Source organism: Streptomyces sp. NPDC005722 (assembly GCF_040630935.1).
Taxonomy (GTDB): domain Bacteria; phylum Actinomycetota; class Actinomycetes; order Streptomycetales; family Streptomycetaceae; genus Actinacidiphila.
In genome coordinates this window covers 225,682-280,321 of the sequence record NZ_JBEXYN010000001.1, presented here as the reverse complement: position 1 = coordinate 280,321, position 54,640 = coordinate 225,682, and the positions used below count along the sequence as shown (strand labels likewise).

57 protein-coding genes (2 of these 57 running past the window's edge) are annotated in these 54,640 nt (G+C 73.2%); 22 read left to right on the top strand and 35 right to left on the bottom strand.

Features of this window, described 5'->3' with window-relative positions; all coding sequences use genetic code 11:
* From ABZ479_RS01295 to ABZ479_RS01270, 6 genes are all read right to left on the bottom strand, one after another.
* Positions 1-722, bottom strand: the 5' portion of a protein-coding gene (locus tag ABZ479_RS01295) for an ABC transporter permease (protein ID WP_500459223.1). The gene continues 277 nt to the left of window position 1, outside the view; only the first 722 of its 999 coding nucleotides appear in the window; the start codon lies at positions 720-722; its stop codon lies off the left edge, out of view.
* Positions 719-1,711, bottom strand: a complete 993-nt coding sequence (locus ABZ479_RS01290) for an ABC transporter permease (protein ID WP_500459222.1) — start codon at positions 1,709-1,711, stop codon at positions 719-721. The genes ABZ479_RS01295 and ABZ479_RS01290 overlap by 4 nt, the downstream gene beginning before the upstream one ends.
* Positions 1,708-3,420 (bottom strand): ABC transporter substrate-binding protein, encoded by a 1,713-nt coding sequence (locus ABZ479_RS01285; protein WP_500459221.1) that lies wholly within the window; start codon positions 3,418-3,420, stop codon positions 1,708-1,710. The genes ABZ479_RS01290 and ABZ479_RS01285 overlap by 4 nt, the downstream gene beginning before the upstream one ends.
* Before the next feature lie 160 nt (positions 3,421-3,580).
* Positions 3,581-3,697, bottom strand: a complete 117-nt coding sequence (locus ABZ479_RS01280) for an Ms4533A family Cys-rich leader peptide (RefSeq protein WP_499606988.1) — start codon at positions 3,695-3,697, stop codon at positions 3,581-3,583.
* Positions 3,698-3,737: 40 nt separating this feature from the next.
* On the bottom strand, positions 3,738-5,135 hold the full coding sequence (locus ABZ479_RS01275) for a DUF3152 domain-containing protein (RefSeq protein ID WP_500459220.1): 1,398 nt from the start codon (positions 5,133-5,135) through the stop codon (positions 3,738-3,740).
* 4 nt (positions 5,136-5,139) lie between these two features.
* The gene (locus ABZ479_RS01270; RefSeq protein ID WP_499606993.1) at positions 5,140-6,108 is read right to left on the bottom strand and encodes an alpha/beta fold hydrolase; all 969 of its coding nucleotides are present in this window, start codon (positions 6,106-6,108) and stop codon (positions 5,140-5,142) included.
* Positions 6,109-6,294: 186 nt separating this feature from the next.
* On the opposite strand from ABZ479_RS01270, the gene ABZ479_RS01265 reads away from it, so the two are divergent.
* The 4 genes from ABZ479_RS01265 (at position 6,295) to ABZ479_RS01250 (ending at position 8,118) form a co-directional block, all read left to right on the top strand.
* Positions 6,295-6,513: a hypothetical protein gene (locus tag ABZ479_RS01265; protein WP_202470921.1), complete on the top strand. Its 219-nt coding sequence runs from the start codon at positions 6,295-6,297 to the stop codon at positions 6,511-6,513.
* Between the two features lie 100 nt (positions 6,514-6,613).
* Positions 6,614-7,249, top strand: coding sequence for a TetR/AcrR family transcriptional regulator (locus ABZ479_RS01260; RefSeq protein WP_499606995.1), 636 nt, complete (start codon positions 6,614-6,616; stop codon positions 7,247-7,249).
* A 131-nt stretch (positions 7,250-7,380) separates the two neighbouring features.
* The gene (locus ABZ479_RS01255; RefSeq protein WP_018561495.1) at positions 7,381-7,611 is read left to right on the top strand and encodes a DUF3107 domain-containing protein; all 231 of its coding nucleotides are present in this window, start codon (positions 7,381-7,383) and stop codon (positions 7,609-7,611) included.
* Positions 7,612-7,842: 231 nt separating this feature from the next.
* Positions 7,843-8,118, top strand: a complete 276-nt coding sequence (locus ABZ479_RS01250; RefSeq protein WP_499606997.1) for a hypothetical protein — start codon at positions 7,843-7,845, stop codon at positions 8,116-8,118.
* 19 nt (positions 8,119-8,137) lie between these two features.
* Here ABZ479_RS01250 and ABZ479_RS01245 read toward each other — a convergent pair whose 3' ends face one another.
* Complete coding sequence (locus ABZ479_RS01245) at positions 8,138-8,872, bottom strand: ferritin-like fold-containing protein (RefSeq protein ID WP_500459219.1); 735 nt, start codon at positions 8,870-8,872, stop codon at positions 8,138-8,140.
* 478 nt (positions 8,873-9,350) lie between these two features.
* Here ABZ479_RS01245 and ABZ479_RS01240 point away from each other — a divergent pair, with 478 nt between their 5' ends.
* Together ABZ479_RS01240 and ABZ479_RS01235 are read left to right on the top strand one after the other, a co-directional pair.
* Complete coding sequence (locus ABZ479_RS01240; protein WP_500459397.1) at positions 9,351-11,030, top strand: DEAD/DEAH box helicase; 1,680 nt, start codon at positions 9,351-9,353, stop codon at positions 11,028-11,030.
* 130 nt (positions 11,031-11,160) lie between these two features.
* Positions 11,161-12,075, top strand: coding sequence for an alpha/beta fold hydrolase (locus tag ABZ479_RS01235; protein ID WP_500459218.1), 915 nt, complete (start codon positions 11,161-11,163; stop codon positions 12,073-12,075).
* A 7-nt stretch (positions 12,076-12,082) separates the two neighbouring features.
* Here ABZ479_RS01235 and ABZ479_RS01230 read toward each other — a convergent pair whose 3' ends face one another.
* On the bottom strand, positions 12,083-12,991 hold the full coding sequence (locus tag ABZ479_RS01230) for an NYN domain-containing protein (protein ID WP_499607005.1): 909 nt from the start codon (positions 12,989-12,991) through the stop codon (positions 12,083-12,085).
* A gap of 233 nt (positions 12,992-13,224) precedes the next feature.
* On the opposite strand from ABZ479_RS01230, the gene ABZ479_RS01225 reads away from it, so the two are divergent.
* Positions 13,225-13,365: a DUF8834 family protein gene (locus tag ABZ479_RS01225; protein WP_086020735.1), complete on the top strand. Its 141-nt coding sequence runs from the start codon at positions 13,225-13,227 to the stop codon at positions 13,363-13,365.
* Between the two features lie 107 nt (positions 13,366-13,472).
* Here the strand turns inward: ABZ479_RS01225 and ABZ479_RS01220 are convergent, their stop codons facing one another.
* The 4 genes from ABZ479_RS01220 to ABZ479_RS01205 all read right to left on the bottom strand — a co-directional run bounded on the left by ABZ479_RS01220 (position 13,473) and on the right by ABZ479_RS01205 (position 16,516).
* Positions 13,473-14,087, bottom strand: a complete 615-nt coding sequence (locus tag ABZ479_RS01220; protein WP_499607007.1) for a MarC family protein — start codon at positions 14,085-14,087, stop codon at positions 13,473-13,475.
* Between the two features lie 86 nt (positions 14,088-14,173).
* Positions 14,174-15,040, bottom strand: coding sequence for a PHP domain-containing protein (locus tag ABZ479_RS01215; protein ID WP_500459217.1), 867 nt, complete (start codon positions 15,038-15,040; stop codon positions 14,174-14,176).
* A gap of 82 nt (positions 15,041-15,122) precedes the next feature.
* A complete protein-coding gene (locus tag ABZ479_RS01210; protein WP_026251441.1) occupies positions 15,123-15,761 on the bottom strand; it encodes a DUF6758 family protein in 639 nt (212 codons plus the stop codon).
* A 164-nt stretch (positions 15,762-15,925) separates the two neighbouring features.
* Entirely contained in the window at positions 15,926-16,516 is a 591-nt protein-coding gene (locus ABZ479_RS01205; protein ID WP_500459216.1) for a suppressor of fused domain protein, read from the bottom strand.
* Positions 16,517-16,944: 428 nt separating this feature from the next.
* Between ABZ479_RS01205 and ABZ479_RS01200 the strand changes: the two genes are divergently transcribed.
* Positions 16,945-18,057, top strand: a complete 1,113-nt coding sequence (locus tag ABZ479_RS01200; protein ID WP_499607014.1) for a magnesium and cobalt transport protein CorA — start codon at positions 16,945-16,947, stop codon at positions 18,055-18,057.
* A gap of 9 nt (positions 18,058-18,066) precedes the next feature.
* Here ABZ479_RS01200 and ABZ479_RS01195 read toward each other — a convergent pair whose 3' ends face one another.
* Entirely contained in the window at positions 18,067-19,014 is a 948-nt protein-coding gene (locus ABZ479_RS01195) for a DMT family transporter (protein ID WP_500459215.1), read from the bottom strand.
* A 136-nt stretch (positions 19,015-19,150) separates the two neighbouring features.
* On the opposite strand from ABZ479_RS01195, the gene ABZ479_RS01190 reads away from it, so the two are divergent.
* Entirely contained in the window at positions 19,151-19,678 is a 528-nt protein-coding gene (locus ABZ479_RS01190; protein ID WP_500459214.1) for a hypothetical protein, read from the top strand.
* An 18-nt stretch (positions 19,679-19,696) separates the two neighbouring features.
* On the opposite strand, the gene ABZ479_RS01185 is transcribed toward ABZ479_RS01190, so the two are convergent.
* Positions 19,697-20,398, bottom strand: coding sequence for a hypothetical protein (locus tag ABZ479_RS01185; RefSeq protein WP_500459213.1), 702 nt, complete (start codon positions 20,396-20,398; stop codon positions 19,697-19,699).
* A gap of 173 nt (positions 20,399-20,571) precedes the next feature.
* Here ABZ479_RS01185 and ABZ479_RS01180 point away from each other — a divergent pair, with 173 nt between their 5' ends.
* The 3 genes from ABZ479_RS01180 to ABZ479_RS01170 all read left to right on the top strand — a co-directional run bounded on the left by ABZ479_RS01180 (position 20,572) and on the right by ABZ479_RS01170 (position 23,562).
* Complete coding sequence (locus ABZ479_RS01180) at positions 20,572-21,831, top strand: magnesium transporter MgtE N-terminal domain-containing protein (RefSeq protein WP_500459212.1); 1,260 nt, start codon at positions 20,572-20,574, stop codon at positions 21,829-21,831.
* Complete coding sequence (locus ABZ479_RS01175; RefSeq protein WP_500459396.1) at positions 21,795-22,322, top strand: DUF1003 domain-containing protein; 528 nt, start codon at positions 21,795-21,797, stop codon at positions 22,320-22,322. Before ABZ479_RS01180 ends, ABZ479_RS01175 begins: the two co-directional genes overlap by 37 nt.
* Positions 22,323-22,401: 79 nt before the next feature.
* Positions 22,402-23,562, top strand: a complete 1,161-nt coding sequence (locus ABZ479_RS01170) for an Mrp/NBP35 family ATP-binding protein (protein WP_499607028.1) — start codon at positions 22,402-22,404, stop codon at positions 23,560-23,562.
* Between the two features lie 131 nt (positions 23,563-23,693).
* Here the strand turns inward: ABZ479_RS01170 and ABZ479_RS01165 are convergent, their stop codons facing one another.
* The 5 genes from ABZ479_RS01165 to sigE all read right to left on the bottom strand — a co-directional run bounded on the left by ABZ479_RS01165 (position 23,694) and on the right by sigE (position 28,241).
* Positions 23,694-24,305, bottom strand: a complete 612-nt coding sequence (locus tag ABZ479_RS01165; RefSeq protein WP_500459211.1) for a hypothetical protein — start codon at positions 24,303-24,305, stop codon at positions 23,694-23,696.
* 79 nt (positions 24,306-24,384) lie between these two features.
* Positions 24,385-24,819 carry a sec-independent translocase gene (locus tag ABZ479_RS01160; RefSeq protein WP_499607034.1) on the bottom strand — a complete coding sequence of 145 codons (435 nt, stop codon included), beginning with the start codon at positions 24,817-24,819 and terminating at the stop codon, positions 24,385-24,387.
* A gap of 132 nt (positions 24,820-24,951) precedes the next feature.
* Positions 24,952-26,433 carry a S1C family serine protease gene (locus ABZ479_RS01155; protein WP_500459210.1) on the bottom strand — a complete coding sequence of 494 codons (1,482 nt, stop codon included), beginning with the start codon at positions 26,431-26,433 and terminating at the stop codon, positions 24,952-24,954.
* Positions 26,434-26,502: 69 nt separating this feature from the next.
* Complete coding sequence (locus ABZ479_RS01150; protein ID WP_500459209.1) at positions 26,503-27,468, bottom strand: zf-HC2 domain-containing protein; 966 nt, start codon at positions 27,466-27,468, stop codon at positions 26,503-26,505.
* On the bottom strand, positions 27,465-28,241 hold the full coding sequence (gene sigE / locus ABZ479_RS01145) for an RNA polymerase sigma factor SigE (protein WP_499607223.1): 777 nt from the start codon (positions 28,239-28,241) through the stop codon (positions 27,465-27,467). Before sigE ends, ABZ479_RS01150 begins: the two co-directional genes overlap by 4 nt.
* A 135-nt stretch (positions 28,242-28,376) precedes the next feature.
* Here sigE and ABZ479_RS01140 point away from each other — a divergent pair, with 135 nt between their 5' ends.
* On the top strand, positions 28,377-29,042 hold the full coding sequence (locus ABZ479_RS01140) for an O-methyltransferase (RefSeq protein WP_500459395.1): 666 nt from the start codon (positions 28,377-28,379) through the stop codon (positions 29,040-29,042).
* A gap of 109 nt (positions 29,043-29,151) precedes the next feature.
* On the opposite strand, the gene ABZ479_RS01135 is transcribed toward ABZ479_RS01140, so the two are convergent.
* On the bottom strand, positions 29,152-29,319 hold the full coding sequence (locus ABZ479_RS01135; RefSeq protein ID WP_018561471.1) for a DUF3117 domain-containing protein: 168 nt from the start codon (positions 29,317-29,319) through the stop codon (positions 29,152-29,154).
* 262 nt (positions 29,320-29,581) lie between these two features.
* On the opposite strand from ABZ479_RS01135, the gene chcB reads away from it, so the two are divergent.
* Positions 29,582-30,373 carry a 2-cyclohexenylcarbonyl CoA isomerase gene (gene chcB, locus ABZ479_RS01130; protein ID WP_500459394.1) on the top strand — a complete coding sequence of 264 codons (792 nt, stop codon included), beginning with the start codon at positions 29,582-29,584 and terminating at the stop codon, positions 30,371-30,373.
* Positions 30,374-30,410: 37 nt separating this feature from the next.
* Here the strand turns inward: chcB and ABZ479_RS01125 are convergent, their stop codons facing one another.
* Both ABZ479_RS01125 and ABZ479_RS01120 read right to left on the bottom strand, forming a co-directional pair.
* Complete coding sequence (locus ABZ479_RS01125; RefSeq protein ID WP_499607042.1) at positions 30,411-31,001, bottom strand: DNA-3-methyladenine glycosylase I; 591 nt, start codon at positions 30,999-31,001, stop codon at positions 30,411-30,413.
* Positions 30,998-31,378 (bottom strand): cell division protein DivIVA, encoded by a 381-nt coding sequence (locus ABZ479_RS01120; RefSeq protein WP_500459208.1) that lies wholly within the window; start codon positions 31,376-31,378, stop codon positions 30,998-31,000. Before ABZ479_RS01120 ends, ABZ479_RS01125 begins: the two co-directional genes overlap by 4 nt.
* 123 nt (positions 31,379-31,501) lie before the next feature.
* On the opposite strand from ABZ479_RS01120, the gene folP reads away from it, so the two are divergent.
* Positions 31,502-32,362, top strand: coding sequence for a dihydropteroate synthase (gene folP / locus ABZ479_RS01115; protein ID WP_500459207.1), 861 nt, complete (start codon positions 31,502-31,504; stop codon positions 32,360-32,362).
* Between the two features lie 13 nt (positions 32,363-32,375).
* Here the strand turns inward: folP and ABZ479_RS01110 are convergent, their stop codons facing one another.
* The gene (locus ABZ479_RS01110) at positions 32,376-33,110 is read right to left on the bottom strand and encodes an LOG family protein (RefSeq protein ID WP_499607230.1); all 735 of its coding nucleotides are present in this window, start codon (positions 33,108-33,110) and stop codon (positions 32,376-32,378) included.
* A gap of 141 nt (positions 33,111-33,251) precedes the next feature.
* Positions 33,252-34,319, bottom strand: coding sequence for a succinyl-diaminopimelate desuccinylase (dapE, locus tag ABZ479_RS01105; protein WP_500459206.1), 1,068 nt, complete (start codon positions 34,317-34,319; stop codon positions 33,252-33,254).
* Positions 34,320-34,383: 64 nt separating this feature from the next.
* Between dapE and ABZ479_RS01100 the strand changes: the two genes are divergently transcribed.
* Positions 34,384-35,385: a VldE C-terminal domain-containing protein gene (locus tag ABZ479_RS01100; protein WP_500459205.1), complete on the top strand. Its 1,002-nt coding sequence runs from the start codon at positions 34,384-34,386 to the stop codon at positions 35,383-35,385.
* Positions 35,386-35,670: 285 nt separating this feature from the next.
* On the top strand, positions 35,671-36,084 hold the full coding sequence (locus ABZ479_RS01095; protein ID WP_500459204.1) for an ATP-binding protein: 414 nt from the start codon (positions 35,671-35,673) through the stop codon (positions 36,082-36,084).
* Positions 36,085-36,184: 100 nt separating this feature from the next.
* On the opposite strand, the gene dapC is transcribed toward ABZ479_RS01095, so the two are convergent.
* Both dapC and fdxA read right to left on the bottom strand, forming a co-directional pair.
* The gene (gene dapC, locus ABZ479_RS01090; RefSeq protein WP_500459203.1) at positions 36,185-37,297 is read right to left on the bottom strand and encodes a succinyldiaminopimelate transaminase; all 1,113 of its coding nucleotides are present in this window, start codon (positions 37,295-37,297) and stop codon (positions 36,185-36,187) included.
* A 94-nt stretch (positions 37,298-37,391) separates the two neighbouring features.
* The gene (gene fdxA, locus ABZ479_RS01085; RefSeq protein WP_018561461.1) at positions 37,392-37,712 is read right to left on the bottom strand and encodes a ferredoxin; all 321 of its coding nucleotides are present in this window, start codon (positions 37,710-37,712) and stop codon (positions 37,392-37,394) included.
* A 113-nt stretch (positions 37,713-37,825) separates the two neighbouring features.
* On the opposite strand from fdxA, the gene ABZ479_RS01080 reads away from it, so the two are divergent.
* Together ABZ479_RS01080 and ABZ479_RS01075 are read left to right on the top strand one after the other, a co-directional pair.
* Positions 37,826-38,848, top strand: coding sequence for a GNAT family N-acetyltransferase (locus ABZ479_RS01080; protein ID WP_500459393.1), 1,023 nt, complete (start codon positions 37,826-37,828; stop codon positions 38,846-38,848).
* 10 nt (positions 38,849-38,858) lie between these two features.
* Complete coding sequence (locus tag ABZ479_RS01075) at positions 38,859-39,683, top strand: transglutaminase-like and tetratricopeptide repeat-containing protein (RefSeq protein ID WP_500459202.1); 825 nt, start codon at positions 38,859-38,861, stop codon at positions 39,681-39,683.
* Positions 39,684-40,391: 708 nt separating this feature from the next.
* Here ABZ479_RS01075 and ABZ479_RS01070 read toward each other — a convergent pair.
* The 8 genes from ABZ479_RS01070 to ABZ479_RS01035 form a co-directional block, all read right to left on the bottom strand.
* The gene (locus tag ABZ479_RS01070; protein ID WP_396568620.1) at positions 40,392-41,000 is read right to left on the bottom strand and encodes a response regulator; all 609 of its coding nucleotides are present in this window, start codon (positions 40,998-41,000) and stop codon (positions 40,392-40,394) included.
* Positions 40,930-42,177, bottom strand: coding sequence for a sensor histidine kinase (locus tag ABZ479_RS01065; RefSeq protein WP_500459201.1), 1,248 nt, complete (start codon positions 42,175-42,177; stop codon positions 40,930-40,932). The genes ABZ479_RS01070 and ABZ479_RS01065 overlap by 71 nt, the downstream gene beginning before the upstream one ends.
* A 22-nt stretch (positions 42,178-42,199) precedes the next feature.
* Positions 42,200-42,913, bottom strand: coding sequence for an ABC transporter permease (locus tag ABZ479_RS01060; RefSeq protein WP_500459200.1), 714 nt, complete (start codon positions 42,911-42,913; stop codon positions 42,200-42,202).
* Positions 42,910-43,860: an ABC transporter ATP-binding protein gene (locus ABZ479_RS01055; RefSeq protein ID WP_500459199.1), complete on the bottom strand. Its 951-nt coding sequence runs from the start codon at positions 43,858-43,860 to the stop codon at positions 42,910-42,912. The genes ABZ479_RS01060 and ABZ479_RS01055 overlap by 4 nt, the downstream gene beginning before the upstream one ends.
* Positions 43,861-43,995: 135 nt before the next feature.
* A complete protein-coding gene (locus tag ABZ479_RS01050) occupies positions 43,996-46,158 on the bottom strand; it encodes a VanW family protein (RefSeq protein ID WP_500459198.1) in 2,163 nt (720 codons plus the stop codon).
* A 194-nt stretch (positions 46,159-46,352) separates the two neighbouring features.
* Positions 46,353-46,709 (bottom strand): DUF6113 family protein, encoded by a 357-nt coding sequence (locus ABZ479_RS01045; RefSeq protein WP_499607075.1) that lies wholly within the window; start codon positions 46,707-46,709, stop codon positions 46,353-46,355.
* Entirely contained in the window at positions 46,706-47,599 is an 894-nt protein-coding gene (gene mshB / locus ABZ479_RS01040; RefSeq protein WP_500459197.1) for an N-acetyl-1-D-myo-inositol-2-amino-2-deoxy-alpha-D-glucopyranoside deacetylase, read from the bottom strand. Before mshB ends, ABZ479_RS01045 begins: the two co-directional genes overlap by 4 nt.
* A gap of 152 nt (positions 47,600-47,751) precedes the next feature.
* Positions 47,752-47,946 carry a hypothetical protein gene (locus ABZ479_RS01035; RefSeq protein WP_499607081.1) on the bottom strand — a complete coding sequence of 65 codons (195 nt, stop codon included), beginning with the start codon at positions 47,944-47,946 and terminating at the stop codon, positions 47,752-47,754.
* Positions 47,947-48,134: 188 nt separating this feature from the next.
* On the opposite strand from ABZ479_RS01035, the gene ABZ479_RS01030 reads away from it, so the two are divergent.
* Positions 48,135-50,267, top strand: a complete 2,133-nt coding sequence (locus tag ABZ479_RS01030) for a S9 family peptidase (protein ID WP_500459196.1) — start codon at positions 48,135-48,137, stop codon at positions 50,265-50,267.
* A 14-nt stretch (positions 50,268-50,281) separates the two neighbouring features.
* Here ABZ479_RS01030 and ABZ479_RS01025 read toward each other — a convergent pair whose 3' ends face one another.
* Positions 50,282-51,307, bottom strand: a complete 1,026-nt coding sequence (locus ABZ479_RS01025) for a hypothetical protein (protein WP_500459195.1) — start codon at positions 51,305-51,307, stop codon at positions 50,282-50,284.
* A gap of 465 nt (positions 51,308-51,772) precedes the next feature.
* On the opposite strand from ABZ479_RS01025, the gene ABZ479_RS01020 reads away from it, so the two are divergent.
* Both ABZ479_RS01020 and ABZ479_RS01015 read left to right on the top strand, forming a co-directional pair.
* On the top strand, positions 51,773-52,801 hold the full coding sequence (locus ABZ479_RS01020) for an ABC transporter permease (RefSeq protein WP_500459392.1): 1,029 nt from the start codon (positions 51,773-51,775) through the stop codon (positions 52,799-52,801).
* A gap of 86 nt (positions 52,802-52,887) precedes the next feature.
* Positions 52,888-54,640 carry the 5' portion of an ABC transporter substrate-binding protein gene (locus ABZ479_RS01015; RefSeq protein ID WP_500459194.1) on the top strand. It continues 29 nt past the right edge of the window, so the window shows 1,753 of its 1,782 coding nt (coding positions 1-1,753); the start codon lies at positions 52,888-52,890; its stop codon lies off the right edge, out of view.

The following is a 54,640-nucleotide window of genomic DNA, read 5'->3' as shown; positions in this document are numbered from 1 at the left end:
TCGCTGACGCCGTAGGCGCGGAAGGTGCGCACGTGGTCCTCGGAGAGCGTGTCCAGCATCGAACCGCGGGTCAGCCGGGCGTACTTGGCGCTCTCCAGGATGGCCAGCGAGAGCCAGGGCAGCACCAGGTTCCAGGCCCACTGCTCGGGGTCCTCGGTCAGCGGGACGTAGGACGGGAAGGGCAGCCAGCCCAGCACCGAGACGAACAGCAGCATCAGCAGGATGCCGATGATGAAGACCGGCACGGCGTTGCCCGCGAGGGTGACCGCGGTCAGCAGCCGTTCGGTGAGCCCGCCGTGGCGCAGCGCCGAGAGCACACCGGTGCCGACGCCGATGACCAGCCACAGCACCATCGCGCCGAGGGAGAGCGAGGCGGTGGCGGGCAGCCGCTGCGCGAGCAGGGAGGTGACCTGTTCGCCGCTCTGGTACGAGAAGCCCAGGCAGGGGGCGCCGCAGTGCTCGGTGCCGACGCCGGTGCTGATGTCGGTGCCGGCGAACAGGCCGTGCAGGAAGTGCGCGTACTGCGCGAAGGCGGGGTCGTCGAGGCCGAGCTGGGTGCGGACCTGGGCGACCTGGTCGGCGGTGCACTTGGGCCCGCAGGCCAGCCGGGCCGGGTCGCCGGGCAGGACGTAGAAGAGCGCGTAGACCGCGACGCTCAGCACGAGCAGCACGAGCAGCGCCGCCAGCAGGCGGCGCAGCGCGAAGCGGGTGAGGAGCGTCACGGGCGCGCCTCCTTCCGCCTGCGGGTCACGGCGCGCAGGCGGCTGCCCGCCCGCGGGTCGAGGGCGGTGCGCACTCCGTCGCCGAGCGCGGTGAAGGCGAGGACGGTGACGAAGATCAGGCCGGCGGGCAGCAGCACGTACGTCGGGTCGGCCTGGTACCAGGTGGTCGCGGAGGAGAGCATCTGTCCCCAGGAGGGTGTGGGCGGCTTGACGCCGATGCCGAGGAAGGACAGCCCGGCCTCCGAGGCGATGTTGGACGGCACCAGCAGCGCGCTGTACGTCACCACGGGCGCGGCCAGCGAGGGCAGCAGTTCACGGCGGGCGATCCGCCAGCGGCCGGCGCCGCCGAGCCGGGCGGCGGCCACGTAGTCGAGGGACTTCAGGCTGAGCGTCTGGGCGCGGACGATGCGGGAGGTGCCGCCCCAGCCGAGCAGGCCGAGGACGAGGACCAGCAGCACCGGCCGCGGGAAGCCGGCGGGCACGATCGCCAGCAGGGCGATGGAGAAGACCAGGGTGGGCAGCGCCAGCATGACGTCGGTGGTCCGGCTGAGCAGGTTGTCCAGGAAGCGGTTGCCGAGCCCGGCGGCGAGGCCGACCGCGACCCCGATGACGACCTGGACGACGGTGGCGGCGAGGCCGATGCCGAGCGAGATCCGGGCGCCGTAGGCGAGCCGGGCGAACAGGTCGCGCCCGGTGCCGGGTTCGACGCCGAGCCAGTGGTCGGCGCTCACGCCGCCGAAGGAGCCGAGCGGGACGCCGCCGAGGGCGGAGTCGACGGCCGAGGCGTGGTACGCGTCCGGGTCCTGGCCCTCCAGCGCGGCGAGCAGCGGCGCGGCGAGGGCCACCAGGACGAGCAGGGCGATCACGGCGACGCCGGCGAGGGCGGCGCGCTGGGCGCGCAGCCGCCGCCAGAGCTGCCGGGCGCCCGGCGCGGCCTCGGGGGTGTCCGAGGCCGCGCCGGGCGCGGCGAGCACGTCGGTGGTGGTCACTTGACCGCGACCTGCGCGACGTCGAGGACACCGGTCCAGTCGCTGATGACGACGTTCTTGACGTCCTTGCCGTACAGGCGCTTGTAGACGGGGTGCACCAGCGGCACGGTCAGCGCCTGCTCACCGATCTTCTTGTCCAGCGCGCCCCAGCGGGTGGCGGCGGCCTGGAGGTCGGTGAGCTTGTTGATCTCGTCGATCTCCTTGTTCACGGCCGGGTCGTCCAGCTGCGCGTTGTTGAAGTTGTAGCCGTCCTTGACGATCTGCCGGCCGTCGAAGATCGGGGCCAGGAAGGGGCCGCCGGACGGCCAGTCGGCGCCCCAGCCGGTGAGGAAGAAGCCCGGCTCGGTCTTCAGGCCGTGGATCTTCTCGCTGTAGGCGCTGGACTCCAGGCCCTCGAGCTTGACGGTGATGCCGGCCTTCTTCAGCGCGTCCTGGAGGGCGGTGGCGACCTCGGGGCCCTGCTCGTCGCCGGTGGCGGAGTCGTGGGTGAGGGTGACGGTCAGGCCGTCCGCGTGGCCGGCCTCCTTCAGCAGCTCCTTCGCCTTGGCGGCGTTGCCGTTCGCGCCCGCGGGGAACGGGTCGTACGGGGTGTGGCCGAAGGACTCCTGCGCCGGGAGGAAGGTGGTGGCGGCCTCGGCGAGCGAGGAGCCGCCGAGGGCATTGACGACGGTGGTGCGGTCGGTCGCGTAGGCGATGGCCTGACGCACCTTCGGGTCGTCGAAGGGCTTCACCTTCGGGTTGAAGGCGATGTAGTCGGTGTAGCCGAAGTGGCCGGTGCCGACGCGGCTCGCCAGCTCCTTGTCGCCGGTGATCTTGGCGAGTTCGGCTGCGGTGAGGTTGGTGTCGGTGGTGACGGCGGCCGCGTCCTTGCCGGCGCCGGAGGACAGCCGCTGGTTGATCACGGCGGCGGCGAGACCCGACTGGACGTCGATGCGGTCCGGGTAGGCCTTGCGCTCCTCGTCGGTCTTCGGGTCCCAGTGGGTGTTGCGCTCCAGGACCAGGTGCTCGCCGTCGTTCTGGTTCGACACGACCTTGTAGGGGCCGGACGAGAAGGGGTGGTTCTCGTACTTGGTGCCGGTGTCCTTGGCCTGCGGGACCGGCGCGAAGGAGGTCTGGGTGGCCAGGAACGGGAAGTCGCCCTCGGGCTTGTCCAGGTGGAAGACGATGGTCTTCGCGTCCGGGGTCTCGATGGAGTCCAGGCCGCCCTTGTCCTTGTACGGGCCCTGGTAGTCCTTGCCGCCGGTCAGCCAGTCCCGCAGGTAGGGGGCGCCGCCGGACAGTTCGGCGGCGAAGGAGCGCTCGATGCCGTACTTGATGTCGGCGGTGGTGATGGGCGAGCCGTCCTCGTACTTCAGGCCGTCCTTGAGGTGGTACGTCCAGACGGTGGCGTCCCCGTTCGGCGTGCCGGTGTCGGTGGCGAGGTCCGGGACGACCTTCGCGCCGTCCGCGCCGTCCTCCCGGTTGCGGGTGGTCAGCGTGCGGAAGACCAGGCCGGGGACGTTGCCGCCGCCGGAGGTGTAGAGCCGCGCCGGGTCGAAGTCCTCCTGCGGGGACTGGTTGAGCACGTACAGCGTGCCGCCCTTGGCCGGCTTGCCGTCGGCCGCCTTGGCCCCGCTGTCCTCCGGGCCGCAGGCGGCGGCGCCACCGGTGATCGCGAGGACGACGGCGGCCGCTGCGAGGCGGCGGGGTGTGACGGACGGGTGAGACATCGAAGATCCCTTTCGCGGCTGCGAGATGAGGAGGGCAGGGCTGTGGAAGGCCCGCAGGCAGCGGCGACGGCCTCATGCGGAGGCCGGGAAGGATCGATCGTGCGTCGAGCACTGTGCCCACGGGCGGAGAGGTCCGGGGCGAGGGGGGAACGTGCCCCTTTTACGCGCCCGGCACCGTGGAACACCGACACAGGATGTCGGCCACGCAGTGCCCGGCCACGCCGATGAGCGCCAGCTCGATGCTGGCGTCGTCGTCGGTGGCGGGGCTGTGCGGCATGCCGAAAACATTGAACGATTAATCGCCCGATGTCAAAAGGCTAGCCCCGGGGGTAGGGCCAGGCGTTGGGCTTGCAGGTCAGGCCCCCGTAGGAGAGGAACTTGGTCTGCTGCATCATGACCGGGGCGAGGGCGCCCTGCTTGGGGCAGAGCACATGGCCGTAGCCGAGCCGGTGCCCGACCTCGTGGTTGATCAGCATCTCGCGGTAGTCGAGCATCCGGTCCGGGCCGTAGGTCTCCGAGCCCTGGGCCCACCGGTACGCGTTGATCATCGTGCGCGGGGTCGACGCCGCGTCACATGACACGTTGTCAACCGTGGTGTCCAGGCCGGACTTGGCGCACCAGGTGGCCGTGGTGCCGGGGCTGGCCAGGGTGACCACGATGTCGGCGGGGCCCGTTGAGACCCGCTCGAAGGTGCGGGCCCCGGCGTGCGCCCAACTGCGCTTGTCGTTCAGCGTCTTGTATACGGCGTCCGCGAAGAGCCGGGCGTTGAGCGGCAGCCCCTTCTCGACGTCCACCCGTACGCGCAGCAGCCGGCCCTTGCCCGGTGCCTTCTCCTGGCCGCCCACGGTCTGGAACTTCCCGGCCAGGCCCAGGTCCTGGTCGAGCGGGTAGGTCCGGGTCATGGCCTCGCCGTACGTGAGCGGCGCGGCGACCGCGGAGGGTGAGCCGGAGGGGGTGGCCCGGCCCTCGGAGCGTGACGCGGAGTCGTCCGCGGCCCGGCTGCCGCCCGGTTTCGCCGCGGCGGACGGGTGACGCTTCTCACCCCCGGCGGCCATCTGGCCCGCCACGACGACGGCCAGCACGGTCACGACCGCCGCGGCGGCCGCGCCGCTGAGGGCCCGGGTCCTGACGGCCGTCCTGGGCCGTCCGGGTGGTTCCGCGGCCTCCCCGGCCTCCGTCGCGCCCCCGGCGGGTGCCCCGGGTTCGGTGGCGGCGGGGACGGAGGGGGCGTCGAAGGCCGCGACGAAGTCCTTCCGCGGCCCGGGAACGTTCCGTGCTCCCGCGGCAGCACCGGGCGCCCGGCGCTGCCGCGGGAAGCCGGCTATCCGGGCCGCGGTGCGGGCGCCCCCGTCGAGGGGGTCCTCGTCCTCCGGGTACTCGGTGCCCAGCGCGCCGTCCGCCAGCTCGGTGGGCCGGGTGCCCCGCGGTGTGCGCGGCGGGGCCCAGGAACCGGCCCGGCCCCAGGCCGAGTGCTCCCGGTGCTCGGGGTGGGAGTGGCCCGGGACGTCCCCGTGCCCGGGGTCGCCGGCCCGGAAGCCGTCCCGGCCGCCCGGCACGGGGCCACCGGGCGCCTGGCCCGGCCCGCCCGGCCGCTGCGGGGTCGTCGCCGCCGGGCCGGTACGCCGGCGCCGGCCGGAGCCCGAACCGCCGCCGGCTATGCCCGGTACGTCGTCGCGGCGGCCGTCGCGGCCGCCCGGTGCGCTGTGCCTGCCCATGAAGTCAGTGATCCGTCCGCGCGTCCGTGGCGTCCAGCAGCTCGCGGAAGGCCCGCTCCACCGCATCGGGGTGCTCCATCATCGCGACGTGCCCGCTGTCGGGGAGCGTCAGCAGCCGCGCGTCACGGAACGTCCGGGCGGCACGGTACGCCATCCGGGGGGAGACGAGCCGGTCCCGGCCGCCGTACACCAGCAGCGTCGGCGCGAGCACCCGCTCGGCCTGCCGCCACAGGTTGTGCTGGCCGCCGAGCGTGTAGGCGTCGACGATGCCGCGCGCCGAACGGGTGAGCGCGTCCCAGAAGTAGGGCAGCGCCAGCCGGCGCTCGTACTCCGTGGCGTGCTCGGCGAAGGAATCGTCGCTGACCTGCGACGGGTCCCCGTAGCAGAGGTCCAGCAACTGCTTGGTGCGCCGCTCCACGGACCAGTCGCGGGTGGCCCGGGTGACCACCGCGCTCGCGCCCGGCAGCCCGAGGAAGGCGGTCGGCCAGGCGCCGGGCCGGGGCGGCACCTCCGGCAGGGCCGGCGAGATCAGCGTCAGGGTGCGGACCAGGTCGGGCCGGGCCGCGGCCACCTTGGTGGCGACGGCTCCGCCCAGCGAGTTGCCGAAGAGGTGCACGGGCCCGCGCCCGGAAGCCTCCAGCAGGCGCACGACGGCGCGCGCGTGCCCCCCGATCGAGTAGTTGCCGTCGTCCGGCGGCGGCGAGTACCCGAAACCGGGCAGGTCGAGGGCCTCGCACGACACCCGGTCCGCGAGCAGCCGCATCAGCGCCGACCAGTTGGAGGACGAGCCTCCCAGGCCGTGGACGAAGAGCGCGGGCGGCAGCCCTCCGGCCTGCTCCGCCCGCGCTCGCACGCTCACCGTCCGCCCCGGCAACGCCACGGTCCGGACCTTCTCCCCGTCCCCGGCTCCGGCTCCCGAAGGCGGTACGGGCACGGCGGCGAGAGCGGCTTCGGATGACTCCGTCGAGGACATGGGCCAATGTTACGAGGTGATCACGCGCACGCTCGTGTGTTCGCCCTCACACGCGTCGTGAGGATTTCGCGCCCCTCCCGTCACTCTGCACACCCCGTCCCTGTCTCCTACGCTCGCAGAAGGGGAAAGAGGGGGACAGTGGGTAGCAGCGGGGGACGGCAGCGCACGACCAGACGGGAGGTGCCCGTGTCCGACGACATCGAGACCTTCGACGACGACGTCATCGACGACCTGGAGGACGCCGAGGCCGACATCGAGGCGCCCGAGGCGGACATCGCCGAACAGCACCTCGAACTGCTGCAGCACCGCGATGTCCCGATCACCGAACGCCCGGACGACGCCGATCCCGCGGACGTCGCCGAGCAGCACAGGGTGGTGGAACTCGACGAGGACGACTATCGCTGAGTTCCACTTGGTGAGAATGTGCGTTCGCACAGCGCATGCCCCCGCTACCGAAAAGTACGATGGCACCCGCAGCGCAGAACGACATCACTTGGGAGGCGGCGTGACAGCCATCGAGCAGACTGAGGCGCGCCCTCGCGGCACGCGCCTGCCGCGCCGGGCCCGGAGGAACCAGCTGCTGGGCGCGGCTCAGGAGGTGTTCGTCGCCCAGGGCTACCACGCCGCCGCGATGGACGACATCGCCGAGCGTGCGGGCGTCAGCAAGCCCGTGCTCTACCAGCACTTCCCCGGCAAGCTCGAGCTCTACCTGGCCCTGCTGGACCAGCACTGCGAGGCCCTGCTGGACGCGGTGCGCACCGCCCTGGCCTCCACCACCGACAACAAGCTGCGCGTGGCGGCGACCATGGACGCGTACTTCGCGTACGTGGAGGACGAGGGCGGCGCCTTCCGCCTGGTCTTCGAGTCCGACCTCACCAACGAGCCCGCCGTCCGCGAGCGCGTCGACAAGGTCGCGCTGCAGTGCGCCGAGGCGATCAGCGAGGTCATCGCGGAGGACACCGGGCTGACCACCGAGCAGTCCATGCTGCTCGCCGTCGGTCTCGGCGGCGTCTCGCAGGTGGTGGCCCGCTACTGGCTCTCCAGCGGCAGCTCCATGCCCCGCGACACCGCGGTGCAGTTGCTGACGTCGCTGGCCTGGCGCGGCATCGCGGGCTTCCCGCTGCACGGCAGCGAGCACTGACCGAGCCCCGGCCTGTTCGCTCTGGGCGTGCCCGTCCGCCGGTGCCCGGTTGCCGGGCGCGGCTAATGTGTCCTGCGTACGGCGCGATTTCCAACCGCGCACACCGCAGACCGTTCGGAGGGACCAAAGCCGTGGAGGTCAAGATCGGCGTGCAGCACGCGCCGCGCGAGATCATCATCGAGAGCGCGCAGACGGCCGAGGAGGTCGAGAAGGCCGTCGCCGAGGCGCTGACGGGCACGGGCAAGCTGCTCAGCCTCACCGACGAGCACGGCAAGCGCGTGCTCGTGCCGGCCGACCGGCTGGCCTACGTCGAGATCGGCGAGCCGGCGACCCGCCGGGTCGGCTTCGGCGCCCAGCTCTAGGGCCTTTGTCGAAAGTAGCGTCGGCCGCCCGGAGGGGACAGGCGGGACTTTCGAAACGGGCCCTAGGCCGTGTGCTCCGGGGCAGGCGCTCCGGGGCAGGTCACAGCCTCGCCGCTCCCGTGACGGGAGTACGTACGGCGGGTCACCCCCGAATGGGGTGACCCGCCGTTTCGCCGTGCGGGCCCGCGGGGTAGGACCCGTGCGACCGAAGTCTCCGGGAGGGGCCGCACGATGATGTGGGAAGCGCTCGCGTTCGCCGCCGTCGGACTGTCCGTCGCGTACGCCGCGACGCGCCTGCTGCCCCGCCGCCGCCTTCCGGCGGCGACGCTCGTGCTCGCCACGGGCGTGGTCGCCGCCGTGCTGGGCGGCCTCATCACCCGTACCGTCCTCGGTTCCGACCGGTTCCTGATCAACCTCGCCGTGTCGGTGGGGGTGGCGGCCGCCCTGCTCTCGCTGCTGGTGCGCCCGCCCCGCGGCACCCGCCGGTCCGCGCCGCGCACGGCCTGAGCCGCGCGGCCCGGAGGGCTCAGGCGGACAGGCCCAGCGCCGCCATCCGCTTGGTGTGGGCCTCGGTGATCCGGGTGAACATCCGGCCGACCTCCGCCAGGTCGAAGCCGTCGGCGACCCCGCCGACCAGCATCGTGCTGAGCGCGTCCCGGTCCGCCACGACGCGCTGCGCCTGCGACAGCGCCTCGCCCATCAGCCGGCGCGCCCACAGCGCGAGCCGCCCGCCGACCCGGGGGTCGGCCTCGATGGCGGAGCGCACCTTGCCCACCGCGAAGGAGGCGTGGCCGGTGTCGTCGAGCACCGCCAGCACCAGCTCGCGGGTGTCGGCGTCGAGCCGGGCGGCGACCTCGCGGTAGAAGTCGGACGCGATGGAGTCGCCGACGTACGCCTTGACCAGGCCCTCCAGCCAGTCCGACGGCGCGGTCTGGCGGTGGAACTCGTCCAGCGCGGCGGCGAAGGGGCGCATCGCCTCGGTCGGCTCCGCCTCGATGGTGGCGAGCCGCGCGCGGAGCTGCTCGAAGTGGTGGAACTCGGCGGACGCCATCGCCGCGAGCTCCGCCTTGTCCGCCAGGGACGGTGCGAGCTTCGCGTCCTCCGCGAGCCGCTCGAAGGCGGCCAGTTCGCCGTAGGCGAGTGCCCCGAGCAGGTCCACGACCGCCGCGCGGTACTGCGGGTCCGCGGAGGCGGCGGCCCAGTCCTTGGCGGCGATGGTCGTCTCGGCGGGGGTCTCGGCGGGGGTGTCAGGCGTCTCCATGCTGCGCACAATAGCCAACCCCACCAGCGCGGCAACCATCCCGTGCGGCCCGCCGCGCGGGAGCGGCGCGGTGACCTGTCCCACGTACCGGAAAATCCATCCGCCGCGGGTGCGTGATTCCGGGGTACAGTGATATGGACCCGCCAGGTGACCCGGCGGGTCGCGCATGAATGGATGCCCGGTCGGTGGCCCGATCGGCTCCTACCGACCGCCCTCCTCACATGGAGGGGGACAGCTTCGCGGCGCGCACGAGGGCAGTGGTCCCGCGCACCTCGGCCATCAACGGCCGGACGACACTCCGCGCGGTCAGCGCAGTTCCTTGCGCCCGACCCTCCCCGGACAACGCTCGGCGCCGCGTCCAACCAGAAGAGGCAGCATCCTGACCACCACCACGACTTTCCGCGATCTGGGGATCCTCCCCGAGACCGCCGAGGCCCTCGAGGCCGTCGGCATCATCACTCCCTTCCCGATCCAGGAGATGACGCTCCCGGTCGCCCTCGCGGGCAACGACGTCATCGGCCAGGCGAAGACGGGCACCGGCAAGACCCTGGGCTTCGGCCTGCCGCTCCTGGAGCGGGTCGTCGTGCCGGTCGACGTCGAGGCCGGACGGGCCACGCCCGAGGACGTCGTCGACGGTCCGCAGGCCCTGGTCATCGTCCCGACCCGTGAGCTGTGCCAGCAGGTCACCAACGACCTGCTGACCGCCGGCAAGGTGCGCAACGTCCGTGTCCTGGCGATCTACGGCGGCCGCGCCTACGAGCCGCAGGTCGAGGCCCTGAAGAAGGGCGTCGACGTCGTCGTCGGCACCCCGGGCCGCCTGCTGGACCTGGCGGGCCAGAAGAAGCTCAACCTGCGCCACGTCCGCTCGCTCGTCCTGGACGAGGCCGACGAGATGCTGGACCTGGGCTTCCTCCCCGACGTCGAGAAGATCATCGACATGCTGCCGGTCAAGCGGCAGACGATGCTCTTCTCCGCGACCATGCCGGGCGCCGTCATCGGTCTCGCCCGCCGCTACATGTCGCAGCCCACGCACATCCGGGCCACCTCGCCGGACGACGAGGGCGCGACGGTCGCCAACATCACCCAGCACATCTTCCGCGCCCACTCGCTGGACAAGCCGGAGCTCGTCTCCCGCGTCCTGCAGGCGGAGGGCCGCGGCCTGGCGATGATCTTCTGCCGCACCAAGCGCACCGCCGCCGACGTCGCCGAGCAGCTCGAGCGCCGCGGCTTCGCCTCCGGCGCCGTCCACGGCGACCTCGGCCAGGGCGCCCGCGAGCAGGCGCTGCGCGCCTTCCGCAACGGCAAGGTCGACGTCCTGGTCTGCACCGACGTCGCCGCCCGCGGCATCGACGTCGAGGGCGTCACGCACGTGATCAACTACCAGACGCCGGAGGACGAGAAGACCTACCTCCACCGCATCGGCCGCACCGGCCGCGCAGGCGCGTCCGGCACGGCGATCACCCTGGTCGACTGGGACGACATCCCGCGCTGGCAGCTGATCAACAAGGCGCTGGACCTCCCGTTCAACGCGCCGGAGGAGACGTACTCCACCTCGGCACACCTCTACGAACTGCTCGGCATCCCCGAGGGCACCAAGGGCGTGCTGCCGCGTGCGGAGCGCACCCGTGCCGGGCTCGACGCCGAGGAGATCGAGGACCTCGGCGAGACCGGCGGCCGCGGTCGTGGCCGCGGCGGCCGCAAGTCCGGCCCCGCCGCCGCCTCCGCCGAGGCGGAGGAGCGTCCGGCCCGCACCCGTACGCCGCGCCAGCGCCGCCGCACCCGCGGCGGGCAGTCGCTCGGCGAGGCTCCCGCCGAGGCTGAGGCGGTCGTGGAGACCGTCGAGGCCCCGGCCACCGAGGCCCCGGCCCCGCGCCGTCGTCGCCGCACCCGTACGGCCGCGGCGGGCACGGCAGGCACGGAAGGCACGGCAGGCACCGAGACGGTCGCGGCCGCCCCGGCGACCGAGGAGGTCCCGGCACCGCGCCGCCGCCGTAGCCGGTCCGCCGCCACCGCCGCCGAGGCTCCCGTCGCCGCCGAGACCGCGGCGCAGGCCGCGGCCCCCGAGGCGGCACCCGCCGAGGGCGAGGGCGCGGCCAAGACCGTCCGCCGCCGTCGCCGCACGCGGACGGCCAAGCCGGCCGACGAGGCCACCGGCTGACGCGTACCCGTACCGCCGACGGCCGGGCGCCCCTGACGGGGGTGCCCGGCCGTCGGCGTTCCGCCCGCCCGGCGTCCGGGGTTGGGGCCCACGTCGTGTGGGGGCAACCCGGCACGGCTAGCCTCGGCCCATGAGCCGACCGCCCTTCCTGACCCTGCCCCCGAACGCCACCGCGTACCTGCTGGAGACGGCCCGCGGCGCCTTCGCCGTGCTGGACGCCGTCCCGCCGGCCGGCACGCCGCGGCGCGGCACCGCCCTGCTGGTGCCCGGGTTCACCGGCAGCAAGGAGGACTTCGTCGCGCTGCTGGAACCGCTCGCGGCGGCCGGCTACCGCACCGTCGCCGTGGACGGCCGGGGCCAGCACGAGACGCCCGGCCCGCGGGACGAGGCGGCGTACACGCAGGGCGAGCTGGCCGCCGACGTGCTCGCGCAGACCGCCGCGCTGGCCGGCCCGGCCGGTGAGCCGGTGCACCTGCTGGGGCACTCGATGGGCGGCCTGGTCGTCCGCGCCGCCGTCCTGGCCGCGCACGGCGGGCGCGCCGCCCTGCCCTGGGCGTCGCTGACCCTGATGAGCTCCGGTCCGGCCGCCATCGAGGCCGCGCAGCAGGCCCGTACGAAGCTGCTGCTGGGGGCGCTGTCGGCGATGGACATGGAGGGCGTGTGGCGCGCGATGCGCGAGCTGGACGCGGAGGACCTCGAAGGCACGGCGAACGCCACGGGCCCGGTCGAGGACTTCCTGCACGACCGCTGGCTGGCGACGGTGCCGGAGCAGCTGGTCGTCACCGGACGGCAGCTGATCGACGAGCCGGACCGGGTGGCCGAACTCGCGGCGGTCCCGCTCCCCAAGCTGGTGATCTCCGGCACGGTGGACCACGCCTGGCCCGTCCCGTGGCTGGACGCGATGGCCGAGCGCCTGGGCGCCCGCCGGGTCGTCGTCGGGGGGGCCGAGCACTCCCCGAACGCCGAGCAGCCGGCCCCGACCGCGCGCGCCCTCCTGGACTTCTGGGCCACCGCCGGCTCCGGCGAGGACCGGGCGGAGGCCTAGCCGGGGCCTACAGGCGCGCCTGCAGGTGCTCCCAGAAGCCGTCGCGCAGGACGCGCCGCAGGTCGGCGTGGCCGCGCAGCGAGATGTTGAGCATGCCCTCGGCCTCGACGAGCAGTTCCTGGTCGAAGGCGGGCGGCAGGTACGGGTGACCGGGCAGCAGCTCGGCCAGGGTGTCGCGGCCGCGGGTCGCCAGCCACTGCGCGGCGACCCGGGCCCCGACGAAGTGCACGTCCTCGCGGGACGGGATGGGCCCGGTGGGGATCGGCGCGTCGCCGTAGACGGGGACCGTGCGCCGGGTGATGTACGGCTTGCAGAAGTCCAGGTCGAGGGTGCGCAGGCTGTCGACCTCCCACAGCAGGGGGTCGGCCTGGTTGCGGCCGTCGGCGGCCTCGATACCCCACAGGTGGACGCGGGCGCCGTAGCCCTGGGCGGCCTCGACCGCGGACACCAGGTCCTCGTCGCCCCCGATGAGGACGGCGTCGCTGATGGCGCGGTGCCGGGCCAGTGACTCCAGGTCGCTGCGGATCAGGGAGTCGACGCCCTTCTGCTGGCGGCTGGCGTTGAGGTTGCCGAGCCGCACCTTGACGTCGGGGAGCTCGGCGATGCGTTCCTGCTCGGCGGTGTGGATGCGGCGGCGTGCGCCGTCGTACCAGTAGACGCGCAGCAGGCGGCTGTCGGCGAACAGGGTGCGGGCCCGGTCGATGAAGGCCTCGATGATGCCCTCGGCGTCGAGTTCGAAGGCCCTCCGGTCCTCGGTGCCCGCGACGAGTCGACCGGCCGCGGCGTACACGTAGCCGGCGTCGACGAACACGGCGTGGGTCGCCGGGGTCGTGGCGACCTCGGCGAGCACCCGCTGCAGGAGCTCGTTCGTGCGCTCGATGCCGGCGGCGATGGCGGAAAGGGCGTCGTCGTTCATAGAGATCACATTGTCCGGCGCTTCCGTCCGCACACACAACCGGAACCAGGACCGCCGGTACCGGTGGCTACCCGCCGGTAGATGCGTGGGAAAAATTTTCTTTAGGACAGGGAAGGTTTTCGCGGGGGCAACTGTTGTTGATACATGAATGACCCCGGCAGGTAACGGCTGCGAAGCAGCCCCGTACTCCAATGGAGGAGTGCCCGGACGCGAAGGGAGAAGCCGTGAACACCATGCGCTTCGAGATCATGCGCCTCAACGACCAGGACGGCCGTGCCGTCGACTGCACGGTCGTGGACGCCGCCTCCGTCGACCAGATCGTCCAGCAGGCCGCCGCGATCGGCCAGCGCATCTACATCCGCCCCGCCCAGTAAGGCTCCGTCACCCCGGCGCGGCCGCACGGCCGGACGCCATGAACGCGAAGGGCCCCGTACATCACGGTACGGGGCCCTCGTCGCGTCCGGATCGCGCCGACGGTCCGTCAGCCCTCGCCGCGGATGAAGCCGAAGACCCCGTTGGCGATCTGCTGCACCGCGATCGCGGAGAGCAGCATGCCCGAGAGCCGGGTGACCAGCACCACACCGCCGTCCTTGATCAGACGGATGATCACCAGTGAGTAACGCATCGTCAGCCACAGCACCACGTGCATCGCGGCGATGGCTACCCACACCGACAGCTGCTGCCCGAACCCGTGCGCGCGCTGCACCGCGAGGATCACGGTGACGATCGCGCCCGGCCCGGCGAGCAGCGGCATGCCCAGCGGCACCAGTGCGACGTTGACGTCCTTGGTCTGGGTGGGCTCGTCCGCCTTGCCGGTGAGCAGGTCGAGGGCGATGAGCAGCAGGAGCAGGCCGCCGGCGATCATCAGGGCCGGCACCGAGACGTGCAGGTAGTCGAGGATCTGCTGGCCGCAGATGCCGAAGACGGTGATGACGCCCAGGGCGACGCCGGCGGCCTGCCAGGCCATGCGGCGCTGGACCTTGGCCGCGCGGCCGGAGGTGAGGGCGAGGAATATCGGGGTGATCCCGGGCGGGTCCATGATCACGAAGAGCGTGACGAAGACCGAGCCGAACAGGGTGAGGGAGAAGAGATCCATGGGCCTAGCGGTGGTGCGGTGACAGGTGGTCGGGGGGATGTCCGGGGACGGTGGTCGGGGAGCCGGCGGTCCGGCCGCTCAGCGGTTCACGGGGTGATCGGCGCCGCGCCGGTGGCCCGGCGGACGATCTCCCGGTAGACCTCGGGGTCGGTGGTGTGCTCGCCGAGCCGGACGGTCTTGCGGGTGCCGTGGTAGTCGCTGGACCCGGTCGTGAGCAGTCCCAGCTCGGCGGCGAGGGAGCGCAGGTGGGCGCGGGTCGGCCCGTCGTGGTCCATGTGGTCCACCTCGATGCCGTCCAGCCCGGCCGCGGCCAGGTCGTGGATGACGCTCTCGGGCACGCAGGTGCCGCGCTTGACGGCGGCGGGATGGGCGAAGACCGTCACCCCGCCCGCGTTCCTGACGAGCCGGACCGCCTCGAAGGGGTCGAGTTCGTGCTTCTCGGCGTAGGCGCGCCCGCCCGGCCCGATCCACTCGGGGGTGAACGCCTCGGCGATGCTGTCCACCAGCCCCGCCTCGATCAGCGCCTGGGCGATGTGCGGCCGGCCCACGGCGCCGTCGCCGGCGATCTGGGCGACGCGCTCCCAGGTCACCGGCACCCCGTACTCGCGGAGCCGGGCGACCATGGCCTGCGCGCGGGGCACCCGGTCGTCGCGTACGAGTTCGCGTTCCCGGTGGAGCTCGGGCTCCTGCGGGTCGAAGAGGTAGGCGAGCATGTGCAGGCTCACCCCGTCGATGCGGCAGGAGAGTTCGGCGCCGGTGACCAGGGCCGGGGCCGCGACGCCGGCGGCGTGCAGCTCGGCCAGCGCCTTCTCGGCCTCGGCGTGGCCGCCGACGGTGTCGTGGTCGGTGAGGGCCACGACGTCCAGGCCGGCCGCGGCCGCGGCCCGGACCAGTTCCGCGGGGGTGTCCGTGCCGTCGGAGGCCGTGGAGTGGGTGTGCAGGTCGATTCGCACTCAGGTCACTCCAGGCGCTCGGTGCTCGGACGGATTCGGGGGTTGTGATTACCAGGATAACTGTCCGGCCAACCTCTGAATCTCAGGAGAGCAGGCGAGGGGAGAGCGCCCCGCACGGAACGAGATCGACTTCGGCGCCGGCCTCGCGCAGATCGGTCAGTATCAGCTCGTCGTACATGAGCAGGCCCGACTCCTCCGGCCACACGATCGCCCACAGCCAGAGCCCGAAGGACTCCCCCGCGAAGACCGCCCGGTCCGGTGGCGTCCCGTTCACGTGCCACAGGCCGGTCGGCCGGCCGGCCGCGATCACCTTGGCGGCCGGTGGCTTGCCGAGGCACATCGCCGGTCCGGGGTCCGGCCCCGGGATCCCGGCGAACCTCGCCCCGAGCCCGACCCCGAGCTCCTCCGCCACCAGCACCATCTCGCCCTGACCGCCGAGCGGCCCCGGCCCCGAGCACGCCACCGCCGTGGCCCGTCCGCCGCTGCGGTCGTCCCCGGCGGACGCCACCCCGGTGAAGAGCCAGCCGACCGGCAGGGGCCAGGGCATCCACACCGGGACGCGTGACCGGCTCACGACCACGCCGAGGGCTTCCACGCTCGGCGGGACGACAGGCTGCAACGGGTACACGGCGCCGTGCTCGTCGCACTGCCAGGAGTCGGCGAAGAGCCCGGGTGCTCGGACCCGGCCACCGCACTTCGGGCAACTGGGTTCGCCTCTCATAACGCCCCACGGTCCTCCCGCGGCGTGCCCGCGTCAAGGACGATCACCCGTCCGAGTCCGGCGCGTGGCGCCGTCGTACGGCACACCTCCCCCACCGGCCACACCGGCCGGCCGGGGCGTCGCCGGCAGGGTCCGTCTGAGGGGGCGTCACGGACCGCCGGGGCTCAGTCCGTCAGCGCGACCGCCGCGCGCAGCGGGTCGCGCAGGTCGGTCCCCGCCTGCAGCCAGCGCTCCTGGAGCGCCCCCGCGCCGCGCACCCGCTTCCAGGCGGCCTCGTTCGGCGTCATCGGCAGCAGCGGGAAGAAGCGGACCGGGTCCATCGGGGCGTCGAGTTCCAGGTCCTCCACGAGACCGCCGGGCTCGGCGACCAGGACGGCCGAGAACGCCGCCCCGGGCCACAGCGGTTCGCCCAGGTCCAGCGAGTTCCCCGGCGCGACGACGACGCCCTCGACCTGGGGGCCGGCGGCCAGCACGGCGAGCGGCCGCAGGACCTTGTCGGTGTCGGCGCCGCGCCCGCCGCGCAGGGTGAGCACGAGCTCCGCGCGGGGTCCGCGCACGGGGTCCGCGACGACGGCGACGGGATCGTTCATCGGCGCGCGCGACATGCCGAGGGTCACGTACCGCAGCAGCTCACCGTCGCGGAAACGGAGCACCTCGATCCGTTCGGCGCCCACGAAGGTGACCGCGGCGCGGGCGTCCGGTTCACCGAAGGCCATGCGCAGCCGCGCCTCAACGAGCCCCAGTACGTCGACCATGGGGTGAGCATAGGACGCGTATGGAACGTGCAAAGCCGCGGCTCCGCCCGTGGGCCGCCTGATAAGGTGGGCCGTCGGCTACGCCCCTTGAGGCGTGCACATCATCCCCCAGCGGGGATCGGCCGGAGGAGGTGGGGCTGCAATGGATCCCAGTCGACCGTGCAGTACCGGCAGCTCTTCCGCCCGGCAACCCTCCTGATCCCCAGCGTTCCGTACCCGGTCGTCCGGGCCTGAAACCACGGAACCGCCGGGGAATCCCGGAATTTCCCGCGAGCGCGATCGCGTGACATCGCCGCGTGCCCGCTCCCGGGACCTGTCCGGGTCACCCTGCCGCCTCCGGAAGAGCTCCTGAACTGCGCAGTGATCAAAGGTGATCACCCCCGCCCTGATCCGCATTTCAGCCCGGCCAGTCCGTGAAGGAGCTTGCCATGTCGATGATCCGCGACCTGCGCGCAGTCGTCCGCCCCGCCCTGCGCAAGAGCAGCACGTCATACGACTACGGCCCGGACCGCTCCCGCACCTCGTCGGCCACGCCCAGCTCGGTCGTGGACTGCGCCGTCTACCGGGACGGCCGCCGCGGCAGCGACCACATCTCGCCGCGCGAGGCCCTGGAGAAGGTGCGCGGCGGCGACGGCTTCGTGTGGATCGGCCTGCACGAGCCGTCGGAGCGGGAGTTCGCGGAGATCGCCGAGGTGTTCGGGCTCCACCCGCTGGCCGTGGAGGACGCCGTCCACGCCCACCAGCGGCCCAAGCTGGAGCGCTACGACGACACGCTCTTCATGGTCTTCAAGACCATCCGCTACGTCGAGCACGCCGAACTGACCGCCACCAGCGAGGTGGTGGAGAGCGGCGAGGTGATGGTCTTCACCGGCCGGCAGTTCGTCATCACCGTCCGGCACGGCGGCCACGGCTCGCTGCGCGCCCTGCGGCACCGTCTCGAGGACGACCCGGACCTGCTCGCCAAGGGTCCCTCCGCCGTGCTGCACGCCATCGCCGACCAGGTCGTCGACGACTACCTGGCGGTCAGCGAGGCCGTCCAGGACGACATCGACGAGGTGGAGATCGACGTCTTCTCCGCCCAGGGCAAGTCCCCGCGCGCCACCGACGCCGGGCGCATCTACCAGCTCAAGCGCGAGGTGCTGGAGTTCAAGCGGGCCGTCTCCCCGCTGCTGCGCCCGATGCAGATGCTCAGCGAGCGGCCGATGCGCGTGGTGGACCCGGAGATCCAGAAGTACTTCCGGGACGTCGCCGACCACGTCGCCCGCGTCCACGAGATGGTGGTCGGCTTCGACGACCTGCTCAACTCGATCCTGCAGGCCAACCTCGCCCAGGCGGCCGTCGCGCAGAACGAGGACATGCGCAAGATCACCTCCTGGGCGGCGATCATCGCCGTCCCGACCATGATCTGCGGCGTGTACGGGATGAACTTCGACTACATGCCCGAGCTGCGCTGGAGGTTCGGCTACCCGATGGTGCTGGTCGCCATCGGCGGGATCTGCTTCGCGATCCACCGCATCCTGCGCCGCAACGGCTGGCTGTAGGGGCCGGCGCTAACCGGCCTTCCTGCGGTCCGCCAGGATCACCAGGGCGAGTCCGGCGAGGATCACCGCGAGCGCCGGGTAGGCCGCCGCGGGCGGGGTCTGGCCCAGCCAGACCGCCGCCACCAGGGCGGCGCCCGGCGTCTCCAGCAGGATCGCCGTGGACGTGGTCGACGCCCCGAGCCCGCGCACCACTCGGTTGAGCAGGCTGTGGCCGAGCAGCTGCGCGGCCACCGTCAGGGCGATCAGCTTGGCCCAGGTGCCGCCGTCGTAGCCGCCGAGCGAGGAGCCCGAGGCCAGGCAGACGGCGAGCAGGGCCACGGCCGTGGTGGAGTAGCAGACGTAGGTGTACGCGGTCGTGCTGACGGTCCGTCGGACCTCCGCGCCGAGCAGGACGTAGCCGGCCGCCGCGATGCCGCCGCCCAACGCCAGCGCGTCCCCGGCCAGGGCGCGCGGCGACAGCGACAGGTCGACGCCGGTCAGCAGCACCACGCCGGCGACCGCGAGCGCGGAGCCCAGCCACACCATCCGGGGCGGGCGGTGACCGCGCATCAACAGGAACAGGGTGGTCCACACCGGCGTGGTGGTGCCGAGAGCGGTGGAGGACGCGACCGAGGTCATGGTGAGGCTCGGCAGCCACAGCCCGAAGTGCAGTGCCAGCACCAGACCGGAGGCGAGCGAGAGCCCGAAGGCCCGGCGGCCCATCCCCAGCAGCTCCCGCCGGTGCCGCAGCCAGGCGAAGGGGCTCAGCACCCCGACGGCCATGGCGTTCCGCCAGAAGGCGATGGCCAGCGCGGGCGCGGCGGTCGCGGCGATCAGCGGGGCGGACAGCGAGACACCGGCGATGGCGACGGCGAGGAGCGTGAAGTCCAGCGGCGCCTTCCCGTGCGGGACCGTGCCGGACACGGCGTCCGCCTTCGGTGCGGCGGGCGTGGTTCTGGCGGGCGGCGCGGCGGACACGCGGGGGCTCCTCGGGGCGGGCGGGGCGGTGACCTCCTTAGCGTAAGGCCCGTTCCGGCCCTGAGCTCCTGTCGTCTCACCATGTGTGCGGCACCACGGCGGCGCCCGGCGCGGGCCACGCCATAGGGTGGGACGCATGACGGACACCGTGACGCAGCCGCAGCTGGACCAGGCCCTGGTCGAGGAGGCCGTGAAGAAGTCCGGTCTGCTCTGGGCCGACGGTCAGGCCCTGTGGCACGCCTGGGTCGACGGCGCCGTGGTGGTCGTCGGCGGCGGCCCCGGCGAGCAGCCGCTGCCCGGCCCCGGGCTCACCGACGGCGGCACCGCCACGGTCACCGTCCGCAGCAAGGACAAGGGCGGCCGGCTGGTCGCCTTCCCGGTCCGGGTCACCGAGCTGCGCCCGGACGGCGAGGCGTGGACGGCCGCGGTGGCCGAGCTCAAGGGCAAGCGCCTCAACGCGCCGGACGCGGAGACGATGACCGCGCGCTGGGCCCGTGAGTGCCGCGTACTGCGCCTGGAACCCGCCGGCGACCTGCTGGAGCGCCCGGGAGCGATGCCGGACGGCAGCGGCGCGGCGGCCCCGGTGCCGACGCCCGCGACCACCCGCCACCCGGTGCCGGCGGGCCTGCCGAAGCTGCTGCTGCGGCGCCGCAGGAAGTCCTGAGCCCCCGGGCTCCGGTGACTACTGCGTGACGGCCTTGCCGTAGTCGACGACGTCGTCCTCGTCGGGCGCCCGCAGCGTGAAGTCCTTGCCCCAGTCGTCCATGGTCAGCGTGCCGGCGCCGCCGGCGCGTTCGTAGCGCAGCGGGTACGGCTTGCCCTCCAGGGACACGTCGATCGTGCCGCCCTCGCCGCCGTCCGCGGTGACGGCGATGGTGCGGACGCCGCCGACCGTGCGGTGTTCCCCGACGGCGAGGGCGCCGTGCAGCACGAACAGGCCCTCCAGCAGCACCTCCTTGTCGGTGAAGCCGCTGAACTGGTCGTACGCGGGGTCCGCGGTGGGGACCTTGACGTACTTGTTCTTGAGCTTGGCGCCGACCTGGTCGCCGTAGAACCCCGCGCCCGCCTTGAGGTAGAGGTCGTCGCCCACCCGCAGCAGTTCGAAGGTGCTGCCCTCGGAGGTGACCTCGCCCAGGCCGCCGTTGCCGCGCAGCCGCATGTCGAGCGTGTAGGTGTGGCCCCTGCTGACGACGGTGCCGGCCAGCCGTACCGTGTCGGCCGCGTCGGCGGCGGTGCGGGCGCGCTTCTCGATGGTCCCGGCGGGCAGCTTGCCGACGCCGTTGGTCCCCGCGTCCGGGTCGCCCGCGCACCCTGTCGCCCCGGCGAGGACGAGGACCGTGCCCAGAAGGCTCACGAGGACCGACGACGTGCGGCCGAGGATCACGTGTTCTCTTCCTCCTGCGGTGGTACGCGCCCGTCACACGAGGGGAGCGGCGAAGCGGAGCCGAAGCCACCGCAGCGTACCGCTGGCCGGGTGAACCCCTGTGAACGCCGTGCGAAGCACCCGTGGAGCATTACCGCGCGCCCCGCCCGCGGGAGCGGCGTTAGCCTGGCGGCATGCCAGCGGGAACCTCCCGGGTCTTCGTCTCGCACCTGTCCGGGGTGCGGGTCTTCGATCCCAACGGCGACCAGGTCGGCCGGGTCCGGGACGTGGTCGTGATGCTGCGCGTCGGGGGCCGGCCGCCGCGTGTGCTGGGGCTGGTGGTGGAGGTCGTCAGCCGGCGCCGGATCTTCCTGCCGATCACGCGCGTGACGGGCGTGGAGTCCGGTCAGGTGATCACCACCGGTGTCGTCAACATGCAGCGCTTCGAACAGCGCCCGACCGAGACCCTCGTCCTCGGCGAACTGCTCGACCGCCGGGTGACGCTCGTCGAGACCGGCGAGGAGGTGACCGTGCTGGACGTGTCCATGGTGCGGCTGGCCTCACGCCGCGACTGGGAGATCGACAAGGCCTTCGTCCGCCGCGGCAAGGGCGGCCCGCTGCGGCGCAGCGGCCTGACACTGACCGTGGAGTGGTCGGCGGTCACCGGCTTCTCGCTGGACGAGCACGCGCAGGGCGCGGAGGCGCTGCTGGCCACCTTCGACCAGTTGCGCCCGGCCGACCTGGCGAACGTCCTGCACCACCTGTCGCCCAAGCGCCGCGCCGAGGTAGCCGCCGCCCTCGACGACGACCGGCTCGCCGACGTCCTGGAGGAGCTGCCGGACGACGACCAGGTGGAGATCCTCGGCAAGCTCAAGGAGGAGCGGGCCGCCGACGTGCTGGAGGCGATGGACCCGGACGACGCCGCCGACCTGCTGGCGGAGCTGCCGGAGGAGGAGCAGGAACGGCTGCTCGGTCTGATGGAGCCGCACGAGGCGGCCGACATGCGGCGGCTGATGTCGTACGAGGAGCGCACCGCCGGGGGTCTGATGACCACCGAACCGATCGTGCTGCGCCCCGACGCCACCGTCGCCGACGCCCTGGCCCGGGTCCGCAACCCGGACCTGTCCCCCGCGCTCGCCGCGCAGGTGTACGTCTGCCGGCCGCCGGACGAGACCCCGACCGGCAAGTACCTGGGCACGGTGCACTTCCAGCGGCTGCTGCGCGACCCCCCGTTCACCCTGGTCAGCGCGCTGCTCGACCGCGACCTGCAGCCGCTGGCGCCGGACACCCCGCTGCCGGCGGTCACCAGCTTCCTCGCCACGTACAACATGGTGTCGGTGCCGGTCGTCGACGACGGCGGCTCCCTGCTGGGCGCCGTCACCGTCGACGACGTCCTGGACCACCTGCTGCCGGAGGACTGGCGCGAGACGGAGCTGCGCGAGGAGGCGCAGTGAGCGAGGAGCGCCCGCGCATCCGCCTGGACCAGCCGCGGGTCCCGCGGATCAGCCTGCTGCCCTCCTACGACCCGGAGGCCTTCGGGCGGCTGTCGGAGAAGATCGCCCGCTTCCTGGGGACCGGCCGCTTCATCGTCTGGATGACGGTGGTGATCATCGCGTGGGTGGCGTGGAACGCGCTGGCCCCGAGGGAGCTGCGCTGGGACTCGTACCCCTTCATCTTCCTGACCCTGATGCTGTCGCTGCAGGCCTCCTACGCCGCCCCGCTGATCCTGCTGGCGCAGAACCGGCAGGACGACCGCGACCGGGTCAACCTGGAGCAGGACCGCAAGGCGAACGAGCGCAGCATCGCCGACACCGAGTACCTGACCCGCGAGGTGGCCGCGCTGCGGCTGGGCCTGGGGGAGGTCGCCACGCGCGACTGGATCCGCTCCGAACTGCAGGACCTGCTGAAGGACATCGAGGAGCGGCAGCGGGCCGAGGCGGAGTGAGCGACGGGGTGCGCCGGCGGGGGTGTGAACCCGCCCACCGGGGGTCCTGCGGGCACGGTGCGGGACGTACCATCGACGCATGGCTACCGATCCTCACCCAGGCTCCTCCCCCTCGCCCGACGCGGTGCGGGCCGCGCTCGCGACGGTGAACGACCCCGAGATCCACAAGCCGATCACCGACCTGGGCATGGTCAAATCGGTCGACATCGCGGACGACGGCGCGGTGCGGGTCGGTGTGTACCTGACGGTCTCGGGCTGTCCGATGCGGGACACCATCACCAGCTTGGTGACGACCGCCGTCGCGAAGGTCCCCGGGGTCAGCGGTGTGACCGTCGAGCTGGACGTGATGAGCGACGAGCAGCGCCGCGAGCTGGCCACCTCGCTGCGCGGCGGCCAGGCGGAGCGCGAGATCCCGTTCGCCAAGCCCGGTTCGCTGACCCGGGTGTACGCGGTCGCCTCCGGCAAGGGCGGCGTCGGCAAGTCCTCGGTGACGGTGAACCTGGCCGCCGCGATGGCCGCCGACGGGCTGAAGGTCGGTGTGGTCGACGCCGACATCTACGGCCACAGCGTGCCGCGGATGCTCGGTGCGGACGGCCGTCCGACCCAGGTCGAGAACATGATCATGCCGCCCTCGGCCAACGGTGTGAAGGTCATCTCCATCGGCATGTTCACCCCGGGCAACGCCCCGGTGGTGTGGCGCGGCCCGATGCTCCACCGGGCGCTGCAGCAGTTCCTCGCCGACGTGTACTGGGGCGACCTGGACGTGCTGCTGCTCGACCTGCCGCCCGGCACCGGCGACATCGCGATCTCCGTCGCGCAGCTGGTCCCGAACGCCGAGATCCTCGTGGTGACGACGCCCCAGCAGGCGGCGGCCGAGGTCGCCGAGCGCGCGGGCACCATCGCCGTCCAGACCCACCAGAAGATCGTCGGTGTCATCGAGAACATGTCCGGGCTGCCCTGCCCGCACTGCGGCGAGATGGTCGACGTCTTCGGCGCCGGCGGCGGCGAGCGGGTCGCCGAGGGCCTGACCCGCACCACCGGAGCCACCGTGCCGGTGCTCGGCCAGATCCCGATCGACGTGCGGCTGCGCGAGGGCGGCGACGACGGCCGCCCGGTCGTCCTCACCGACCCGGAGTCCCCGGCCGGCTCGGCGCTGCGGGCCATCGCGGGCAAGCTCGGCGGCCGCCAGCGCGGTCTCGCCGGTCTGTCGCTGGGCATCACGCCGCGCAACAAGTTCTGACCCGGCACGTCCGGCACGTCCGGCACGCCGGGTCGTACGGCCAGGCGCCCGTGCGGCGGCAGGGCCGCGTACCGGCCCCGTGAACACCTCAGGGGCGCCTCCCGGTCCGGGAGGCGCCCCTGAGCCGTCTCTCACGGCCGGTACGTGGTGATGTCCTTCACCTGGGCCAGGCCGAGGCCGTAGGCGCTCATCCCGCGCCCGAAGGCACCGAGGTGCACCCCGCGCGCCGATCCGGCCATCACCCAGCCGTACTCCGACTCCCGGTAGTGGAAGGGCGTCGGGGCGCCGTCCACGGGCAGGGTGAGCGCCGACCAGCCGGGGCCCTCGAGGTTGTCCGCGAGGTCCCAGGCGATGGCGGTCTGCTGGTCGAGCCAGTCCTGCCGCAGGTGCCGCTCCATATGGGTGGGCCAGGTGCACGAGAGCAGTCCCGAGCCCGCCAGCCAGGCCGCCGTGGCGACGGAGGTGGCGTCCAGCACGCCGGTGCCGTCCGAGCTGCGCCGGACGGGGCGCTCGGCGACCGTGACGACCACCACGAAGCGGCGGTTGTCGGGGGTGGGCTCGACCTTGACGGACGGTTCGTCGCCGTGGCCGGTGGAGCCGTGCTCGACCGTGCCGTCGGCGTTCAGGCCGACGGGGGCGAGCCAGCGCTCGCCGGTGAACGCCTCGTCCAGCCCGTACCAGGGGAAGTCGGCCGTGAGATGGCCGTCGACCGTACGATCCGCCGGATCAGCTGTGGTCTCCATACGCGCGGGGCCTCCTCCATAAGGGCAAACAAAGGGAGAATAGCCACTCGCGCAGCGTGAACGGGGCAGGGCCCCCGTATCAGGTGGCGTCGGAATCGAACGGCGGGGCCTCGCCGGGGGACACGTCGCGCTTGCGCAGCCGGTCGGGGGTGCCCGGGGAAGCCCCGGAGCCCGAGCCGCCGCCGCTGTCACGGCCGTGCACGGCGTCCGTGACCGCCGACATCTCCTCCTTGAAGTCGAATCCGTTGCGGATCTCCTTCAGGCCCAGCTCGTCGTTGTCCATCAGCTGCTTGCGGACGAAGTTCTTCGGGTGCAGGTCCTCGAACTCGAAGTCCTTGAACTCCGGGCCCAGCTCGTTGCGGATGTCGGCCTTCGCGCTGTCCGAGAACTCCCGGACCTTGCGGACGAACTGCATCACGTCCTTGATGACCTTGGGCAGCTTGTCCGGCCCGAACACGAGCACGGCAAGGATCACGAGCGCGACGACCTCCAGCGCGCCTATGTCTGAAAACACCGTGCAGCTCCTCGTGGCCTCGGCCGGCGGACGGAATCCGGCGCATCTCACCGTACCTGGCCCAACCGCCTGCACGGGAGTAGGCAGGGTCAACAGTAGGTCGCGCCCCGGTAAATCCCGAATTCGCCGTGCTCAGTTCCCGCTGGCCGAGCCCAGGGTCAGCTCCACGGCCCGCTCCTTGCCGCCCCGCTTCACGGTCAGCTGCAACGTGTCGCCCGGCCGGTGGGCGCGGATCCGCACGATCAGCTCCTCGCCGTTGTGCACCCGCTTGCCGTCGATGGCGGTGATCACGTCGCCCGGTTCGATGCCCGCCTTGGCGCCCGGGCCGTTCGGGGTGACCGAGTCGCCCTCGCCCTGGCCGTCGGGGCTGACCTGGGCGCCGTCGCCGGAGTACTGCAGGTTGATGCTGACGCCGATCACCGGGTGGGTGGCCTTGCCGTCGTTGATCAGCTGCTCGGCGACCCGCTTGGCCTGGTTGACGGGGATGGCGAAGCCGAGGCCGATGCTCCCGCCCTGGCTGCTGTTGCCGAACGGGTCGGTGCCGCTGTCCGCCGAGCGGATGGCGCTGTTGATCCCGATGACCAGGCCCTTGGCGTCGACCAGCGGACCGCCGGAGTTGCCCGGGTTGATCGGGGCGTCGGTCTGGATGGCGTCGACGTAGCTGACGTCGTTGCTGTTGGTCTCCCCGCCGGCGGTGATCGGGCGCTGGGTGGCGCTGATGATGCCGGAGGTGACGGTGCCCTCCAGGCCGTAGGGGGCGCCGATGGCGACGACCGGGTCGCCGACCTGGGCGGCGTCGGAGTCGCCGAGGGTCAGCGGGTGGAGCCCCTTGACGCCGCTGACCTTGATGACCGCGAGGTCGTAGCCGGTGTCCCGGCCCACGATCGTGGCGGGTTCGACCTGGCCGCCGTTGAAGGTCACCGAGATGGTCCCGCTCTTGGCGACGCTCTCCACCACGTGGTTGTTGGTGAGGATGTGGCCCTCGTCGTCCAGCACGAAGCCGGTGCCGGTGCCCTCCCCGGCGTCGCCCTTGACGTGGATGTACACGACGCCGGGCAGGACCTGGGCGGCGATGCCCGCGACGCTGTCCGGGGCCCGGGTGCCGGCCTCCGCCGTGGCCTGCGGCAGGGTCACGTCCGGTGCGCCGCCGCTGTCGTGGACGTAGGCGCCCAGCGCCCCGCCGATGCCGCCGGCGATGAGGGTGACGGCGACGAGTGCGGCCGCCAGCGGCGCGCGGCGGCTCCCCGTCGACTGGGCGGCGGGCCGCTGCGGGCCGGTGGTGCCGCCCGGGGGCGCCCAGGGGTCGTAGCGGTGCCACTGGCCCACCGACAGCGGCGGGGGCGGGGTCGCGGGCGGGGGCGGGGTCGCGGGCCGGTGCGGCGGGGCCGCGCCGGCGGGATGCTGCACGGGCGGCGCGGGCGCCCAGGGGCCGGGCTCGCCGTAGGGCGGGGTGTCGTACGGGTCCCGGGGGTGCCGGGGGGCGGCTTCGGCGGGGGGCCCGGTGGGTGTGTCGGGCGCGTCCGGGGCGGGCCCGTCCCGCGGCTCAGGGGGAACCGGCGTGACCGTCTCCGGCCGGCTCCACCACTTCGGCCCTTCGGCCTTCCCCTCGTCCACGGTGCTCCCCTACGACGACCAGTCCTCCCTGGATTGAACCAGGAGTCGGCGCCGCCCGCAGCCGACCGCTCAGCGGGTCACGGGGAAGTGGCCGACCAGGGGGACGACCGAGTCGAACGGAACGGGCTTGGTCGGCGCGGCCGTGGTGCCGCTCGGCGAGGTGGCGGAGGCGCTCGGGCCGGTGGTCGCGGGCGGGGCGAGTGCGGGTGCCGGGGTGACCCCCGGAACGGCCGATACGGCCGGGGCGGTGAGCGGCCCCTCGTCGCCGGACAGACCCAGCGGCCGGGTGACGGCGCCGGCGGGCACTCCGTCGGCGGCGCCGACGCCGTACGGGTGCATGCCGCCCGAGGCGGGGTGCAGCAGGTCGCTGGTGGCGGTGCTCCACACGTCGGCTGCCGCACGCGCGGTGCCGCCGGTGAAGGGCGTCGTGGGGGCGCCCGGGCCGCTGCGGGAGAGCGGGGTGCCACCGGCACCGTCCACCGCCGCGTCCAGCGGCAGGGCGCCGCCGAGGGCGATGGCGGCCATGGAGACCGCGCCGGCCGCGGCGAACGCGAAACGGCGCCGCCCGCGGACCGCGGTGGCGGGCGAGGCGGGGCCGACGGGCGCGACCGCACCGCCGGAGCGGCCGCTCTCGTGGATCCGGAAGCCGCGGGACGCGGAGGCGGACAGGGGCAGCGAGAACTCCTCGCGCGCCTTGCCGAAGAGGCCGCCGCCGAGGCGCTCGCCGCCGAGGCTGGCCGTCTCCATCAGTCCGCCGTCACCGAAGGGCCCTCTTCCACCGTCGCCGTCACCCCCGGGCAACTCCTGGAGGCGGGCGAGCAGGCCCGCCGAGAGCGTGGGCGGCGCGGCGGCGGCCACCACGTCCTTCATCCGGCGCTGTTCGTCGGCCGCGGCCTTGCATTCCGCGCAGGTCGCCAGGTGCGCGAGCACCCGGTCGCGGGCGTCGTCGTGCAGCTCGCCGTCGACGAAAGCGGCGAGATGGTCACCCAAGTGCTGGTCGGCACACGTGAGGTGCCGGCTGACACCGCTGCTCACGTGCTCCCGCCCTCCAGGGCCGGCCGGCCGGTGGCCAGGACGGGCGCGCGGCCCGGACGGGCGGCCGGCGCGCGGTGCTCCAGCGCCTTGCGCAGGTGCGAACGGCCGCGGTGGATACGGCTGCGCACGGTGCCCAGCTTCACGCCGAGCGTCGCGGCGATCTCCTCGTACGACAGGCCCTCGATGTCACACAGCACGACGGCCGCGCGGAACTCCGGGGCGAGGGTGTCCAGCGCCTGCTGGATGTCCGCGTCGAAGTGGGTGTCGGCGAAGTGCTGCGCCGGGGACGGCTCACGGCTCGGCAGCCGCTCGGCCGCGTCGTCGCCGAGGGCGTCGAAGCGGATGCGCTGACGACGGCGGACCATGTCGAGGAAGAGATTGGTGGTGATGCGGTGCAACCAGCCCTCGAAGGTGCCGGGGGTGTACGTCGACAGCGAACGGAAGACCCGCACGAAGACCTCCTGCGTGAGGTCCTCGGCGTCGTGCTGGTTGCCGGTGAGGCGGTACGCGAGGCGGTACACCCGGGCGCTGTGCGTACTGACGATCTCCTCCCAGGAGGGGGGCGTCCACGCCTGGTTGTCCCCGTCGGTGGCGAAGGTCGCGTTGGCGACCACAGTCGCGGACTCGTCGGTGCGCGGACGGTCGTCAGCTGTATCGGTCACGGATTTCGGCTCGCCGGCCGACCTGCGGAAGCGCGAGAGCACTCCCCGGTGACCCGCCGCAGCCGCACCTCCCCTGTCGGCTCTGGTGGTGTCCAGTAGAGCCCCTACCATAGCCACCTCGCCCGTTAGCTCCGGATAAGTGCCGGGCTCATCTCGCCCGGCCCCGACGTTCAGGTCCGTCGCAGGTACCAACGAGCGGTCCCATCTGCGGGTTCCCGACCGCAACGGATACAGTCGCCGGGCGGGCTGCAACCGTCAGGCGGACAGGAGAGGGCAATTACCGGCAACCGGCAGGCGAGCTGGGCGTTCGCGGACGCTTTCGTCGCCGAGGACGACGCGCTGATACGAGCCCGCGGGCGAGCTCGTGAGGCCGGCGTGCGCCCGGTCTCCCCCGGCACCGGCGCGACGCTGCGGCTGCTGGCCGCCGCCACGGACGCCAAGGCGGCCGTCGAGATCGGCACCGGCACCGGCGTCTCCGGGATCCACCTGCTGCACGGCATGCGCCCCGACGGCGTGCTGACCACCGTCGACACCGAACCGGACCGCCAGCAGCTCGCCCGCACCGCCTACCGGGAGGCGGGGTTCGCGGGGAACCGGGCCCGCTTCATCCCCGGCCGGGCGCTGGACGTCCTCCCCCGCCTCGCCGACGGCGGCTACGACCTGGTCTTCTGCGACGGGGACCGGCTGGAGTACCCGGACTACCTCGGCGAATCGTTGCGGCTGCTGCGCCCCGGCGGGCTGGTCTGCTTCGAGGGCGCCTTCGCCCAGGGCCGCTCGATGGACGCCGCCCATTCCGAGCCGGAGGTGATGCGGCTCCGCGAACTGATGCGGACCGTACGGGACAACGCGGCCCTCGCGCCCGTCCTGCTGCCCACCGACGACGGGCTGCTCTGCGCGGTACGGCGCGGCTGAGAATTCCCCGCCCGGAATGCACCTGTTTCCGGTCCGGCATCCAATCGGAGAAACAAGTGGGCCCCCGGCGACATGCCGCCAGGGGCCCAAGGCTTGGATTGGCCGGTTGTCAGGCGATGGCCTTCTTCAAAGCCTCGCCGAGTGCATCCGCCTCGTCGGGAGTCAGCTCGACGACAAGCCGTCCGCCGCCCTCGAGCGGAACGCGCATGATGATGCTCCGCCCCTCCTTGGTCACCTCGAGCGGGCCATCACCCGTCCGCGGCTTCATGGCCGCCATGCTCGTTCCCCTTCCTGAAACCAGCTCTTCGCAACCGGTGGCCCAGGCGCCACCGGACTCGAACACATTGGTTCTCAGCCATTATCCCGCATCGGGTGACCTGATGACCAACATCGGTTCCCATCCGTTCGAGAACCCTGTCCCGCAAAACCGTCCATTTCGGTGATCGCACTCTCCGGCGCGTTTGCCGGGGGTCACGTGTCCGCGCCCGGAGATCTCCGGCATGCTGACCCCGAACGTGAGCCGCGACGAAGGGGACCACATGGCCGACACCGTGCTGTACGAGGTGAGCGACGGGCTCGCCACCATCACCCTGAACCGCCCCGAGGCGATGAACTCGCTGAACGTCGACACCAAGGTCGCGCTGCGGGACGCCCTCCAGTCGGCGGGCGCCGACCCCGCAGTGCGGGCCGTGCTCCTGACCGCGAACGGCACGGCCTTCTGCGTCGGCCAGGACCTCAAGGAGCACGTCGGGTTCCTCCAGCAGGAGGGCGGCGGCCCGGCCATGTCCACGGTGCGCGAGCACTACAACCCGATCGTCACCGCGATCGCCACCATGCCCAAGCCCGTCGTCGCCGGGGTCAACGGGGTCGCCGCGGGCGCCGGCGCGGGCTTCGCCTTCGCCTGCGACTACCGCGTGGTCGCCGACACGGCCGTCTTCAACACCTCCTTCGTCGGCGTCGCCCTGACCGCCGACTCCGGGGCCTCCTGGACGCTGCCGCGGCTGGTCGGCCGCAGCCGCGCCGCCGACCTGCTGCTCTTCCCGCGCAAGATCGGCGCTCAGGAGGCGTACGAGCTGGGCATCGCCAACCGGCTGGTGCCGGCCGGCGAGCTGGCCGCCGAGGCCGCCTCGGTCGCCCGGCAGCTCGCCGAGGGCCCGACCGTCGCCTACGCGGCGGTCAAGGCCTCCATCGCGTACGGCGAGGGGCACTCACTGGTCGACACCCTGGCCAAGGAGGACGAGCTGCAGACGGCCGCCGGCGCCTCCGAGGACCACCGGATCGCCGTCGAGGCCTTCCTGAAGAAGGAGAAGCCCCGCTTCCTGGGCCGCTGAGCCCGGGCGGCGGGGGCGAGGCGGGCCCGGCGGGCGCTCAGCGACGGGCGCAGCAGTCGGCCAGGTGGTCGTCCACCAGGCCGCAGGCCTGCATCAGCGCGTAGGCGGTGGTGGGGCCGACGAAGCGGAAGCCGCGCTTCTTGAGGTCCTTGGCCAGCGCGGTGGACTCCGCCGTGACGGCCGGCACGTCCGCGACCGTGCGGGGTGCCGGGCGTCCGGCGGGGTCCGGGGCGTACGACCAGACGAGGGCGTCCAGGCCGCCCTCGTGGGCCTCGCGCAGCGCCAGGGTGGCGTGCGCGTTGGCGATGGCCGCGTCGATCTTCGCGCGGTTGCGGATGATGCCGGTGTCGGCGAGCAGCCGCTCCCGGTCCTCGTCGGTGAAGGCGGCGACCGCCTCCGGGGCGAAGTCCGCGAAGGCCTTCCGGAAGCCCTCGCGGCGCCGCAGGATCGTGATCCACGACAGTCCGGACTGGAAGGCCTCCAGGCTCAGCCGCTCGTAGAGGGCCGCCTCGCCGTGCACCGGGCGGCCCCACTCGGTGTCGTGGTACGCCACGTAGTCGTCCGTGGACAGCCCCCAGGGGCAGCGGGCCAGGCCGTCCGGCCCGGTCACCACGCCGCCGTCGCTCACAGCCCGCTCCCGGGGGCGCGCGGGTCCTCGGGGGGCTGCGGGGCCTGCTCGGCGTCCTTGACCAGCGACTGGCCGCCCAGCCGGGTGGCGTGGGCGCCGGCCAGGGCGGCCTCCAGGTCGGCGATGTGCGCGTCGCGCTGGGCGAGTTCGGCGCCGAGGCGCTCCAGCACGTCGTCGACGTCCACCATGCGGTACCCGCGCACGGTCACCGGCAGGCGCAGCCGGTCGACGTCCGCGCGGCCCACCGGCCGCTCCGGCGGCAGCCGGTCGTCCACCCGGTCCGGCTGCACGTCACGGAGCACCCCGCCGTCGCCGAGCACCGCGAGGGCGACCGCGCCGACCACCGCGACCAACGCGATGAGCATGAACCAGAACAAGACCTCTCCCGGGGTCGGCTCGACGTGTACGCCACGATCGTGCCACGTCGCGCCGTGCGCGCGGCGTGCGGTCGGCGACTATCTTCGATCGGCGTACGACATTTCGAGGGAGGCAGGCGCGACATGCTGCGGCTGGGCACACGGGTATTCGGCGAGCACGAGCCCGTGATCATGGCGATCGTGAACCGGACGCCGGACTCGTTCTACGACCAGGGCGCCACGTTCACCGACGCTCCGGCCCTCGAACGCGTCGAGCGCGCGGTCGCGGAGGGCGCCGCGATCATCGACGTCGGCGGGGTGAAGGCGGGCCCCGGCGAGGAGGTGTCGGCGCAGGAGGAGATCCGCAGGACGGTCGGTTTCGTCGCCGAGGTCCGCCGCCGCCACCCCGACGTGGTGATCAGCGTGGACACCTGGCGCCACGAGGTCGGCGAGGCGGTCTGCGAGGCCGGCGCGGACCTGCTCAACGACGCCTGGGGCGGTGTCGACCCCCGGCTCGCCGAGGTCGCCGCGAAGCACGGCGTCGGGCTGGTGTGCACCCACGCGGGCGGCGCGCTGCCGCGGACCCGGCCGCACCGGGTGGGCTACGCGGACGTGATGGCCGACATCCTGAAGGTGACGGTGGGCCTCGCCGAGCGGGCGGCCGCGCTCGGGGTGCGGCGGGACGCCATCCTCATCGACCCCGGCCACGACTTCGGGAAGAACACCCGGCACTCGCTGGAGGCGACCCGGCGGCTGCCGGAGATGACCTCCACGGGCTGGCCGGTGCTGGTCTCGCTGTCCAACAAGGACTTCGTGGGCGAGACCCTGGACCGCCCCGTCAAGGAGCGGCTGATCGGCACCCTGGCGACGACCGCCGTCTCGGCGTGGCTCGGCGCCCGGGTGTACCGGGTGCACGAGGTCGCCGAGACGCGTCAGGTGCTGGACATGGTGGCCTCGATCGCGGGTCACCGGCCCCCGGCGGTCGCCCGACGGGGGCTGGCGTAGCCCCGCCGGCGGTTCAGTCGCCGATCTCCTTGGTCACCAGGGCGACCGCCTCGTCGACGTCGTCCGTGACGTGCAGGAGTTCCAGGTCGACGGGGGACGCCTTGCCGCCGTCCACGACGGTGTCGCGGACCCAGTCGACCAGGCCGCGCCAGTAGGCGGAGCCGAACAGGACGATGGGGAACTGCGTGACCTTGCGGGTCTGGACCAGCGTGAGGGCCTCGAAGAGCTCGTCGAGGGTGCCGAAGCCGCCGGGCAGCACGATGAACCCGGAGGCGTACTTCACGAACATCGTCTTGCGGACGAAGAAGTAGCGGAAGTTCACGCCGATGTCGACGTAGGGGTTGAGCCCCTGCTCGAACGGCAGCTCGATGCCCAGCCCCACCGAGACCCCGCCGGCCTCGCAGGCACCGCGGTTGGCCGCCTCCATCGCGCCGGGGCCGCCGCCGGTGATCACGGCGAAGCCGGCCTCGGCCAGGGCCCGGCCGATGCGGACGCCGGTCTCGTAGTCGGTCGATCCCTCGGCGGTACGGGCGGAACCGAAGACGCTGACCGCCCTGCCGAGTTCGGCGAGCGCGCCGAAGCCCTCGACGAACTCCGACTGGATGCGCATCACGCGCCAGGGGTCGCTGTGGACCCAGTCCGAGGGCTCCCGGGTGTCCAGCAGGCGCTGGTCGGTCGTGGACTTCTGCACCTGGCCCCGGCGCCGTACGACCGGCCCGGTGTGGCGCTCGGGCCAGCCGCGTGCCATGGGCCGGCCCTCCGCCGCCGCCGTCTCGGCGGCGGCCGCCTCCTCCGCGTCCCTGTCCATGTCGGACTCCTTTCACTACCGTCCGGTCAGGGTACGACCGCGTCCGCCGGGCGGATCAAGAACGCGCCGCTGAATTGCTCGTTACGACAGCCAGGCGCGCAGCTTCTCCTCCGCCTCCAGGACGGCGGCGACGGCGACGTGCTCCTCGCGGGTGTGGGCGAGCCGTGGGTCCCCGGGGCCGTAGTTCACCGCCGGGACGCCCAGCGCGGAGAAGCGGGCCACGTCGGTCCAGGCCTCCTTGGGCGCGGGCTCGGTGCCGATGGCCGCGACGAAGGCGGCCGCCGCCGGGTGGGACAGGCCCGGCAGGGCGCCGGGGGCGCTGTCGGTCAGCCGCACCTCGAAGCCCTCGAAGACCTCGCGGACGTGGTCGAGGGCCTCGGCCTCGGAACGGTCCGGGGCGAAGCGGAAATTGACGATCACCGCGCAGGAGTCGGGGATCACGTTGCCGGCGTGACCGCCCTCGATCATGACCGCGTTGAGCCCCTCGCGGTAGGTGAGGCCGTCGACGGCCGCCTGCCGCGGCTGGTAGGCGGCGAGCCGGGCCAGCACCGGCGCGGCCTTGTGGATGGCGTTCTCGCCCAGCCAGCTGCGCGCGGAGTGGGCGCGGCGCCCGGTGGTCTCCACACGGACCCGCAGGGTGCCCTGGCAGCCGCCCTCGACCTTGGCGTCGGTGGGCTCCAGGAGGACGGCGAAGTCGCCGGCGAGCCATTCCGGGTGGTTCTCGGCGAGCCGCTTGAGGCCGTTGTGCTCCGCCGCGATCTCCTCGGCGTCGTAGAAGACGAAGGTCAGGTCGCGGTTGGGGGCGGGGAGGGTGGCGGCCAGTCGCAGCTGGACGGCGACCCCGGACTTCATGTCGGAGGTGCCGCAGCCCCACAGGACGCCGTCCTCGTCGCGGCGGGAGGGCACGTTCTCGGCGATCGGCACGGTGTCCAGGTGCCCGGCGAGGACGACCCGCTCCGCCCGGCCGAGGCGGGTGCGGGCCACGACGGCGTCCCCGTCCCGGTCGACCGTGAGGTGCGGCAGGGCGCGCAGGGCGCTCTCCACGGCGTCCGCCAGCGGCTTCTCGGCGAGGCTGACGGAGGGGATGTCGACGAGCTGCGCCGTCACGGCGGCGGCGTCCTGACTGAGATCGAGCACGGGCCGTTCCATGCCGCCGACCCTACCCGGGGGCGGGTCGGGGCCCCGGCACAGCGGGCTTCGGTACGGTGTGCGCGTGCCGAAGCCACCGTCGACCTCGACACCCGCCGCGCGCGCCCCCCGCAGGCGGGGGCGCGCCGCCCGTCTGGCCACCGCAGGGCTGGTGTTGCTGGGGGTCGCGGGCTATGCCGCGTACCACTTCGCCGGTGTCGGCGTCGGTCCGCGCCATCCGGCCTGCACGGTCACCACGGAGGCCGGCAGCCTCACCCTGGAGCCGCAGCAGGCGGCGAACGCCTCGACGATCGCCGCGGTGGCGGCCTCGCGCGGGCTGCCGGAGCGCGCGGTGACGATAGCGCTGGCCACGTCCATGCAGGAGTCGGCGCTGCGCAATCTCGACCACGGGGACCGCGACTCGGTGGGCCTGTTCCAGCAGCGCCCTTCGCAGGGCTGGGGCACGGCCGCGCAGATCATGGACCCGGTCTACGCCTCCAACGAATTCTTCGACGGCCTGGTGAAGATCCACGGCTATTCCCGGCTGCCCCTCACGGTGGCCGCGCAGAAAGTGCAGAAGAGCGGCTTCCCGCAGGCGTACGCCAAGCACGAGGCGGACGCCGCGCTGCTGGCCGGCGCGCTGACCGGCCGGCACGCCGGGGCGCTCACCTGCGTCACCCCGGTCGCCGCGGGGACGGTCTCCGGGGGCGACCCGGCGAAGGTGCGGGCCCGGCTGGTGCGGGAGTTCGGTGCCGACGTGGCGCCGCGGACCACCGAGACGCCGGCGGACCCCGGCGACGGGACCGCGCAGGACGCCAAGAACGGTGCGCGGGGCGGGGGTCCGGCCCGCCGCACGGTTGCGGTGCCGTCGGCCCCGGCGGGGAACGAGGCGCGCGGCGACGAGGGCCGGCGGGGCTGGGAGCTGGCCCAGTGGGCGGTGGCGCACGCCCATGAACTGAAGGTGGAGAAGGTGACCTTCGGGGACCGCGAGTGGTCGGCGGAGGCATCCGACCGGGGCTGGACGGCGTCGAATTCCGACGTCGCGCGGGGCGCCGCGGGCGATGTCAGGATCACCGTCGCGCAATAGTGCGGGCATTCACCCCCAGGCGGGTGATTGATACGCCAAACCCATCAGATGTGAATCCCCTCGTTCGGGGGTGCGAAAAAAGCTTCTGATCATGGGCTGTGACGTTTCCGCGGCAGTTCCGGCTCCGCCCGAATTGCTCCGCTTTACCGCCCCGGGAATCCGGCTGCATTACCAACTCTTTACTCTTGGCGGCCGCAACCTTCGGCCCCCTTCACGCGGTAGTCACGACGTCCGCCCCGCGGACATGTCACGTCGAAACTGTCGTCTCTCCGTAAAAGGAGCACCATGTCTCTCCCCCTCGCGCGTCGGATCGCCCGGGCCGCCCTGCTGGTCGGCGCGGCCGCGGCTCCTCTCATCGGTGCCGGTGCCGCGTCCGCCGCCGCGCTGCCGCAGGTCGGCGACCTGGGTGGGCTGACCAACGTGGACAAGACCCCCGAGCTCACCGGCACCGTGAACGGCGTGGCCAAGCAGTCCGGCGCCGTGAAGACCGTGCAGCAGGCGCTGCCCGCGACGACCGAGACCGTCGGCGGCCTCGCCAAGAGCACCCAGCCCACCGTCAAGGGCGCCGCGACGGAGGCCGCCAAGACCGTCGGCGGCACCGCCCAGGAGCTCGGGAAGACCGCCAAGGGCTCGGGGCTGCCGGGTGGCCTCCCCTCCACCGGCCAACTGCCCCTCCAGGGGCTCCCCATCGGCGGCTGACCCCCCACAGCCGCACCGAAAGGGCCCGGGGAGCGGTGCTCCCCGGGCCCTTTGCGCGTGCTGTGCGCGGCCGTACCGCCGCCGGGCGTACCGCCGCCGCTCAGGAGGACAGCCGGCGCACCGCCGCCGCCACCCGCTCGTCGGTGGCGGTGAAGGCGATCCGTACGTACCGCTCGCCCGCCGCGCCGTAGAAGTCGCCGGGCGCCACAAGGATGCCCTGCTTGGACAGGTCCGCGACGGTGTCCCAGCAGGACTCGTCGCGCGTCGCCCACAGGTACAGGCTCGCCTCGCTGTGCTCGATGCGGAATCCGGCGGCCTCGAAGGCCTCCCGCAGCGTCGCCCGCCGCCGCGCGTAGCGCTCGCGCTGCCGGGCCACGTGGGCGTCGTCCCCGAGCGCCGCGACCGTGGCGGCCTGCACCGGGGCGGGCGTCATCATGCCGCCGTGCTTGCGGATCTGCAGCAGCTCGCCGAGCACGGCCGGGTCGCCCAGGAGGAAGGCGGAGCGGTAGCCGGCCAGGTTGGAGCGCTTGGACAGCGAGTGGACGGCCACGATGCCCTCGTAGGAGCCGCCGCAGACGTCCGGGTGCAGGACGGAGACCGGGTCGGCGTCCCAGCCCAGCTCCAGGTAGCACTCGTCGCTGAAGACCAGCACGCCGTGCTCACGTGCCCAGGCGACGGCACGGGTCAGCTCGTCCTTGGACAGCACGCGACCGGTGGGGTTGGAGGGGCTGTTGAGCCACAGCAGCCGCAGCCCGGCCGGGTCGGGCTCGGTCGGTTCGTCGTAGACGACCGGCTCGGCGCCCGCAAGCCGCGCCCCGACCTCGTACGTCGGGTAGGCGAGCCGCGGGTACGCCACCTTGTCGCCCGCGCCGAGGCCGAGTTGGGTCGGCAGCCAGGCCACCAGCTCCTTCGAACCGACCACCGGCAGCACGTGCGCGTCGGTCAGCCCGGCGGCGCCCAGCCGGCGGCCGGCCCAGCCGGTGATGGCGGCGCGCAGTTGCGGCGTCCCCCACACGGTCGGGTAGCCGGGGCTGTCCGCGGCCGCGGACAGGGCACGCTGCACGATGTGCGGGACCGGGTCCACCGGGGTGCCGACCGACAGGTCGACGATGCCGCCGGGATGGGCGGCGGCCGTGGCCTTGTACGGTTCGAGCCGGTCCCACGGGAAGACGGGGAGTCTGGACGAGACTGGCTGCGCCACGGTGGTGCTCACTTTCCGTTCCTCGCAGGCACGCGGCCTGCCACTGCCTGAAGCACGACGGTCCCGCACGGCGGTGTGCCGTGCGGGACCGCACGCAATTCTCGGGTCATTCGCCCTGCGGGGGCAGGGCGGCGATGAAGGGGTGGTCGCGCTCGATCAGCCCGAGCTTGGAGGCACCACCGGGCGAACCGAGCTCGTCGAAGAACTCGACGTTCGCCTTGTAGTAGTCCTTCCACTCCTCCGGGGTGTCGTCCTCGTAGAAGATGGCCTCCACCGGGCAGACCGGCTCACAGGCTCCGCAGTCGACGCATTCGTCCGGGTGGATGTACAAGGACCGCTGGCCCTCGTAGATGCAGTCGACGGGGCACTCCTCGATGCACGCCTTGTCCTTGACGTCGACACAAGGCTGCGCGATGACGTAGGTCACGCTGTCGTTCCTCCTCGATAGGGCTGTCTCGCGCGGGAGCGCGGCGTCGTCGATGCCCGCCCCTAGTATCTCCGTTCTTGGGCAGCAGACGAACAGGAGGGGCGGTCATGAGCATGGATTTCACCGCCGGAGGCCGGCTCGAGGTGCGCATAACCCCTTCTGACGTGGGCAAACGCGTTTCGGTACGGAGGATCGCGGAGATCGTCGACGGACACCCGGTGTTCACCGACGCCGTAGGGGTTCTCACATCGTGGGACCACGGGGTGCTCGTCGTCACCCGACGGGACGGAGAAGCCGTCCGCATCGCGGAATCGTCCCTGGTGGCGGGGAAGGTCGTACCCGCCGCACCGGCGCGTCGCGGCGCCCGCGCGCCCCGTGCGACCGCCCGCGAACTGCAGGAATCGGCCTCCCGCGGCTGGCCCGCGCAGGAGACCGCCCGGCTGGGCGGGTGGACGCTGCGGGCGGCCGGCGGCTTCACCCGGCGCGCCAACTCCGTGCTGCCGCTCGGCGATCCGGGTGTCCCGCTGTCGGAGGCCGCGGCACGGATCGCCCGCTGGTACGGCGACCGCGGACTGCCGCCGTACGTGCAGGTCACCACCGGTGGCGAGGACTCCGACGAGGCGCTGGCCGAGGCACTGGACCACTACGGCTGGACCGCGGAGGGCCACGCCCTGCTGCGCACGGCCGCGCTGGCGCCGATCGCGGACCTGCCGGGCACCGAGGCCGTGCGGCTGTCCCGCGAGGCCGACGCGGCGTGGCTCGCCCGCTACCACCGCACGGGTGACCTGGGCGACGCGGCGCTGAAGGTGCTGGGCGGCGGTCCCTCGGTGTGGTTCGCCACCGTTCCGGGCGACGGTCCGGCCGGCACCGGGCCCGCGGCGATCGGCCGCTGCGTCGTCGACGGCCGGTTCGCCTCCTTCGGCGCCGTCGAGGTGGCCCCGGACCACCGGCGGCGCGGACTGGCCCGGGCCGTGATGGCCGCGCTCGCCCGCAAGGCGCTGGACGAGGGCGCCTCCGGCGCGTACCTGCAGGTGGAGACCGGCAACGAGGGGGCGCGCGCCCTCTACGACCGGATGGGCTTCACCACCCACCACGCCTACCACTACCGGCGCGGCCCGCTGTCCGCGGAAGGGTGAGAAGCCCGGTATGGACGACGCCATGAGGCAGCGCTTCGGCGAGGCCGCCCGAGAGCCGCGCCCCGACCTCGCGGAGCTGTGCCTGCTCATCGGCGCGGAGGCCGACCCGTCCCTCGACGAGGCGGGCACGGACGCGGCGCAGATGGAACTCGACCGCCTCGCCGGGCTCCTGCCGTACGGCCTCACCGCACCCGGCGACTGGGCCGACGCCGCCGCGGAACTGCTGGGCAGCCGCTGCGGGTTCAACGGCTCCCCCGCCGACTACCAGCGGCTGGAGTCCTCGCTGCTGCACGAGGTGCTGCGCCGGCGGCGCGGGCTGCCGATCCTGCTGTCGGTGGTCTGGATGGAGGTCGTCCGGCGCGCGGGCGGCCCGGTCCACGGGGTCGCCCTCCCCGGGCACTTCGTCGTGGGCTTCGGCGACCCCGCGGGCGGGTTCGTGCTGGCCGACCCGTTCAACGGCGGGCGGCGGCTGGGCGAGGAGGACGTACGCGTGCTGGTGGCGGGCGCCACGGGGTCCGCTCCGTCCCCGGCGATGCTGGAGCCGGCGGATCCGCTGGACATCGTGCAACGGGTGCTCAACAACATCCGCGCCTGGGCGTCGGCACGGCCCGAGCACCTGGCCACGCAGTTGTGGGCGGTGGAGCTGGCGCTGCTGCTGCCCCACCATCCGGCGCGGCTGCGCTTCGAGCACGCCCAGCTGCTGGTGCGCAAGGGGGACTTCGCGCGGGGCGCGACGGAGATGGAGGAGTACGCCGACGTACTCGCCGAGGCGGAGCCCTCCGCCGCGACGGCCATGCGCCGCCAGGCGCGGGCCGCCCGCGCGCTCCTCAACTGACGGGGGCGTGTGGGCGGTGGGGGTGGGTGGGGGTGGTGCGGTGCGGTGCGCCGGTTCTTCGGCTGTCGCGCCGTCTCGCGCCCTGCGGGCGCAAAGATGCCGGCTGCGGAGGGGAGGGTGGGGGCCCGGGGCTCGTCTGCGGTGTGCGGCCCGGCGGGCGGTTGGGGTTCAGGCGCCGGAGCGGGGCCGGTTGTTCGTCTGGCCGCGGTCTCGTTGCCGTCCGCGGGTGCAGATGGCCGGTGACCACGCCCACCGTTCGTGGGTGGCGCGCCCGCCGTAACCGGCGACTGCGGGTGCTTCCCCGACCCGACAACGGGCTCTGTTTCGACGGCTATACCGCTGAAAGCGAGCCCGATCTCCGTCCGCGCGAAGATCGGGCCCTGTTCCGCCGGATATACCGTCGAAAGCGGGCCCGATCTCCCGCCGACCGCCCGGGCAGCACCCCGAAGCACCCGCAGACGCGGGTTACGGCGGGCGCGCCACCCACGGACCGTGGGCGTGGTCACCGGCCATCTGCACCCGCGGACGGCAACGAGACCTCCGCCAAGGGAGAGGCACCCCGCTCCGGCGCCTGAACCCCCGCCACCCACGCACCCGCACACTGCCGAGTTGGAGCGCCCCCCACCCTCCCCTCCGCAGCCCGCCGCTTTGCGCCCGAAGGGCGCGAGACGGCGGGACAGCCGAACAGCCGAACAGCCGAACAGCCGCCTAGAGCCAGCCGCGTTCGAGGGCGATGCGGACCGCTTCGGCGCGGTTGCGGGCGGCGGTCTTCTGGATCGCCGTGGAGAGGTAGTTGCGGACGGTCCCCTCCGAGAGGTGGAGGCGGCGGGCGATGTCCGCGTTGAGGGAGCCGTCGGCCGCCGCACGCAGGACGTCCCGCTCGCGCGGGGTGAGGGGGTCGGCCCCCTCCGACAGCGCGGCCGCCGCGAGCACGGGGTCGATCACCTTCTCCCCCCGCAGCACCCTGCGCACCGCCTCCGCGAGTTGCCCCGCGGGCGCGTCCTTGACCAGGAACGCGTCGGCGCCCGCCTCCATCGCGCGGCGCAGGTACCCGGGCCGGCCGAACGTGGTGACGATGACCACGCGCACCCCGGGCAGTTCCGCGCGCACCGCGGCTGCCGCGTCGAGGCCGGTCATCGCGCCGGGCATCTCGATGTCCAGGAGGGCCACCTGTGCGCCGGCGTCGCGGGCCGCGCCGACGACGTCCTCGCCGCGGGCGACCTGGGCGACCACCTCGATGTCGCCTTCAAGCCCCAGCAGCGCGGCCAGGGCCTCCCGCACCATCGACTGGTCCTCTGCCAGCAGCACCCGGATCATGGCCGTGAGCGTAGTCGGCCGGGACGACGGCGTGGAGGGTGAAGCCGCCCTCCACCACGGTCTCCAGACGGCCCCCGGCGAGCTGCAGGCGCTCCTCCAGGCCGGTCAGCCCGTTGCCGCGGTGCGCGCCGCCCGGCCCCGGTCCCCGGCCGTCGTCGGCGACGGTGAGCCGTACCGTGCCGTCGTCCTCGGCGACGGTGACCACGCAGCGTGTGGCGCCGCTGTGCCGTACGACGTTGGTGACGGCCTCGCGCAGGGCCCAAGCGAGGGCGCCCTCGGCCTCCGGCGTGAGCGGGGCGGTCACCGTCGCGGGCAGCCGGCCGCGGATGCCGGCGGCCTGCAGGACGGCGCGGGCGCCGGCGAGCTCGGTGGCGAGGGTGGGCCTGCGGTAGCCGCTGACGGCCTCCCGGACGTCCACCAGGGCCTGCCGGCTGACCCGTTCGATGTCGGCGACCTGCGCGGCGGCGTCCTCGGGGCGGTCGGGCAACATGCGTCCGGCCAGTTCGCTCTTGAGGGTGATCAGCGAGAGGGAGTGGCCGAGCAGGTCGTGCAGGTCGCGGGCGAGCCGCAGCCGTTCCTCCGTGGCCGCGAGCTGGGCGACGGCCGCCCGGGCCTCGCGCAGTTCACGGGTGGTCCGCACCAGCTGGCGCACGCCCATCATGGCGTAGCCGCCGAGCAGGCACGGCACGAGCAGCGGGATCACCAGGTCCTCGCCCGCGCCGGCGAGCCAGGCGGCGGCGGCGAGCAGCGCGGTGACCAGCGGGATCGCCCAGCGCGCCTGGCGGCCGGGGAGCACCGCCCCGCAGCCGACGGCGAGGTAGACGAACAGGACGAGGAAGGCCTCGCCGAGGGTGAACGTCATCAGCAGCGCCAGCGCTCCCAGCAGCAGGAGCTGCCCGTACACCCAGCGCGGCTGGTGTTCGGCGTTGGTCCGCAGGAAGACGATGCCGAGGTAGCCGGCGACGTAGCCGGCGAGCCCGAGCCAGCCCAGCACGGTCGCCGTGAGGCCGTGCCCGCCCTCGGCGAGGTCGCTGACCGGGGCGCCGAGGTAGAGCATCCACATGGCCACCCAGACCAGCTTGACCACGGCCTGGCGGCGGTTCTCCGGGGCCCTGCCGATCGCCGGGGCGTCCCGGGGCTCGGCGACGTCCGGCGCCTGCGTCGTTCCGGCGGTCACGGTCCTCCTCCTCTCCGGCCCGTCAGGCCTTCGCGGTGTCCTTGCGGTACATCCAAGCGGCTGTCCCGGCGAACACCAGCCCGTAGACCACCAGCACGGCGACGTCCCCGGCGTGCGGGGCCCGTCCGGACTCGACGGCCTGGCCGAGCGCCGCGTACGGGCGGGACGGGAGCAGCTCCGCGATGTCGCGCAGCCAGCCGGGGAAGGAGTCGAAGGGCACCCACAGCCCGCCGAGCAGCGCGAGCCCGAAGTAGGCGATCATCGCGACGGGACGGGCGGTCTCCGCCGAGGCGACGTAGCCGATGGCCACGCCCAGCGCGGCGAAGACGAAGCTCCCCGCCCAGCTGGTCAGCAGCACCCCGGCCCACTGCCACGCGGCCATCCGCACGCCCTTCACGGCGCCGCCGGCGAGCAGCACGAGCACGATCGAGGGCAGGCTGACCGTGGCGGCCGCGGCGACCTTGGCCAGGACGTAGCCGCGCCCGGGGAGGGCGGTGAGCCGCAGCTGGCGCACCCAGCCCTTGTCGCGTTCCCGGGCGATCCGCTCGGAGTTGCCCATGAGCACGGCGGTCATGGCGCCGAAGGCGCACATCGCCACCATGTAGTAGGGCACCATCGCGGCACTCTGGCCGGCGGTGAGGATCATGAAGAGCAGCACCGGGTACAGCACCGAGAAGAACATGAACTTGCGGTTGCGCAGGACGCGCAGGATCTCCAGCCGGGCCAGTGTCCTCATCGCGCCGCCGCCTCCTTCTCGGACTTCTCGGACTTCTCCAACTTCCCGGGCTGCCCGGGCTGCCCGGACGACTCCGTGATGGCCAGGAAGGCCTGTTCCAGGCCCAGCCCGGCGACCTCCAGGTGCCGGGGGTAGAGCCCGGTCGCGTAGAGGGCGTGCACGGTCGCGTCGGCGTCCGTGGAGCGGATGCGCACCGTGCGCCCGGTGACCTCCACGTCCGTGACCCGCGGCAGGGCCCGCAGCGCGGGCAGGTCCGGCGGGGTGTCCAGGTCGAAGACGATGCGGCGGACCCCGGCCCGGGCCTTGATCTCGGCGGCGGTGCCGTCGGCGACCAGCCGGCCGCCCTGCAGGACGAGCACCCGGTCGGCGACGGCGTCCGCCTCCTCCAGGTAGTGGGTCGCGAAGAGCACCGCGCGGCCCCGCGCCACCTGCCCGCGCATGGCCTCCCAGAAGGCCTGCCGGGCGGAGACGTCCATGCCGGTGGTCGGCTCGTCGAGGACCAGCAGGTCACTGGCACCGGCCGTGGCCAGGGCGAAGCGCACGCGCTGCTCCTGCCCGCCGGAGAGCTTGTCGACCTTGCGGTCGGCGATGGACTCCAGTCCGGCGGCCGCCATCACCTCGGCGACGGGGTGGGCGCGCGGGTGCAGGTCGCAGGCGAGCCGTACGAGCTCGCGGACGGTGACCTCCTCCATGAGGCCGCCGCTCTGCAGCACGGCACCGACCCGGCCGTCGGCGATCGCCCGGCGCGGGGTGGTGCCGAAGACCTCGACGGTGCCGGAGTCGGGGGTGCGCAGCCCCAGCAGCAGGTCCAGGGCGGTGGACTTGCCGGCGCCGTTGGGGCCCAGCAGGGCGACGGTCTCACCGGGGTGGAGGGTCAGGCTCAGGTCGTCGACGGCCCGGACCTGACCGAAGCTCTTGCTCACGTGCGTGAACACTGTTGCGGTCATGGCAGCAGCCTGGCCGACGGCGGGGTCCGCACGGCAGTGCCGGGCGTCCTGTCCCGCGGATGACAGATGTCATGGGTGTGGCCCCGGTACGGGTACCGGGGCCACACCTTCACGCGGGGATCGGGCGACCGGGGGTCAGGAGGCGCCCTCGATGGTCACCGTCTTCTTGGCGGCGTCGGTGGTCTGCAGCGCGGCCATCATCGCCGAGGCGACGTCCTCCGGGGTGACGGCGGTCTTGCTGCCGTCACCGCGTTCGACCAGCACACCGTCGAAGGCGCCGCCGTACAGCCCCTGGAGCACCTTGCGGTCGATGTACGGCGTCAGGTTGCCCTCCTGGTCCGGCACCATCGTGAGGATCTGCGACAGCGACTTCTCCGGGCTGAACGGGACCTGCGCGGCGCCCGCACGGACCGTGACCAGCCCGGACATGGCGGACTTCCCGAAGCCGTCGACGGCCTTGTCGAGCGCCTCCTGGGTCACCTTGGGCTCCACGGTGGCGACCTTCAGGCTGACCGTGCCGGCCTTGCCGGTGGCGACCTGCGTGGCGTAGGCGGCGGTGACGGCGTCGATCGAGGCGCCCACGTCCACGCCCTCGTGGGGCTTGCCGGGGACGGCGACGGCCTTGCCGTCCACGAACTTGACCATGCCCTCGGAGCCGGAGCCGCCGAGCTCCTGGGAGAGCTTCTCCAGCTGGGCGCGGAGCTTCTCGCCGTCGGTGGTCAGCACGGGCTCGGCCGCGCGCGAACCGCCGAACAGCGAGCCGATGACGGTGATCGGGTTGTAGTCGCGGTGCGCCACGTTGCGGACGGTCGCGTCGGTGTCGAGGACGAGACCGGCGGCCGCGGGCTTGAGCGACTTCTGCGCGTCGCCGACGGTGACGGTGATCGGCGCGTTCTTGCGGGGGCCCAGCGCCTGGTCCAGGAGCGCGACGGCCGCGTCCTTGGTCTTGCCGCCGATCTCCACGCCGTAGACGGTCGTGCCGGCCGGCACGTCGGAGTGGTCCATCAGGAGTCCGGCGCCGTAGGCGATGCCGGCCAGGCCCAGCACACCGACGCCCGCCAGTATGAGCTTGGAACGTCCCTTGCGCTCCGGCTCGGCCGCGCTCTGGCGCGCGGCGGGCGGCGCCGCGGGCTCGTCCTGCTCGAAGCGGTACATCTCGCCGCCGGCCGGAGCCGGACGGTTCGCGGACGGTCCCGCGGGGGGAACCGCGGGGATGCCGCTGACGACGGTGTCCCCGGACAGCCGCTCGGACGCGGAGGACGGGAACGGCGTCGGGAACGGCGACCGGCCGGTCGCGGGGCCCGCCGGGGGCACCCGCATCTCACCGGTCACCGGGCCCGCGGTGGGGCCGGACGGCGGCTGCTGCCCCGGGAAGGGCAGACCGGCCCCCGGACCCGCGGGGCCCGCACCGGGCCCGCCGGGGAACGGACGCTGTCCCTGAGGGGGACGCCCGGGGCCGGCGGGGCCACCGGGGCCGGCCGGACCGCCGGGCGCCACGGGCCCACCGGGGCCGCCGGGAACACCCGGTCCGCCGGGGCCGCCGGGAACACCCGGTCCGCCGGGGCCGCCGGGGCCACCCGGCGCGACCGGACCGCCGGGGCCCGCCGGGCCGACCGCGCCGTCGTTCAGGTACGGGATGCCCCCGCGCCGGGGCCCGCCGGGGGCGCCGGCCGGCCCGGGGGCCGGACCGCGCTCGGCCGGCCCGGGCTGGGCGGGGATGTCGCCGATCTGCATCGGCTGGGTGACCTCGGGGGCGGAGAACTCCTGGGCCGCCTCGGGCGCGGACGCCGGCGCCGGTACGGGCGCGGCCTTGCGCGGCGCGAACCAGTCGCTCGTCGGCTTCTCGCTCTTCGGCCCCGGAGCCGGCTCGGCGGCGGGCTCGGGCGCGGGCGCCGGGGCGCCCTGACCCGCCCCGGTGCCGTTGCCGGTGCCCGTACCGCCGCCGGTGGCCCAGCCCGCGGGCAGCGGGGCGGACTCGGCGGCGGGGCCGGCCGGTGCGGACCCGGCGGCCGCCTCGCCCTCCGCGCCGCCCTCGACGGGCGTGCGGACGACGACCGGCGGGATCGGCCGGGACCCGGGGATGTTGATGCGCACCCGGGTGGTCAGTGTGGTCTCGGTCTTGGTCTCCTCCGCGGCGGGGGCATCGGCGGGCTCCCCGTTCGCGGCACCGTCGCGCGGGCCCTCCTGCGGATGCAGCGACGGAAACGGTCGGGTTCCGTACGGCGGGGTACCCGACGGGTACGCGGCTCCGCCCCGGCCCTGGGGGCCGGGGGACGGACGATCAGTTTCACGACTCAAAGCAGGCTCTCCCGGTTCGCTTCGCCACCCGTCACGGCCTTTCCGCGGGCGGCCCGGCGGCGCGCACCACCATACTGGGCGCCGCGTCGGAGCCGCCTGTCCGCCGGATGGAGACCGCCCTGATCAAAGGGGTTTATGTGACGTCGACCGCCAAAACGGACGACGCTCGCTCCGTAACGGACGCAACGTGGCGCCTATCGTGCCTCAAGTGATCCACCAGGGGGAGTTCGGGGTTGCACAAGCGTGGCCGACATCACTCCCGCCATGGCTCCGCCCAACAGGTAGACGTACGGGCTGATTCCGTTGGCGAACAGGAAATCGCCCTCCGGACGGGCCGAGCTGAGCAGCATCACGGTGATCAGCCACACCGCCGCCGGCACCACCGCGCCCAGTCTTGTGCCGGTCAGCCTGGCACCGCCGTGGAAGAGCGCCGCGCTCCCGGCGAGCGCCAGCAGCAACCCGCCCGGGAACCAGGCGGCCTGGACCAGCGACCCCGCGACGGCGACCGGCACGCCCAGGACCGCGAGCAGGGGGTAGGCCGCGCGCCTCATGCCCCGCTCCCGGCGAACAGGTCGTCCTCCAGGCTGCCGGCGGGCACGGGCGCGCCCTTGACCAGCCGGTAGAACTCGGCGCCGAACAGGGGCTGTCCGAGGTCGTTGGAGAGCGCGAAGAACGGGCCGTCCACCGCGATCTGGGTGACGTGGGCCTTCATCGCCGCGGCCTTCCGCTCGGCGTAGCGGGCCTCCACGTCGATGGCGGCGGTCACCATGTCGTCGTCCACCACGCCCGGGACGTCCTCGACGGTCGCGATGCCCTCGAAGGGCATCTGCCGGCCGGCCGCGTGCAGCCGGGCGAAGCCCTCCTCGACCACGCGGCGCGGGACGCAGTTCCAGTAGACCTTGGCGACGGAGTGCGGCCCGCCGAGGTCGCGCCGGTAGGCCGGCTCCGCGGACAGCTCGGCGGCCCGCATGGCGACCCGGTGCGCCTTGACGTGGTCGGGGTGGCCGTAGCCGCCGTCGGGGTCGTAGGTGACCAGGACCTGCGGACGGACCTCGCGGATCACCTCCACGAGGTACCCGGCCGCGAGGTCGAGGTCCGCCTGCCAGAAGCTTTCGGGCCGGTCGTTCTGGGGCGCGCCCATCATCCCGGAGTCGCGGAAGCGGCCGGGGCCGCCCAGGAGGCGGTGGTCGGTGACGCCGAGCTGGACCATGGCGTCCGCGAGTTCGCCGGCCCGGTACGCGCCGAGGGTGTCGTCGCGGCCGGGCGCCAGGTGTGCCAGTTCGGGCGGGATGACCTCGCCCTCCTCCCCGAGGGTGCACGTCACCAGCGTGACGTGCGCGCCCTCGGCGGCGTACTTGGCCATGGTGGCGCCGTTGTTGATCGACTCGTCGTCGGGATGTGCGTGGACGAGCAGCAGTCGCCGGGCGGGCAGTGCGGTCATGAGGAGAGCCTAGGCCCTGACGTCGCGGTGGCCCGGGCCGGCCGAAGGGCGGGTCCCCCGGTTCGCCGACGCGGTGCGCCGCACGGTGGAGGGTCACCCCCGCAGCGGGCCACGGGGACGATCCGGCGGCTCCCCGGGCCGAAGGCGCGGGCTCAGAACTTGAAGTCCCCGATCATGCCCGCCACGTTGCTGGTCAGGTCACTGATCGTCGGGGCGATGGAGGAGCTCGCCAGGTAGAACCCGAGCAGTACGCAGACCACCGCGTGCCCCGCCTTCAGACCGGCCTTCCTGACCAGCAGGAAGACGACGATCAGCAGCAGCAGCACCGCCGAAATCGAAAGTGCCACAGCGGCTCACCTCCAGGGCCTCGTGGTCCGACAGCAATTGCCAACCGGTTGTTACCCACTCTCGGCAGTGGATCATAACTTTGTGGCGCACCGCATAGCTCGTCGCACGGGAGCACGCGGGGGCGCATGGCCGGATCTCGCGGTTGGCGTGCGCGGGGCCCGCCGGCGGGCGGTGGCACACTCCCCCCATGACGCAAGCGCTCTCGTTCCCGCGGCAGTACGCCCGCACGCAGCGGTTCTCGCTCGGCGCCCCGCGCGCCTTCACCGTGTCGCCGGACGGCGGCCGGGTCGTCTTCCTGCGCTCCCGTACCGGCACCGACCGCTCGCACCTGCTGTGGGTGCTGGACCTGGAGTCCGGCACCGAACGGGTCGCGGCGGACCCCGAGGTGCTGCTGTCCGGTACGGCGGAGGAGTTGTCGCCGCAGGAGAGGGCGCGCCGGGAGCGCAGCCGGGAGGGTTCGGCCGGGATCGTCGGCCACGCGACCGACGACGCGGTGGAGCTCGCCGCGTTCGCCTTGTCCGGGCGGCTGTTCACCGCGGAACTGCGGGCGGGCACCGCCCGGGAGATCGCCGTGCCGGGCCCGGTGGTGGACCCGCGCCCGTCGCCGGACGGCCGCCTGGTGGCCTACGTGACGGACGGCGCACTGCGCGTGGTCGCCGCGGACGGCGGCGGGGACCGTGCGTTGGCCGAGCCCGAGGGCCCGGACGTCACCTACGGGCTGGCCGAGTTCATCGCGGCCGAGGAGATGTCCCGCAGCCGCGGCTACTGGTGGTCGCCGGACGGCGACCGCGTACTGGCGGCACGGGTGGACGCGTCCCCGGTCCGCCGCTGGTGGATCGCCGACCCGGCGAACCCCGGGCAGGCGCCGGCCGAGGTGGCCTACCCGGCCGCGGGCACGCCGAACGCCGAGGTCACGCTGGTGCTGCTGTCGCTGGACGGCACGGCCACCGCGGTGGAGTGGGACCGCGAGCGCTACCCGTACCTGGCGCAGGTGCACTGGTCGGCGGCGGGCCCGCCGCTGCTGCTCGTCCAGACCCGCGACCAGCGCGAGCAGGTGTACCTGGCGGTGGACACCGCCACCGGGGGCACCCGGGAGGTGCACCGGGACCGCGATCAAATCTGGCTCGATCTTTTCGCCGGGGTGCCCGCGTGGACGTCCGGCGAGCGCCTCGTGCGGATCTCCGACGAGGACGGCGCACGGTCGCTGTTCGTCGGCGAACAGCCTTGGACGGGGCCGGAGTTGCACGTACGTGCAATGCTCGGGCGGGACGGCGACGCGGTCCTGCTGTCGGCCTCCGCGGGACCGGGCGCCAAGGACCCGGAGATCGGCGAGATCCATGTGTACCGCGCCGACGGGGGCCCGGGCGGACCGGTCCGGCTGAGCACCGCGCCGGGGGTGCACTCCGCGGTGCGCGCCGGGGGCGTCACGGTGCTGTCCTCCGCGTCACTGGGGTCGGCGGCCACTTCCGTGCGGGTGCTGCGGGACGGCGAGGAGGTGGCGGAGATCGCCTCGTACACCGAGACCCCGGTCCTCACCGCGCGCCCGGTGCTGGTCGGCGCCGGCGAGCGCGGGGTGCCGGCGGCGGTGCTGCTCCCCTCGGGGTACCGGGCGGACGACGGCCCGCTGCCGGTGCTGATGGACCCCTACGGCGGGCCGCACGGCCAGATGGTGGTGAGCGCCCAGCGCGGCTACCTGCAGGCGCAGTGGCTGGCCGACCAGGGCTTCGCGGTCGTCGTCGCGGACGGCCGGGGCACCCCCGGGCACTCCCCCGCCTGGGAGAAGGCGATCGCGGGCGACTTCGCGGGGGTCACGCTCGACGACCAGGTCCACGCGCTGCACGCGCTGGCCGGCCACTACCCGCTGGACCTCACCCGGGTGGGCATCCGCGGCTGGTCCTACGGCGGCTACCTGGCGGCGCTGGCCGTGCTGCGGCGTCCGGACGTCTTCCACGCGGCGGTGGCGGGCGCCCCCGTCACCGACTGGCGGCTGTACGACACGCACTACACCGAGCGCTACCTCGGCCACCCCGAGGAGCGGCCGGCGGTGTACGCCGCCAACTCCCTGGTCACCGACGCCGGCCTGGCGGACCCGGCCGAGGAGGTCCGGCCGCTCATGATCATCCACGGTCTGGCCGACGACAACGTGGTGGCCGCGCACACCCTGCGGCTCTCCTCCGCGCTGCTGGCCGCCGGACGCCCGCACGAGGTGCTGCCGCTGTCCGGCGTCACGCACATGACGCCGCAGGAGGAGGTCGCCGAGAACCTGCTCCTGCTCCAGGTCGCCTTCCTCAAGCGCTCCCTGGGCGTCGGGCAGGACTAGGGCGTCCCGGCGGGTCAGGGCGGGTCCTGCAGATAGGCCGCCCGCGCCTCGGAGCCCGGGCCGGGGCCGGGGCCGGGCGGCGGCTGCCCGTACGCGCCGAACACGGGGAGGACGGCGGTCTGCTCGTAGAGCGGCATGGACAGGTTGTCGGCGGCCGCCGGGACCTCCGCCTCCACGTACGGGTCGCCGCCGGGCACGCCCACCGCAGCGAGGTCACCGGGCACGAGCAGCAGCGTCACCACCAGGGCGGCGCCCACCGCGAAGGCGGCGGCGAAGTCGTCGGCGGCCGGGGCGTCGATCCGGGAGGTGCCGATCACCGGGACCGCGGTCACCGCCAGCAGCCCGGCCACGGAGATGCCCAGCGGCCGGGCGAACGGGGCCCGGGAGAAGGCGGCGAGGCCCGCGGCCGCGGCCAGCCCGGCGGTCGCCCAGATCAGCCACTCGTAGGGCGCGCCCAGTTGGGAGTCGACCAGGTAGCCGCCCGTGGCGGTGCGCCAGAAGAAGCCCGGGGGCAGCGGCGCGTTCGGGTCGGAGCGCCGGGAGAACTCCAGGACCCCGGCGATGAGCGCGACCACCAGCAGCAGCATCCCCGCCAGCACGCCCGCCGCGGGCCGTGGCGGGGCGGGCGCGTCCTGGCCGGTGCGCCGTACGACCACGAGCAGCACGAGAGCGCCGACGACCTGCCCGGCCGCGGTCAGCAGCAGGGCCCCCTGCAGCCCCGGCGCCCCGCCGCCCGCGGCGGGGGCGAGCAGGTACGCCGTGGGGGTGCGCAGCGCCAGCGTGACCACCGAGGCCGCCCCGAGGACCCCGACGCCGCCGGGCTTGAGGGACGCGACCGCGGCGGCCGCGTAGAGCGCGAGGAGCAGCAGGTCCACGGTGGAGGTCACCAGCGGCGCCCCGCCGACCGGCACCGCCAGCCCGGCCCACACCTTGACGGCGCCCTCCGCGCGGAACTGCACGAGGTCCTGGCCCAGCCAGACCGCCTCTGCGGCCCCCAGGGCGGCGCAGACCACTCCTCCGAGCCGATACGCCCGCCGCACGGCCACCTCCCCGGCCCTTCCGGCAGCACTGTCGTTTGGCCTTCGCAGGGGATACGCAGCGGGCCGCCCCACCGTTCACCGCCGGCGTGCTGCGGCATGCGGCGGCGCGCGGCGACGTACGGCGGCCGGCCGGGGCGACGCATGTTCGCCCCGGCCGGCCCACGGCACCCGCACGGCCGTACGCTGCCCAGCGTGGCGCGTCCGTATATCGGTGACGCTTCGATCAAGTTGCGCACGTGTAAAAGAAATTCATCCTGAATCCACCGCATTCGCCGAGCGACCGCGGAAGCTGTCAAGCACGCGTTCACGACAATATCCAAAACCTTGCCCCAAGATAACGGCGATCTTGCCTTCCGGTCGCTTCACCCCCTTGACTGGCCGCCAAATCCATTGCCCAATACCGGCTAGCTAGCCACGGGCGTTCACACGCGCCGCCAAATCTCTTTGGTGCGGGGGCAGATGACCATGTCCAGTCCGAGCACGGCCGCGAACCGGCCGGAACCCGTTCCGGCAGAGGCACCCGCCCACGTCGAGGGCACCGGGAAGGAGCCCTCGGAACTCGTCGGGCGCTCCCCGGGGCAGCTGGCCTGGCTGCGCTTCCGGCGCGACCGCACCGGAGTGATCTGCGCCGGCGTCGTGGTCCTCTACCTGGTCGTGGCCCTGGCCGCGCCGCTGATCTCCAAGGTGTACGGCAAGAACCCGTACGAGCTGTACGGCCAGGACCTCGGGCTGCTGAACAGCTACGGGATCCCGCTCAAGCCCAACGGCGGCATCGACGGCGACTTCTGGTTCGGGCTCGAACCCCAGCTCGGCCGGGACGTGTTCACCCTGCTGATCTACGGGATCCGCACCTCGCTGGGCATCGCCCTCGCCGTGACCACGGTCTCCGTCGTGGTCGGCGTGCTGATCGGGCTCGTGCAGGGCTACCTCGGCGGGCGCACCGACTACTTCCTGGGCCGGTTCTCGGACCTGATGCTGTCCTTCCCGCAGCAGCTGTTCTTCATCGCCTTCACCCCGGTGATCGTGGCGCTCTTCGTCTCCCCGCGCGACGAGGAACCGACCTACGTGCGCATCGCGGCGCTGGTCATCGTCCAGTTCGTGCTGGGCTGGATGAGTGTCGGCCGGCTGGTGCGGGCCCAGGTGCTGAGCCTGCGCGAGCGCGAGTTCATCGAGGCCGCGCGGATCAGCGGCGCCTCCCCGGCGCGGATCATCCGCAAGGAGCTGCTGCCGAACATCTGGTCCACGATCCTCGTCCAGTCGACCCTGCTGCTGCCGGTGAACGTCACCGCCGAGGCGGGCCTTTCCTATCTCGGTGTCGGAATTCTGCCGCCCACCCCGGACTGGGGCCTGATGTTCCAGCAGGCCGCGGCGTACTACGAATCCGACGTCACCTTCATGTTCTTCCCCGGCATCGCCATGGTGATCTTCGTGGTGGCCTTCAACCTGCTCGGGGATTCGGTCCGGGACGCACTCGATCCCAAGACCGTGCGTTAGGTGTCCAAGCCGCCGCGCCGGGCCCCTGTGGGGGGAGACCGGGCGCGCCGGTATCCGCAGTTCGGTTCACTGACAGGCAGGGAACAATGAGAATTCGCAAGGCGCGTCACGCCTCCGCGTTCCTGGCGTTGGGAGCTCTGACACTGTCCGCCGCGTGCAGCAGCGGTGGCGGCGGGGGGACGGGCACCGGCGGCGGCGAGGGCAAGAAGGCCACCGTGCAGAACTTCGGCATCGGCACGGCCGCCGACTCCAAGGGACCCGCCCCGGAGGTCCCGGGGGCCACGAAGGGCGGCACGGCGTACGACCTCGACCAGGCGGGCTTCGACTACCTGGACCCCGGCCAGCAGTACGTCAGCGACCAGCTGTCGGTCCAGTTGCTCTACAACCGCTCGCTGACCGGCTACAAGATCGACGCCAAGACCGGCAAGACGATCCTGGTGGGCGACCTCGCCACCGACACCGGCAAGCCCTCCGACGGCGCGAAGACCTGGACCTTCACCCTCAAGGACGGCCTGAAGTTCGAGGACGGCACCCCCGTCACCTCCAAGGACGTCAAGTACGGCATCGAGCGGCTGTTCGCCGACTACCAGACTCAGGGCCCGCAGTACATCCAGAAGTGGCTCTACGGCGCCGACTACCGCAAGGCCTACACGGGCCCGTACGAGGGCAAGGAGATCCCGGCCGACAAGATCGACACGCCGGACGACAAGACCATCGTCCTCCACTTCCTGGAGGCGCACGCCGACGCGCCCTACGCGGCCGCGATGCCGAACATCTCGCCGGTGCCGAAGGCCAAGGACGACAAGCAGAAGTACAACAACCACCCGGTCGCGACCGGCCCGTACAAGATCGCCAGCTACAAGCCGGGCAAGGAGCTGGTCTTCGAGCGCAACACCAACTGGGACCCGAAGACCGACCCGATCCGCAACGCCTACCCGGACAGCTGGAACTTCCAGCTGGGCATCGCGGAGCCGGGCCTGACCAACCGGCTCGCCGCCGAGGACGGCGACGACAAGTACGCGGTGAACCTCTCCGGTTCCTCCGACCCGTCGAAGATGCAGACGCTGACGACGGACGCGCAGTACAAGTCGCGGACGGTGAACCAGTACCAGCCGTACGTCGAGGTCATCAACATCAACACCAAGCGGATCACCGACCCGAAGGTCCGCCAGGCGATCATGTACGCCTTCCCGATGACCCAGGTCCAGCAGGCCTTCGGCGGCGGCGCGCAGGGCGAGCTCGGCACCACGCTGCTCAGCCCGACCGTGGCCGGCTGGAAGAAGTACGACCCCTTCGGCAAGCTCGACAAGCCCACCGGTGACGTCGAGAAGGCCAAGGAGCTGCTGAAGGAGGCCGGGGTCACCGGCAAGGTGAAGCTCTCCTACGCCTACGCCAACACCCCGCGCTGGCAGAACGTCTCGCTGACCATCGAGAAGGCGCTGGAGAAGGCCGGCTTCGACGTCCAGCGCAAGGCGATCGACCCGACCTCGTACTACACGGTCGTCGGCAAGCTCGACACCCCGTACGACATCTACCGCACCGGCTGGGGCGCGGACTGGCCCGCCTCCTCGACCGTGGTCCCGCCGACCATGGACGGCCGCAACCTCGCCGACGGCACCAACAACTACTCGTTCCTCAACGACGAGCACGTCAACTCCGAGATCGACCGCATCCTGGCGATCACGGACATCAACAAGCAGAACGACGAGTTCCGGACCCTGTCCGAGTACGTGCTGAAGAACGACACGTCGCAGATCCCGTTCATCTTCGACAAGTACTTCAACATCCACGGCTCGGGCCTCGGCGGCGTCACCTACAACGAGGTCTACGGGACGATCA

What these genes read in the sequence shown, in the direction of transcription:
- ABZ479_RS01285 (WP_500459221.1), bottom strand. Translation starts at nt 3,420, where the DNA reads ATGTCTCACCCGTCCGTCACACCCCGCCGCCTCGCAGCGGCCGCCGTC.
- ABZ479_RS01280 (WP_499606988.1), bottom strand. Translation starts at nt 3,697, where the DNA reads ATGCCGCACAGCCCCGCCACCGACGACGACGCCAGCATCGAGCTGGCG.
- ABZ479_RS01275 (WP_500459220.1), bottom strand. Translation starts at nt 5,135, where the DNA reads ATGGGCAGGCACAGCGCACCGGGCGGCCGCGACGGCCGCCGCGACGAC.
- ABZ479_RS01270 (WP_499606993.1), bottom strand. Translation starts at nt 6,108, where the DNA reads ATGTCCTCGACGGAGTCATCCGAAGCCGCTCTCGCCGCCGTGCCCGTA.
- ABZ479_RS01250 (WP_499606997.1), top strand. Translation starts at nt 7,843, where the DNA reads ATGATGTGGGAAGCGCTCGCGTTCGCCGCCGTCGGACTGTCCGTCGCG.
- ABZ479_RS01245 (WP_500459219.1), bottom strand. Translation starts at nt 8,872, where the DNA reads ATGGAGACGCCTGACACCCCCGCCGAGACCCCCGCCGAGACGACCATC.
- ABZ479_RS01240 (WP_500459397.1), top strand. Translation starts at nt 9,351, where the DNA reads ATGACGCTCCCGGTCGCCCTCGCGGGCAACGACGTCATCGGCCAGGCG.
- ABZ479_RS01235 (WP_500459218.1), top strand. Translation starts at nt 11,161, where the DNA reads ATGAGCCGACCGCCCTTCCTGACCCTGCCCCCGAACGCCACCGCGTAC.
- ABZ479_RS01230 (WP_499607005.1), bottom strand. Translation starts at nt 12,991, where the DNA reads ATGAACGACGACGCCCTTTCCGCCATCGCCGCCGGCATCGAGCGCACG.
- ABZ479_RS01225 (WP_086020735.1), top strand. Translation starts at nt 13,225, where the DNA reads ATGCGCTTCGAGATCATGCGCCTCAACGACCAGGACGGCCGTGCCGTC.
- ABZ479_RS01220 (WP_499607007.1), bottom strand. Translation starts at nt 14,087, where the DNA reads ATGGATCTCTTCTCCCTCACCCTGTTCGGCTCGGTCTTCGTCACGCTC.
- ABZ479_RS01210 (WP_026251441.1), bottom strand. Translation starts at nt 15,761, where the DNA reads ATGAGAGGCGAACCCAGTTGCCCGAAGTGCGGTGGCCGGGTCCGAGCA.
- ABZ479_RS01205 (WP_500459216.1), bottom strand. Translation starts at nt 16,516, where the DNA reads ATGGTCGACGTACTGGGGCTCGTTGAGGCGCGGCTGCGCATGGCCTTC.
- ABZ479_RS01200 (WP_499607014.1), top strand. Translation starts at nt 16,945, where the DNA reads ATGTCGATGATCCGCGACCTGCGCGCAGTCGTCCGCCCCGCCCTGCGC.
- ABZ479_RS01190 (WP_500459214.1), top strand. Translation starts at nt 19,151, where the DNA reads ATGACGGACACCGTGACGCAGCCGCAGCTGGACCAGGCCCTGGTCGAG.
- ABZ479_RS01180 (WP_500459212.1), top strand. Translation starts at nt 20,572, where the DNA reads ATGCCAGCGGGAACCTCCCGGGTCTTCGTCTCGCACCTGTCCGGGGTG.
- ABZ479_RS01170 (WP_499607028.1), top strand. Translation starts at nt 22,402, where the DNA reads ATGGCTACCGATCCTCACCCAGGCTCCTCCCCCTCGCCCGACGCGGTG.
- ABZ479_RS01165 (WP_500459211.1), bottom strand. Translation starts at nt 24,305, where the DNA reads ATGGAGACCACAGCTGATCCGGCGGATCGTACGGTCGACGGCCATCTC.
- sigE (WP_499607223.1), bottom strand. Translation starts at nt 28,241, where the DNA reads ATGGTAGGGGCTCTACTGGACACCACCAGAGCCGACAGGGGAGGTGCG.
- ABZ479_RS01135 (WP_018561471.1), bottom strand. Translation starts at nt 29,319, where the DNA reads ATGGCGGCCATGAAGCCGCGGACGGGTGATGGCCCGCTCGAGGTGACC.
- chcB (WP_500459394.1), top strand. Translation starts at nt 29,582, where the DNA reads ATGGCCGACACCGTGCTGTACGAGGTGAGCGACGGGCTCGCCACCATC.
- folP (WP_500459207.1), top strand. Translation starts at nt 31,502, where the DNA reads ATGCTGCGGCTGGGCACACGGGTATTCGGCGAGCACGAGCCCGTGATC.
- ABZ479_RS01110 (WP_499607230.1), bottom strand. Translation starts at nt 33,110, where the DNA reads ATGGCACGCGGCTGGCCCGAGCGCCACACCGGGCCGGTCGTACGGCGC.
- dapE (WP_500459206.1), bottom strand. Translation starts at nt 34,319, where the DNA reads ATGGAACGGCCCGTGCTCGATCTCAGTCAGGACGCCGCCGCCGTGACG.
- ABZ479_RS01095 (WP_500459204.1), top strand. Translation starts at nt 35,671, where the DNA reads ATGTCTCTCCCCCTCGCGCGTCGGATCGCCCGGGCCGCCCTGCTGGTC.
- ABZ479_RS01080 (WP_500459393.1), top strand. Translation starts at nt 37,826, where the DNA reads ATGGATTTCACCGCCGGAGGCCGGCTCGAGGTGCGCATAACCCCTTCT.
- ABZ479_RS01075 (WP_500459202.1), top strand. Translation starts at nt 38,859, where the DNA reads ATGGACGACGCCATGAGGCAGCGCTTCGGCGAGGCCGCCCGAGAGCCG.
- ABZ479_RS01070 (WP_396568620.1), bottom strand. Translation starts at nt 41,000, where the DNA reads ATGATCCGGGTGCTGCTGGCAGAGGACCAGTCGATGGTGCGGGAGGCC.
- ABZ479_RS01060 (WP_500459200.1), bottom strand. Translation starts at nt 42,913, where the DNA reads ATGAGGACACTGGCCCGGCTGGAGATCCTGCGCGTCCTGCGCAACCGC.
- ABZ479_RS01055 (WP_500459199.1), bottom strand. Translation starts at nt 43,860, where the DNA reads ATGACCGCAACAGTGTTCACGCACGTGAGCAAGAGCTTCGGTCAGGTC.
- ABZ479_RS01045 (WP_499607075.1), bottom strand. Translation starts at nt 46,709, where the DNA reads ATGAGGCGCGCGGCCTACCCCCTGCTCGCGGTCCTGGGCGTGCCGGTC.
- mshB (WP_500459197.1), bottom strand. Translation starts at nt 47,599, where the DNA reads ATGACCGCACTGCCCGCCCGGCGACTGCTGCTCGTCCACGCACATCCC.
- ABZ479_RS01030 (WP_500459196.1), top strand. Translation starts at nt 48,135, where the DNA reads ATGACGCAAGCGCTCTCGTTCCCGCGGCAGTACGCCCGCACGCAGCGG.
- ABZ479_RS01020 (WP_500459392.1), top strand. Translation starts at nt 51,773, where the DNA reads ATGTCCAGTCCGAGCACGGCCGCGAACCGGCCGGAACCCGTTCCGGCA.